Raw genomic sequence first — 57,671 nt, 5'->3', positions numbered from 1 at the left:
CTTATCCGGGCAAACGTCAGCCCTGAGCTCACCTTGCTTTTGCAATTGCTGGAACATCACTTCAATCGCCGGGCGTGCCACCTCGTTGAAGATCTTTTCCATGGTCTGACGCTGCAGATCTGCCGGCTCCATCATCATGGCCCGGGCGATCAATTTCGGCATGTCCGGGTTCGGTGCCATGATACGATAATAGGTACGCATCAAATCACCGATAGAGGCAAAGTCCCCTTTGTTCAAGGCAACTTTCAACTGGGCATGGATCGGGGTAATCGTCTCTCTCAGCATGGCTTCATACAGGCCAGCCTTGTTGGCGAAATAGTAGCGGATCAAAGCGACATTGACGTCAGCACGGTTAGCGATCATTCGTGTCGACACCTTGCCGTAAGGCAAGCTGACAAACAGCTTCCTCGCTTCAACAATCAACCGCTGCCGGGCATCTGAATCACCGACAGGGCGTCCTGCCTTACCCACCATGACGCCTCCCTAAACCTTCTGCTATAACGCACATTCTGCATTCACTTCGCTCAATTAATCACTTGATTAATTTTAAGCTTTGCCCGTCAGACTAACAGGGCATTAATTCCCCACAATTTAATCAATTGATTAATTTTAATATATGAGAGATTTACCCTCTTTGATGTGATACCAACAAAGAAATAACATTCTGCTTTGCCTTTACTGGTTATAAACTCCGCCCTTTCCATGCGACTCCGCCATAGCTACTATGAATACAACTGGTCAGATTTGTCATCACAACCACGGAATATCAACTGAATAACCAAGAAAAGAAAATAAACATGCAATTTAGGGTTGACTGCCAGCCTGTCTATTTGGTATTCATTTGTTAACCAAGTTTGTGGATATATTTCAATTATGAAAATGCGTTTCTCATCTCTTCTCCTAAGCCTCCTCCTTATCGTGACAAGATCGCGCGGGTAGCTTATGGGTGAGAAACACCACTAAGAATTCAAAAAACCCGCGCAGACTGCGCGGGTTTTTTCTTATACAGGCCAGCGCAAGCGGATGCAGACAACGCCAATAACGGCAGCCAATGAAAGGAAGTAGCAATGAAAGATCAGGTCATCATTTTCGATACCACGTTACGGGACGGTGAACAGGCCCTATCCGCCAGCCTGACGGTAAAAGAAAAACTGCAGATCGCTTATGCCCTTGAACGCCTTGGCGTTGACGTTATCGAGGCGGGCTTTCCTGTATCCTCTCCGGGCGATTTCGAGTCGGTCCAGACCATTGCCAAACACATCAAGAACAGTCGCGTCTGTGCTCTGTCCCGCGCTGTTGCCAAAGACATTGATGTGGCTGCCGAATCGTTGAAAGTGGCAGAAGCATTCCGTATCCATACCTTCATCTCGACCTCGACAGTCCACGTGCAGGACAAACTGCGCCGCAGCTACGATGACGTGATTGAGATGGGTGTTGCTGCCGTCAAGCGTGCCCGCAACTACACCGACGATGTCGAGTTCTCATGTGAAGATGCCGGCCGTACCCCAATCGACAACCTGTGCCGTATGGTTGAGGCGGCAATCAATGCCGGTGCCACTACCATCAATATCCCAGATACCGTAGGCTATACCTTGCCGAGCGAGTTTGGCGGCATCGTCGGCCAGCTGTTCGAACGCGTGCCTAATATCGACAAGGCGATTATCTCGGTGCACTGCCACGACGACCTAGGCATGTCCGTTGCCAACTCGATGGCGGCGGTCCAGGCTGGTGCCCGCCAGGTAGAAGGGACAATCAACGGTATCGGTGAGCGTGCTGGTAACTGTTCGCTGGAAGAGATCGCCATGATCATCAAGACCCGCGCCGAATTACTGGGTGTTCACACCAATATCAAGCACGACGAAATCCACCGCACCAGCAAGATGGTCAGCCAGTTGTGCAACATGCCGGTACAGGCCAACAAGGCTATCGTCGGTGCCAATGCCTTCAGCCACTCTTCAGGCATCCACCAAGATGGCATGCTGAAGAATAAGAACACTTACGAGATCATGACCCCTGAGTCGATTGGTCTTAAAAACCAAGCCCTTAACCTAACTTCACGCTCGGGCCGTGCGGCAGTGAAGAGCCACATGGATACCTTGGGCTACACCGAAAACGAATACAACCTAGACGAGCTTTACGCCGACTTCCTGAAACTGGCCGACCGCAAGGGCCAGGTATTTGACTACGACTTGGAAGCCTTGATGCACTTTGCCAACCTGCGCGAGGAAGATGACTTCTTCAAACTGAACTACCTAAGCGTACAGTCAGGCAGCGTGATGGCGACCACCAGTATCAAGCTACAGTGTGGTGACGAAGAGAAATGCGAAGCCGCTGTCGGTAACGGTCCGGTTGATGCGCTTTACCAATGTATCTACCGCCTAACCGGTTACGACATCGTATTGGATAAATTCGACCTGACCGCCAAAGGCGAAGGGGAAGATGGCCTAGGCCAAGCCGACATCATCGCCAACTACAAAGGCCGCAAGTACCACGGTACCGGCTTGGCGACCGACATTGTCGAAGCATCAGGACAAGCACTACTTCACGTGATCAACAGCATTCATCGCGCCGATCAGATTGCAGAAATTAAACAGAAATCCCAAATGGAGACAGTATAACCATGGCAGGTACATATAAGATTGCCGTTCTACCGGGTGACGGTATTGGCCCAGAAGTAATGCAGCAGGCCCACAAAGTGTTGGATGCTGTACAAGAGAAATTCGGCTTCACCCTAACGTGCAACGAATACGATGTTGGTGGTATTGCCATCGACAACCATGGTTGTCCACTGCCGGAAGCAACACTAAAAGGCTGTGAAGACTCCGATGCGATCCTGTTTGGTTCAGTCGGCGGCCCGAAGTGGGAACACCTTGCACCGAACGATCAGCCTGAGCGTGGTGCATTGCTACCATTGCGCAAGCACTTCCAGTTGTTTTGTAACTTGCGCCCGGCACAGATCCACAGCGGCCTGGAAGCATTCTCGCCACTGCGTGCCGATATCTCCGAGCGCGGTTTCGATATCGTTGTGGTCCGCGAACTAACCGGCGGTATCTACTTCGGCCAGCCGAAAGGCCGTGAAGGCGAAGGCCCGGAAGAGAAAGCTTACGACACCGAAATTTACCACCGCTACGAAATCGAGCGTATTGCCCGTATCGCTTTCGAGTCGGCGATGCTGCGTAACAAGAACGTATACTCCATTGATAAAGCCAACGTACTTCAGAGCTCTATCCTATGGCGTGAAGTAGTTGAGGAAGTGGCAAAGGACTACCCGGAAGTCACCTTGAACCACATGTACATCGACAACGCGACCATGCAGTTGATCAAAGACCCGTCGCAGTTCGACGTGATGCTGTGCTCGAACATCTTCGGTGACATCATCTCGGACGAGTGCGCGATGATCACAGGTTCTATGGGTATGCTGCCTTCAGCCAGCCTGAACCAAGACAAGTTCGGCATGTACGAGCCAGCAGGCGGCTCGGCACCAGATATCGCAGGCAAGAATATTGCCAACCCAGTCGCACAAATCCTATCTGCCGCCCTGATGCTACGTTACAGCCTGGGTGAAGAGCAGGCGGCACGCGCTATCGAGCAAGCGGTATCGCAAGCACTGGAAGCCGGTGAACTTACCGCAGACCTAGCGGGCAACAGCCCGGCACTAAGCACCAGCGAAATGGGCGACAAGATTGCCCAGTACGTTCGCCAAGCCTAATCGCAGCAAGGAGCAAACGAGCAATGTCTACGACTAAAGCGCCTCAGACGCTATACGAAAAAATCTACGATGCCCACGTTGCGGTTGCCGCCGAAGGCGAAAACCCAATCCTATACATCGACCGTCATTTGGTACACGAAGTGACGTCACCGCAGGCCTTTGACGGCCTGCGTGAAAAAGGCCGCAAGGTGCGCCAGGTTGGCAAAACGTTCGCGACCATGGATCACAACGTCTCGACCCAGACCAAGGACATCAAAGCCTCTGGCGAAATGGCCCGTATCCAGATGGAAACCCTGGCCAAAAACTGTGAAGAGTTCGGCGTTACCCTCTACGACCTGAACCACAAATACCAAGGCATCGTCCATGTCATGGGCCCAGAGCTGGGCATTACCCTACCGGGCATGACAATTGTCTGTGGTGACTCGCACACGGCAACCCACGGAGCATTCGGCTCTCTGGCCTTCGGTATCGGTACTTCGGAAGTCGAGCATGTATTAGCGACCCAGACCCTTAAGCAAGCCCGTGCCAAAACAATGAAAATTGAAGTGAAAGGCAAGGTCGCTGAGGGCATTACCGCCAAGGACATCGTGCTGGCTATCATCGGCAAGACCACAGCTGCCGGCGGTACCGGCCACGTGGTGGAATTCTGCGGTGAAGCGATCACTGACCTGACCATGGAAGGCCGCATGACGGTGTGTAACATGGCTATCGAGCTTGGTGCCAAAGCCGGCCTTATCGCCCCAGACCAAACCACCTTCGACTACATCAAGGATCGTAAATTTTCGCCAGCAGGCGGCGATCTAGAAGCCGCTATCGAATACTGGAAGACACTGAAAACTGACGATGATGCCAAATTCGATACCGTAGTTACCCTAGAAGCCAAAGACATCAAGCCACAGGTAACCTGGGGCACCAACCCTGGCCAGGTAATTGCCGTGGATCAACCTATTCCTGCGCCAACTGACTTTGCCGACCCTGTCGAGCAGGCGTCAGCTGAAAAAGCACTGGCTTACATGGGCTTGGAAGCGGGTAAGAAGCTGTCTGACTTTGCTATCGACAAAGTGTTCATTGGCTCTTGTACCAACTCGCGCATCGAAGACATGCGTGCAGCCGCTGCCATTGCCAAAGGCCGTAAGGTAGCTGCCAACGTCCAGGCGCTTGTGGTTCCGGGCTCGGAGCAGGTCAAAACCCAGGCTGAAAAAGAAGGGCTGGACAAGATCTTCATCGAAGCCGGTTTTGAATGGCGTCTACCGGGTTGTTCAATGTGCCTAGCCATGAACAATGACCGCCTAGGCCCAGGTGAGCGCTGCGCATCAACCAGTAACCGTAACTTCGAAGGTCGTCAGGGCCGTGACGGTCGTACTCACTTGGTGAGCCCAGCGATGGCGGCAGCGGCTGCGTGTGCAGGGCACTTTGTTGATATTCGCGAACTAGACAACGTTGCAGTGACGGCTTAAGAGAAGGAACGAGACAATGACAGGATTTAAACAACACACTGGTTTGGTCGTTCCTTTGGATGCCGCCAACGTCGATACCGATGCCATTATCCCGAAGCAGTTTTTGCAAAAAGTGACCCGCACAGGTTTTGGCAAGCACCTATTCCATGACTGGCGCTTCCTAGATGATGCTGGCGAGCAGCCAAACCCAGAGTTTGTGATGAATGCGCCGCGCTACCAAGGTGCAAGCATTTTGCTGGCGCGCGAAAACTTCGGCTGCGGCTCATCCCGTGAGCACGCGCCATGGGCTCTGGCTGATTACGGTATCCAGGTAATGATTGCTCCGAGCTTTGCCGATATCTTCTACGGCAACTCGATCAACAACCAGATGGTGCCGGTTCGCCTGACCGAGCAGGAAGTCGATGAGATCTTCCAGTACGTCGAGGCAAACGAAGGCGCGGAGGTCACCGTTGACTTGGAGGCCATGCTAGTAACGGCCAACGGCAAGCAATATAGCTTCGAGATTGACGAATTCCGTCGCCACTGCCTACTGAATGGCCTGGACAACATCGGCCTGACCTTGCAGCACGAAGACAAGATTGCCGAATACGAAAGCAAGATCCCTGCGTTCTTGGCGTAACGCCGTTACTGTCTTCACTAAAAACCGATAACATTAACGCCCCGGCTCACTATGACTGGGGCGTTTTTTTGTCTTTTTTGCAATAAACCTAGCTACCAGCAGGTCGTCTAAGCTAAACCCTGTCGTCTCTTGGGACCAAGATTAAGGATGTTCTATGCGCTTTTTTGTCAGCCTGCTGTTTCTCTTGCTATCAGCCAGCACCGTTGCCGCCCCCAAAGCCGATCTCTGGCCTTACTGGCAGCAATATGCCACATCTAACTCACAAAAGGTTGATCACAGTCGCTGGCAGCGCCTGCTTGATAAGTACCTGGTCGTCCAGCCCCAACAAACCTTGTTTCGCTATGGCCGGGTTTCGGACGGCGACAAGTATGAACTGGACCGTTACCTGCGCGACCTGACCAAGCTAAACCCGCACCAATTAAACCGCAACGAACAGTTTGCTTACTGGGTTAACCTCTACAATGCCCAAACAGTCAAATTGATCCTCGATAACTACCCGGTCTCTTCCATCACAAAATTGGGTGGCTTCTTCAGCTTTGGCCCTTGGGATGAGAAAGTGCTCACCATTAACGGCAAGACGCTTTCCCTCAACGATATCGAGCACCGGATTTTACGTCCGATCTGGCGCGATCCGCGCATTCACTATGTCGTCAACTGTGCCAGCCTGGGTTGCCCCGATCTCCAGCCCGACGCTTTCACTGCAAGCAACACCGAACGCTTGCTGGAAAAATCGGCCACCCGCTTTATCAACAGCCGCAAGGGCGTCAACCCTCAAGGCAATAAAACCCAGCTCTCTTCGATTTATGAATGGTATGGTAGCGACTTCGGCTCCACAGCCCAGCTCCAAAAGCACATCAACCAGTACCGTCAAGGAGCATCAATTACCCTTGGTAACGTCAGCTATGACTACAACTGGTCGCTCAACGATGCCAAGTAGCCTGATCAACCGTATAGCTTCATCGATGGAGCTATTAGCACAGGAGACGTTTGCACAGGAGCCGTTCGCATAGCAGCCTTTAGCAAAGGACCAGTTAGCATAATATTGCCTTCCTGCTGGCAACCTGTATCCCGCCACATTACAATAACAAACGTTCTCATTGGGGAGCGCTTGTACCTGACCAAATAGGCCTTGTTATAAGCTGCTGAGATTGCTGCGGCAAAACCCACAGAACCTGATCCAGTTAGTACTGGCGTAGGAATTGAGTTCGCCACGGTAAGCCTTCTTATCTTGCAAAGCCGGCATGACGCCTGCTTTCTGCTCAACCCTGTGCCGCTCGTACGATTATTTTTCCTCTTGCCGGACGCAAGAGCATCAGGAGCGCATAGTGAAAAAATTACTCCCACTTGTTACGTTGGCCGCCATGCCGGCATTGGCTGCGGACAACACCCTTACGGTATACACCTACAGCTCTTTTGCTTCCGACTGGGGGCCGGGGCCTGCTATCGAAAAAGCGTTCGAGGCGCAGTGCGAGTGTAATTTGGAGTTCGTGGCATTGGACGACGGTGTATCCATCCTCAACCGTATCCGGCTTGAAGGTAAACGCACCAAGGCCGACATATTACTAGGTCTCGATAACAACCTGATTGCCGAAGCCAAGAAAACCGGCTTACTGGCCGAGCACCAAGTGGACACCAGCAAGCTAACCCTACCAAACGGCTGGAGCGATACCACCTTCGTCCCTTACGACTACGGCTACTTTGCCTTTGTCTATGACAGCACCAAACTGGAAACCCCACCGAAAAGCTTGGATGAGCTGGTCAACCGTGATGACCTATCCATCATCTATCAAGATCCGCGTACCTCTACGCCGGGCCAAGGCCTGATGCTATGGATGAAATCGGTATACGGCGACAAGGCCCCGCAAGCCTGGCAGCAACTGGCCGGCAAGACTGTAACTGTCACCAAAGGTTGGTCCGAGGCTTATAGCATGTTCCTCAAAGGCGAGTCCGATATGGTCCTGTCATACACCACCTCGCCAGCCTACCACCTGATCGCCGAGCAGGACGACAAGTACAAAGCCGCCGATTTCAGTGAAGGCCATTACATGCAGGTAGAAGTGGCCGCGAAACTGAAAAGCAGCCCGAACCAAGCCCTGGCGGACCAATTCCTGGCCTTTATGCTAACGCCTGAATTCCAGTCAGTGATCCCGACGGGTAACTGGATGTATCCGGTAACGGATGTCGCCCAGCCAGCCGAGTTCAAGCTGCTCACCCTGCCGGGCAAAGCCCTGGAGTTTTCTGCCGAAGATGTTGCCAAGCAGCGTCGCAGCTGGGTTCGCGAGTGGCAGCAAGCCTTGACCAAGTAGTAGGCACTTACTTTTGAATACACGCAACACCCAACTGATGCCCGGCCTGATCACCGCCGGGCTCATTCTTTGCCTGGTGGTAAGCGCCCTCGCCGCCCTGGTCAATGAAGCTAGCGATCTCGATATTGCCTCGCTATGGCATGATCCTTATCTACGTCACATTACAGGTTTTTCCTTCAGCCAGGCTCTGCTCTCAACCCTACTGAGTACCCTACCTGCCATTCCCGTCGCCTACGCGCTATCACGCCGGCAGTTCCCGGGCAAAGCCTTGCTGATGCGGATCTTTGCCATGACCTTAGTTTTGCCGGTACTGGTCGCGGTATTCGGCCTGCTGGCGATCTACGGCAACAACGGCGTATTAACCAGCTTACTGGCTAAGCTGGGATGGCAGGGCAGTTTCTCCCTCTATGGCCTGCAAGGGATCTTGCTCGCTCATGTATTCCTCAACCTGCCATTGGCAACTCGCCTGTTTGTCCAAAGCCTGGAAGGGGTCCCGTTTGAGCAGCACCAGCTAGCTACCCACCTGGGTATGTCGAGCTGGCACACCTTCCGCTTTGTTGCCTGGCCGAGACTGCGCCAGCAGCTCCCCCATGTCGTCGGGCTGGTCTTTATGCTGTGCTTTACCAGTTTTGCCGTCATCATGGCACTGGGCGGCGGCCCGAAGGCAACCACCATTGAGCTGGCCATCTACCAAGCCTTGCGCTACGACTTTGACCTTGCCGGCGGTGCTATTCTCGCCTTGTGGCAGATGCTGCTGTGCTGCAGCCTTGTATTGTTGAGCCAACGCTTTGCCAAGCCGCTGGCTACCTCGAGCCAATCTGTCGCTAACCCGCGCCAAAGCCAATTTGACTCACTTGCCAGCCGCTGCTGGGACTGGGGATGGATCGGCCTTGCCTTGCTGCTGGTGCTCCCGCCGTTGGCTGCAGTTATCATTGCCGGGATCAATAGCCAAACCCTCGACTCGCTGGGAGCTCCCGGGCTGTGGCAGGCAGTACTCAACTCACTGCAAATCGCCAGCTTAGCGTGCCTGTTGGCGGTCATTGGTGGTGTTGCCATTCTTTTGACCAGCCGGCACTGGCGCCTCCAGCACCGCCGCTGGCAGGCGGACGGCCTAGATCTGATCGGTACTATCATCTTGGTCACGCCGGGACTGGTCTTGAGTACCGGGATCTTCTTGCTACTGCGCCATTTTACCGATGCCTTTGCCGCCGCTTTCTGGGTGGTGGTTGCGGTCAACGCCCTGATGGCCCTGCCGTATGTACTCAAGACCCTGAGCCAACCGATGCTCCATGTGGCCCAGCAATATGAGCCCTTGTGCCAAAGCCTTGGCATGACCGGGCTATCACGGCTCAAACTGGTGGAATGGCGGGCTTTGAAAAAGCCTTTTGCCCAATCTCTGGCTATCGGCTTTGTCCTGTCACTCGGTGACTTGGGTGCCATCGCGTTGTTTGGCAGCCAGGACTTCCAAACTCTGCCGCTCTACCTGTTCCAGCTGCTCGGCAGCTACCAGATGGACGCAGCTGCCGTAGCGGCGCTGATCCTGCTCACCCTCAGCCTAGGCTTATTCTCCTTGGTTGAAAAACTGATCATCCGGAATCCATGATGCTAAATTTGCAGCAATTACAACATTGCTTCCACCACCCGAAGCAACCCGGCCAATCCACCCAGCTTAGCTTCGATCTCAGCGTCGATACCGGGGATATCGTCGCCCTCGTCGGCCCGAGCGGGGCTGGGAAAAGCACCCTGCTTGCCATGGTCGCCGGTTTTCTTACCCCGGATAGCGGCACGCTCACCGTCAATGGCCAACCGATCAGCCAACTGCACCCGGCCAAGCGCCCACTCTCTATCTTGTTCCAGGAGCACAACCTGTTCCCGCACCTGAGCGTGTATGAAAATATCGGCCTTGGCCTGAGCCCAGCACTGAGACTGGATCGCGCCCAAAAAGAGCAGGTGGTAGTGGCAGCCGCGAAAGTGGGGTTACAAAGCTACCTTGACCGATTGCCGGAGCAACTCTCCGGTGGCCAGCGCCAGCGGGTCGCTTTGGCGCGTTGCCTGATCCGCCAGCGGCCTCTACTACTGCTAGACGAGCCCTTCTCGGCGCTTGATCCCGCACTGAGGAAAGAGATGCTGGAGCTAGTCAGGAAGCTCGCTAGGGAGCAAGGCACCACGGTACTGATGGTCACCCACAGCCCGGAAGATGCGTTGAAGATTGCCGACAAATGTGCCTTCATCTACCAGGGCAAAGTGAAAGTCTTCGGGCCGTGCCAGGAGGTCTTGGCTTCACCAAGCGATCCTGCTCTCCAGCACTACCTCGGTCACTAGTTACCAAGTATCTGGCACCTAGTAAACGAAGTATAAAAACAGCCCAAAAAGGAAAAAGCGAGCCAGTCGGCTCGCTTTTGCGAAAAGGGAAACGTATGGAGCCTATATGACTATAGGTTCTCCTCGGCAAACTCAGCCAAACGGCTGCGGACAACGCCATTGAGGTAAATATTGGCACTGCCTTCGAAATTCTTGAAACGCTCGACGATATAGGTCAAGCCCGAGGTAACAGGAGAAAGGTAACTGGAGTCAATCTGAGCCAGGTTACCGGAACAAACTAGCTTGGTGCCCTCCCCACAACGGGTGATGATGGTTTTGATCTGGGAGGCGGTAAGGTTCTGGCACTCATCCAACAATACAAATGCATTCTGGATTGAACGCCCGCGCATAAAGTTAATCGATTTAAATTGAATATTGGCCTTATCGTAGATGTACTTCATCGAGCCATCGGTACAAACATCATTCTTGTGTAATGCCTCCATGGTGTCGGTCACCGCCGCGAGCCAAGGCATCATTTTTTCTTCCTCAGTACCCGGTAGGTAACCAATGGACTCTGCGATTTCCGGGGTATTACGAGTCACGATGATCTTGTCATACATGCCTTTTTCTATCACCTGCTCCAACGCTGCCGCCATGGCCAGAATGGTTTTACCGCACCCGGCTGGGCCCGTTAGGATTACCAGGTCAATCTTCGGATCCATCAGGGCATCGAGCGCCATTCCCTGGTAGATGTTTTTCGGGTGGATCCCCCATGCTTGTTTACTCAACAGTCGCTCATGGCCGATGTCTTTCAGGGTCAGGGTTTCACCATCAATAGACTGCACCCGACCGGTAAAGTCACTATCCTCATCAATGAGGTACTGGTTGATAAATGGAGCCTCGAATAACTCCGAAGGCAAGGTATGTACAGTCGAGCGGCCTTTCTTCTCTGAGTAACACTCACCGACACGCTCCCAGAAGTTACCGCTAAACTGGTAAAACCCCTTGGTCAGCATTTTGACATCGTCAATCAACTGGTCGGTACGGTAGTCATCGACATAACATACCCCCGCCCCTTTGGCGCGCAGCCGCATGTTGATGTCTTTAGTGATCAGTACCACTTCTCGCGGCGCATAGTGGGCCTGGAGAAACAGCACGCCATTGAGGATACGGTTGTCCCCTGCCTTGTCGGCAAAGGCATGGACCGTTTCGGTCACCTCGTAATCAGCAAAAATTGAAACCTTTCCTAGTTCACCTCCTTGTGGACTGAGCGGAATCCCCTCGGCAATTTGCTCTGGGGTGGCATCGCGGAAAATATCTTCCAGGGCACGAATGGCAACACGGGCATCACGCGATACATCACGCTTACTGTCCTTAATGCGATCGAGCTCTTCAAGCACAGTCATTGGGATGACGACATCATGCTCTTTGAAAGAATAAACAGCGAGGGGTTCATGAAGCAGAATATTGGTGTCGAGAACGAAAACTTTCCTACCAACTTCATCCATAGGTACCTCCTTGGTAACAAATCGGTGGTTGTTCCACCAGAGTATTTCCTGTGCCCGATTTAACGGGATAGTTACTATTAAAGACCGGAGATAATTAAATAAATGTGACAGTTACAGTTTGGTACTTTCTTGTCATATTGACCGTGACCTTGCTCACGGCATGCAGTAACATTACTCCCCTTTTTTACCGGTGCGAATTCTGGCTACACTTATATACCAATACGCGCTGCCAACGGCAGGTGATGGATACCATCTAGTACGGTATTACTTTGAGTGTAGTTCAAAAATGCAGGCGCATCGGCTTCGCATTTTCCTTGATTTCAAATAATTAGAAGGTTTTAACCACTATGCCATTTGCTTTGGGTCAACGTTGGATCAGTGATACTGAAAGTGATCTGGGTCTAGGTACGGTCGTGGCAGTCGATGCCAGAACCGTCACTCTAATGTTCTCTGCCAGTGAAGAGAACCGCCTTTATGCTCGCAACGACGCTCCTGTGACCCGTGTAATGTTCAATGTCGGTGATGTGGTTGAAAGCCATGACGGCTGGTCGCTCAAGGTCGAGCAGGTCGATGAAACCGGCGGTGTATTTACCTATATCGGTACCCGTACCGATACCGGTGAAGAGGATGTCGCACTGCGCGAGATTTTCCTCAGCAACCAAATCCGCTTCAACAAGCCGCAAGACAAAATGTTTGCCGGCCAGATTGACCGCATGGATCGCTTTGCATTGCGCTACCGTGCCCTGAAAAACCAGTACGAGCAGCACAAGAGCCCGCTACGCGGCCTGTGCGGTATGCGTGCAGGTTTGATCCCGCACCAGCTGTACATCGCCCATGAAGTCGGCCGCCGTTACGCGCCGCGCGTTCTGCTCGCCGATGAGGTTGGCTTAGGTAAAACTATCGAAGCCGGTATGATCATCCACCAGCAGGTGCTGTCTGGCCGTGCCGAGCGTATCCTGATCCTAGTGCCTGAGACACTACAGCACCAGTGGCTGGTCGAGATGATGCGCCGCTTTAACCTGCACTTCTCGATTTTCGACGAAGAGCGTTGTGTCGAAGCATTTGCAGATTCTGCCAACCCGTTCGACACCGCCCAGTACGTACTGTGTTCACTGGACTTCCTGCGCAAGAGCCGCCGTCGTTTTGAGCAGGCGCTGGATGCTGATTGGGACCTGTTGGTTGTCGATGAAGCCCACCACCTTGAGTGGAGCGAAGACAAGCCGAGCCGCCAGTACCAAGTCGTGGAAGAGCTTGCGGAAAAAGCACCAGGCGTATTGCTGCTAACCGCAACCCCAGAGCAGTTGGGCCATGAAAGCCACTTTGCCCGCCTACGCCTGCTTGACCCGGATCGCTTCTACGATTACGAAGCCTTTGTCGAAGAAGAGCGCCAGTACGCACCGGTTGCCGATGCGGTCTCACGCCTACTCTCTGGCGAAAAGCTGGATGACGATGCCAAGAACACTTTGGTTGAGCTGCTGCCAGAGCAGGATATCGAGCCGATGTTGCGTATTATCGAAGCCGGTGACATCGACCAGGAGCAACAGCAAACCGTTCGCCACGAGCTAATCGACAACCTAATGGACCGCCACGGTACCGGCCGCGTGCTGTTCCGTAACACCCGTGCAGCGATCAAAGGCTTCCCGCAACGCCACCTCAACATGTACCCATTGGCACTGCCAACCCAGTACCAAACCGCGATGCGTGTTGCCGGTATGATGGGCGGCAAGATGAGCGTGGAGCAAAAAGCCTTCAAACTGCTGTACCCGGAAGATATCTACCAGGAATTCGAAGGCGACTCTGCGACTTGGTGGCAGTTTGACCCACGCGTCAACTGGCTGCTGGATATGCTAAAAGCCAACCGCCAGGAAAAAGTACTGGTGATCTGCTCACGCGCCCAAACCGCGCTTATCCTTGAGCAAGCCCTGCGTGAACGTGAGGGAATCCGTGCCACCGTGTTCCACGAAGGCATGTCTATCATCGAACGCGACAAGGCCGCCGCCTACTTCGCCCAGGAAGAAGACGGCGCCCAAGTTCTGCTGTGTTCAGAAATTGGTTCTGAAGGCCGAAACTTCCAGTTTGCCAACCAGTTGGTAATGTTTGACCTGCCTAATAACCCCGACCTGCTGGAGCAGCGTATCGGTCGCCTTGACCGTATCGGCCAGAAACGTGATATCGAAATTCATGTCCCGCACCTGCAGGGCACCTCGCAAGCCCTGCTGGCTCGCTGGTATAACGAAGGTCTGAACGCCTTTGAAGAGACCTGCCCGACTGGCCGTGCTGTGTACGATGCCTTCAGCAGCAACCTATTGGAACTGCTAGCCAGCGACAAACCTGACGGCGAACAGCTTGATGAGCTGATCGAGAGCAGCGCTGCCATGCACAATGAACTCAAGGGCAAACTGGAACAAGGCCGTGACCGCCTGCTGGAGATCCATTCCAACGGCGGCGCCGATGCACAGAAGCTGGTTGAAGAGATCAGCAGCAAAGACGGCGACACCAACCTGGTGACCTTCGCCCTTGGCCTGTTCGATACTATCGGCCTTAACCAGGACGACAAAGGCGAGAATGCCATTGTGGTCACCCCGTCAGAGCACATGATGGTAGCGAGCTACCCTGGTCTGCCTTATGACGGCTGTACCATCACTTTCGACCGTGACACTGCGCTATCGCGTGAAGACCTGCACTTCATCAGCTGGGAACACCCGATGATCCAGGGCGGCATCGACTTGCTGCTGTCCGAAGGTGTCGGCACCACGGCGGTATCACTGCTCAAGAACAAGGCGCTGCCTGCCGGTACCCTACTGCTGGAGCTGGTCTATGTAGTGGATGCGCAGGCACCGAAGCAATCCGGTATCGGCCGCTTCCTGCCGAAGACGCCTATCCGCATCCTGCTGGATGCCAAAGGCAACAACCTGTCGGCCAAGGTCGAGTTCGAAGGCTTCAACCGCCAGCTGAGCCCGGTCAACCGCCACCTAGGCAGCAAACTGGTTAACTCGGTACAAAAAGACATTCACACCTTGATCGAAAGTGCTGAGCAAGTGGTCTCCGGTGAACTGGTTACTATCCGCGAATCAGCACAGGCCGAGATGGAAGCGACGCTGCGTGCTGAGCTAGACCGACTTCAGGCGCTCAAAGCGGTTAACCCGAATATCCGTGATGACGAGCTAGAGCTTATCGACAACCAAATCGAAGAGCTGACCGGCTATATTGCCAAGGCGCAAATTCAGCTAGATTCACTGCGTTTGATTGTGGTTAGCCACGGCTAACTCAAGACCCAATCTCACTGCCTACCAAGCCGCCTTTCCGGGCGGCTTTTTTACAGCTGCAGATTTGCTAACAAGGATATTGCCTTCTTAGCAATTGTTGATATTATCGCCGCCTTCCCGTTTCACGGACCTTTTTCACAGATCAAAGCTATGAGCACACTGCCAGAGATAGACTACAACCCGCCCAAGGAGCCTTGGCTGGATATCCTTTACCAAGACGACGATATTATTGTGGTAAACAAGCCATCCGGCATGCTCTCAAACCCCGGTCGCGATCCGGCCTTCTATGACAGCATCTGGTCGCGGGTTCGGGCCGACTATCCCGACTCTCACCTGATCCATCGCCTTGATATGGCCACCTCCGGGCTGATCATGCTCGCCCTCAACAAGCAGTCCGAGCGGAATCTGAAAATCCAGTTTCAGGAGCGCCGAACCGAGAAGGTCTATTACGCCAGAGTATTTGGGGATATTGCTTTGGATAACGGTACCGTCGATCTGCCTCTGATCTGCGATTGGCCGAACCGGCCGAAACAGAAAGTCTGCTACGAAGATGGCAAACCTTCGGTCACCCACTATCAGGTACTAGAGAGAGGCGAAAACACCTGCCTGGTGCGCCTGCGCCCCATCACAGGCCGCTCCCACCAACTGCGGGTTCATCTACTCGCCCTAGGCCATCCAATCCTTGGTGATGGCTTCTACGCCCATCCAGAGGCCAAGGCGATGGCACTGCGTCTGCAACTCCATGCCGCAGAGCTGAGCTTCTTTCACCCGCGCAGCGGTGAGCCGATGCACCTGTTTGCGCCGTGTGAGTTCTACTCCGGCGCACCACAAAAGACCCTACCGGATCACTATTCCAAACCATAGGGCTTGAGTTGGCTGTCGAGGATAGTGTGTACTGGCTTCATTATCCTCGACCTTAAATTACGAGCCATGGAACAGATTGTTTTTCTCGACTGCGACACGATACCGGCACACATCACGATTCCTTCCCCTAGTTTTGAACACCAGTGGACACAGTACCCATCCACTCGCCCCGATCAGGTTATCGAGCGGTTGGAAAACGCGACTATTGCTATCACCAACAAGGTGGTACTAGATGCAGACATCTTGGCAAAATTACCCAAACTCAAGATGGTCGCCATTGCCGCCACCGGTACCAACAACGTCGACCTCGATTATTGCCGTGCACATGGCATCACCGTGAGTAATATCCGCGGCTATGCGGTGGACTCGGTGCCTGAGCATGCCATTGCGATGATGTTCGCCCTGCGCCGCAACCTGCTAGGCTACCACCGCGATATCCAGCAAGGCGTATGGCAGGAGAAAAAACAGTTCTGCTTTTTCACCCATCCCATCAATGATATCCGCGGGGCGACACTGGGGCTTATAGGCAGTGGAGGCTTGGGACAAGCCATGGCAACACTCGGCCGTGCACTGGGAATGAAAGTGATCTTTGCCGAAAGAAAAGGCGCCGAGACAAGCCGCGAGGGCTACCTGCCATTCCATGAAGTACTGGCACAGGCTGATGTGCTCAGCCTGCATTGCCCGCTGACTGACGAAACGCGCAACTTAATTGGTAGTGGCGAGCTGAAACAAATGAAAGACAGTGCCATCGTCATCAACACAGGCCGAGGGGGATTGGTCGACGAACAGGCTCTGGTCGACGCCCTGCGCAACGGCGACATCGCCGGGGCCGGGTGCGACGTGTTTACCGAAGAGCCGGCCGGCGATGGCAACCCGCTGATTGCCAACAGCGACTTGCCCAACCTGCTGCTCACCCCACATGTTGCCTGGGGCTCGGACAGCGCGATTCAAACCCTCGCCAACCAACTTATCGACAATTTAAATACGTTTGTGGCAGGCAAGGCACAAAACCAAGTCTGAGGATTCTCCCCTGCCCTAGAAAAAAAGGCGAGATCAACGATCTCGCCTTTTACTTTTGGTTCTAGGGCCCGATTTTCTCAAGACAAAGTCCCTACTTAAATCCCTTCTCCTTGCGGATCAGATCATAGGCAGCCTGGAGCTCCTGGGTCTTCTGCTTGGCCAGCTCCATCATCTCCGGCGGCAAGCCCTTGGCAGCCAGTTTATCGGGGTGGTGCTCGTTCATCTGCTTACGGTAGGCCCGTTTGAGCTCCTGCGCAGAAGCCGTTTCCGGCACACCAATCAACTCGAAGGCATCAGCCAGCTGATCTTTGGTTGGTGCTTGACGGAATCCCCCACCCTGCTGCTGGTATTGCTGGTGGAAGCCACCTTGCTGGAAACGGAACGCTGCTTCTTGCATATGTAGACGCTGCTCAAGCTGCTGTGCAGAAAAGCCCAGAATACGAGCTATTACATGCAGCAACTTGCGCTCGCTCGGGTGCAACGAACCGTCAGCAAATGCCGCCTGAATTTGCAGCTCAAGGAAAAACTGCAACAAGTCCGCCCGACCGCCGCTGCCCTGACGCACCTTCATCAGGGTCTCTTCCAGCGGGAAATGCTCTTCCTTGCCTTCGCGGAAAGCTTCCTGGGCCTGGCGACGAGACTCACCTTGCAGACCCATCCGATCCATATATACGCTGGCTACGCGGATCTCTTCTTCTGTCACCCGCCCCTTGGCTTTTGCTACATGGCCCATAACGGCAAATGCCGCATAGAAAAAGGCCGCTTGGCTCTCTGCCGAGCTCTGCCCACCAGAAAAACCGCCAAATCCGCCACCGTAATAAATTTTTGCGCGTGCTTTATCGAACTTATGGCCCAAAAAGAGACCTAACAACAAACCAAACGGCCCGCCAAGGAGGAAGCCAAAAAATGCTCCAAGTATTTTGCCCCAAACCTGCATTCGCTACTCTCTGGTAATTTGCTAAATTTAGAAATATTTCTCATGCATTACACCCGATAGCAAAAGCCAAAAAATGAGCCAAAAGATGCCGTCGGATAGAATTTGCATTATCATAGCTGGCATTTACTGGGAAAGCTTGTCAAAACCCGGTTAACAATAACAAATGCGCTAAAAACTTTATTACAGGAACGTTTAGTTAGATGTCATCTACTTCCCGCAGCTTACTGGCGACCATGATCAGCCTGGCACTTTTCGGCCCGACGGTGGCTTACGCAAACCAAGCCGCCCCAGAGAAAGCCAATGGCGACTCTGCGGTCAGTGATGAAACTGACGAACTGGCGATGGTGCGTGGTACCTGCATTGCCCCGGATCAAATGCCGGCCGACCCTAATAACGAACCGATCAAAGTCACCGCCGACCAAGCTGAAGCTCTTAATAACCAGAGTGTTACCTACACCGGTGATGTGGTTGTGCGTCAAGGTAACCGAACCGTCGCAGCGGACGTGGCGACCCTTGAGCAGCCAACCAATATTGTGACAGCCGAAGGGAACGTCTACTTCCATGATGGTACCATCGAGGTTTACTCGGACCGAATCCAGAGCAACCTGGATACCGAAGACTCGCAACTGGATAACGCCGTCTACAACATGACCTGTGAAGCAGGCCGCGGTGAAGCCGAAAGGGTGACCAAAAACGGTATCTCTTACTACCGTTTGAAAAACGGCACCTATACTACCTGTCCACCAGGTGACAAAAGCTGGCAATTTTCAGCTACAAGTATTGAGCGAGAAAACGACTCGCCGTTTGCCGACCTTTACAACGCCCGTTTCGAAGTGGCTAATGTTCCCGTTTTCTATATGCCTTACCTGCGAGTCCCCGTAGGTGATGAGCGTCTAACAGGTTTCCTATATCCATCAGTCAGCTACGGCTCCCGTGATGGTTTCGAGCTGGAAACACCGTTCTACTGGAACATCGCGCCCAACTACGACATGACCATCACGCCGAAGTACATGAGCAACCGGGGTTTGCAACTCAACTCCGAGTTCCGGTATTTAACCGATTTTGGTGTAGGTAGTCTATCCGGCGAATACCTAGGCAGCGATCAGAAAGACTCTGACAAAGACCCTCGCTGGGGCTTCAACTGGTCCCACAACGGTATGTATAACCAACACTGGTTGTTCGAAATAGATTACAGCAAGGTTAGTGATCCAACATATTTCTCGGATATCGATTCCAGCATTGGTGAACGAGAAGATAACAACCTGCTGCAAACAGCTGAAGTGTCATACCGTGACCTGAATTGGGATTCAACGTTACGTGTCAGGGATTTCCAGCCATTAACGCTGGGCGTTTCATCGAGCTACCGCCTAATGCCACAGGTAGAGGCAAACTACTACTACGATGACATGCCCTATGGCTTAGATTTCTCTTTGAATAGCCATGTCAGCCGATTTGAAAATGATAATCCGGATAAACCAACTGCAGACCGTGTTCACTTCGAGCCAACTCTGACGCTGCCATATGCCACCCCTTGGTGGTCGGTAACCAGCGAAGCCAAGCTGATGTATACCTATTACAATCAGGATTTTGATCCTAATGCCCAGGAAATCATCGACAAAGGCCTAGAACTAGAAGAAAGCGTTTCGCGAACCGTACCGAGTATCCGTATCCACTCAGGTTTATACCTTGAGCGCGATACCCTGCTCTGGGGTAACAGCTACACCCAAAGTCTGGAACCACAAGTCCAGTACCTATATGTCAAAGATGTTGATCAACAAGGTATCTATGATGCTTATGACACAACATTGATGCAAACAGATTACTACGGCCTGTTCCGCGACAAGCGCTATTCCAGTGTTGACCGAATTGCTGCAGCAAATCAATTCACCGTGGGTGCTACATCGCGCTACTTCGATAGTCAGTTCAAAGAACGCTTTAATATTGCGGTGGGACAGATTTTCTATCTAAATGATTCTGGTAGAAACCTGGATACCGATACAGAAACCAGTCCGAACTACTCAGCCACGGCCTTGGAATCTGACTTCAATTACGATGACTGGCTATTCTTCCATGGCGGTTTGCAGTATGACGCCAGCAAGAAAGATCTTCAGTTTGCCAATGGTGCCATTGAATATCGTGAAGGTGGTACATTTAGCCAAGTGAACTACCGTTACATTTCAAAAGAGTACCTGCTTGACAACATCCTCGATGAAGATCAGCTCAACCGCTATACCGAAGACGGTATTTCCCAACTTGGCTTTTCGACCGGTTTCCCTATCTATGATGGGGTAACACTGCGCGGTGATTACTACCACGACCTGACAGAGAACCAAATGCTGGAAGGGCAAATTAGCCTCAACTTCCGTACAGCCTGCTGGATGATCAGCCTGGGATATAATGAATATCTGCAGACACGCTCAAATGTGTCTTCAAGCCCAGCTGAATACGAACAAAATTTCAGTATTTCGTTCAGCCTAATTGGACTTGGATTGGCACCAATTGGTACCACGAGCGACAATAATTCTATTGGCTATGGCCGCCCTTTCTACCTCAATAATTAACAGATGGAAGGGCTTTGCCCTTCCAGTCAAGATTTAACGCGCTCCGGCGCCCGATGGAAACAAACTATGAAAAATTGGAAGTCTAGCCTGCTCGGTATTGCACTACTGGGCCTTTCTGCCGGCACCGTTGCCGCACCCCAAGAGCTTGATCGTATTGTCACGATCGTCAACGACAGTGTGATCCTACAAAGCGATGTCGATGCCATGCTGAAAACAGTCCGCATGAATGCTGCGGGCCAGAACCAACCACTGCCGCCGGACGATGTACTGATCAACCAAATAATGGATCAGTTGGTAATGGAAACCCTTCAGCTCCAACAGGCCGAACAATTCGGGATCCGCATCGACGATAACCGCCTTGATCAAGCAATCAACCAGATGGCTGCCGAGCAGCAGATGACCGTTGGCCAGCTGCAGCAAATGCTGGCAGCTAATGGCATCAGCTATTCAATTTTCCGCGAACAAATGCGTCGTGACATGACAGCCAGCGAAGCCCGTACCATTCAGGTTCGCCGCCGGATCAACATCCTGCCGCAGGAAGTGGAAACCCTCGCCGGCCAGCTGAGCCAGCAAGAGCAGCAAGGCGTACGCTACAACATCAGTCATATCCAACTGCGCGTTGAAGAAGGAGCGAGCTCTGTCGAGCGTGACGAAGTCGCCAAAGAAGCTCAGCAACTGGTCAATGAGCTAAAAGACGGTGCTGACTTTGCCAACCTGGCCTACAGCTACTCAAAAGGTCCTAAAGCCCTGCAGGGCGGTGAATGGGGCTGGATGCGCAAAGAAGAAATGCCAACCATTTTTGCTGACCAAATCCAATCACAGGGTACCGGTGCTATCGTCGGTCCTTTCCGCAGCGGTGTTGGCTACCACATCCTGAAGATCAACCAGGTAGATGGGCTGGAAACCGTATCAGTCACTGAAGTGAATGCCCGCCATATTTTGGTGAAAACCTCAGTGATCCTTAGCGATGAAGGCGCCAAAGAGCAACTAGAACAAGCCCGCCGCTCCATCTTGGCGGGTGAGCGTAGCTTTGCTGATGCGGCCCAGGCGTTGAGTGCTGACCCTGGCTCAGCTGCGAACGGTGGTGAACTTGGTTGGCAGACACCTGACCTTTATGTTCCTGAGTTCAAAGAAAAAGTAGAAACACTGCCGGAAGGCATGATCAGCGAACCGTTCAAGACGGTACATGGCTGGCACATTGTCGAGGTTCTGGACCGCCGCGATGTCGACCGTACAGATGCAGCGGTGAAGAACCGTGCCTACCGCATCCTATTCAGCCGTAAATTCAACGAAGAAGCCCAGGCCTGGTTGCAGGAACTGCGCGCTGGTGCCTTCATCGAACAGCCGGAACGTGCCGATGACCAAGGTTAAACGAATAGCCATCACCCCGGGCGAGCCGGCAGGCATTGGGCCTGATTTGGTACTTGCCCTTGCGCAGCAAGATTGGCCACACCAACTTGTTATTTGTGCAAACGCCCAGCTTATGGTAGAACGTGCAGCCCAGCTCGGTTTACCATTGGTTGTCAAAACCTATGACCCGAGCCAAGCAGCCGAGCCACACCAGGCTGGCACCTTGGTGGTTGCCGATATTCCACTGGCAGCAACAGTGGAAGCAGGCACACTCAATGAGCAGAATGGCCACTATGTGCTCAGTACCTTGGAGCGAGCAGCCAAGGGCTGTATGAGTGGTGAATTTGCAGCTGTCGTTACCGGCCCAGTCCATAAAGGGGTGATCAACCGGGCGGGAGTATCGTTCAGCGGCCATACCGAGTTTTTTGCCCAGCAATCGAATACTGCTCAGGTAGTAATGATGCTGGCGACCGAGGGGTTGCGCGTGGCTTTGGCCACGACCCATATCCCTTTGGCTTGTGTATCCAAGGCCGTTACCGAAGAGCGGCTGCAGCAGGTGATTCGTATCCTGCATGCTGACTTGGTCAGCAAGTTCGGCATTGCCGAACCCAAAATATACGTCTGTGGCTTAAATCCACACGCTGGCGAAGATGGCTGCCTGGGCACCGAAGAGATCGATGTGATCAGCCCGGCGCTGGAGCAACTCCGCAAGCAGGAAGGCATGGATCTGATTGGCCCGCTGCCAGCAGATACCATCTTCCAAGAAAAATACCTGGCCGATGCCGACACGGTTCTGGCCATGTATCACGATCAAGGGCTACCAGTGCTGAAATTCAAAGGCTTTGGTAAATCAGTCAACATTACGTTAGGCCTGCCCTTCATCAGAACTTCAGTAGATCATGGTACCGCACTGGAACTTGCCGGTACTGGACAGGCGGACACGGGTAGCCTTTGGACAGCGCTATCACACGCCCTCGAATTGGTAGAAAAACAAGCATGAGCAGCGATCAAGTCCACCTAGGTCACCGCGCCCGTAAGCGCTTTGGCCAGAACTTTTTGAACGACCCATACATCATTGACGGTATTGTTTCGTCAATTAACCCTCGTCCAGGTCAAAACCTGGTTGAAATCGGCCCTGGCCTTGGTGCAATCACCGAGCCTGTAGGCAAAATGGTTGATAAGTTCACGGTTATCGAACTTGACCGTGATCTGGCCGAGCGTCTTCGTAATCATCCGGATCTAGCTGACAAGCTAACTATCCACGAAGGTGATGCGATGCGTTTCGACTTCACGCAGCTTCTTAAGGAAAACAACAAGCTGCGTATTTTCGGCAACCTGCCGTACAACATCTCTACACCGCTGATCTTCCATTTGCTTTCATTCCATGAGCATGTCGAAGATATGCACTTCATGCTGCAAAAAGAAGTCGTAAACCGCCTGGCAGCAGGCCCTGGCAGCAAGGCGTACGGTCGCTTGACCGTAATGACCCAGTACTACTGCCGCGTTATGCCAGTACTGGAAGTGCCGCCTGAGTCATTCAAGCCAGCACCAAAGGTTGACTCTGCCGTTGTTCGCCTGACGCCATATGAAACCCTGCCGCACCCATGTACTAACCTTAAGTGGTTGGATCGTGTTTGTCGCGAAGGCTTCAACCAGCGCCGCAAGACCATCCGCAACTGTTACAAGGCACTGCTGACAGGTGAACAACTGGAAGCACTGGGGATCAACCCAAGCATGCGTCCGGAGAACCTGACGCTGGAACAGTTTGTCGCAATGGCAAACTGGCTGGATGCAAACCACACCAAATAATTTGCGTTCGCCAGGGAAATTGCCTGAGCTACCGGCACAGCTATAAGGTGCCGTTAGCTAGCCAAGAAAGGAAGCATAACAATGACAACGAGCGTAACTCCAACTATCAAATGCCGGGTCGTCACCCACTACATCGAAGAGCAATCCGAGCCTGACAACCAGCGCTATGTTTTTTCCTACACCATCACCATCGCCAACTTGGGAGCCGGTGAAGCACAACTGCTCAGCAGACGCTGGCTGATCACCGATGCCAACGGCAAGAAGCTGGTGATTGAAGGTGAAGGGGTTGTCGGCGAGCAACCGACTATTCCGGCCAATGAAGAATACACCTACACCAGTGGCACTATCATTGAGACCCCGTTGGGAGTCATGCAGGGGCATTACGTCATGGTTAATGAAACCGGTGACGAGTTTGTCGCCGAAATCTCGCCATTCCGCTTGTCAGTGCCAAATATACTCCACTAAAGGATCACTATGTCGACCTATCTTGTTGGCGATATCCAGGGCTGCCTCGATGACTTGCGCCAGCTGCTCGATACTACCAGCTTTGATCCACAGCACGATCAGCTTTGGCTCACCGGCGATCTTGTCGCCCGCGGTCCTCTCTCGCTAGACACTCTGCGCTTTGTCAAAAGTCTGGGCAAGCAGGCCACTACGGTACTGGGCAATCACGATCTGCACCTGCTCGCGGTAGCCGAAGGTATTGCCAAAAACAAACCCAAGGACAAGCTCCAGCCTATTCTTGACGCACCAGACCGCGATGAACTGCTGCACTGGCTTCGCCACCAGCCACTACTGGCCGAGCATCCAGAGTTGCCCTTTGTGATGACCCATGCCGGGATCCCTGCCCAATGGAGCTTGAAACAAGCACGAAAGCAGGCCAGAGAGGTTGAGCGTGTGCTACAAGGTAATGATTACCTTTGGCTATTAAAGAACATGTACGGCAACGGGCCCGATTCATGGTCGGCAGATCTGCAAGGTATCGAGCGCTACCGCTATACCATTAATGCTTTTACCCGGATGCGCTTCTGCTACCCGGATGGTCGGCTCGATATGGCCTGCAAACTATCCCCACAAGATACCGCTGACGACCAATTGGTGCCTTGGTTCACGCTAAAACGCCCTGAGATGGACAAGAAGATGATTTTTGGCCACTGGGCAGCACTGATGGGTTATGAAGACAGCCAAGTGATAGGACTCGATACAGGCTGCGTCTGGGGCAACAGCATGACCTTGCTTCGCTGGGAGGATGGTGCACGCTTCGAGCAAGCTTGCCCGGTACACGCCTAAAATACGGCTGACTCTCCTTGTATCAAAAGAGGCTTGCTCGATGGCAAGCCTCTTTCGGTTGGTCTGAACCCCAATTAGCGCTCAAGGATCACAAAGCGCATATCGTGGGCATTTTTCTCATCGGCCGCATAGGACTCACTGTGCACTTCCTGCCAACCGTTCCCCCAGTCTGGGAACTGGGTATCGCCCTCAACATCCAAGTCAATGAAGGTCAGGTAAAGGCGGTCGGCATCTTCCAGGCATGCGGTGTAGATACTCCCTCCACCAATCACCATCAACTCCTCGACATTACCCGCCGCTTGCTTTGCCGCTTCGATATCGGCAACAACGGTGACACCTTCAGCCTGGTAGGCTGTATTACGGCTGATCACGATATTGTGTCTGCCCGGCAATGGACGACCAATCGACTCGAAGGTTTTGCGTCCCATCACCACCGGCTTGCCCATCGTCACTTTCTTGAACCAAGCAAAATCGGCTGGCAGATGCCATGGCATGGCGTTGTCTTTACCGATTACCCTCAACTTGGCCATAGCGGCAACCATACTGATCTTCATACTTTCTCCTTTTTCCTGTTGGCAGAGTTATACCACAGGACGGCGGCGATAAAACAGCAAGCCGGGCATAGCGAGGCCAATTGCGAGAGAAGCCACGATAAAGACCGCCTTGAGCATATTTTCCACCAGCAGACCCCAAAGTTCAGGGGTAAAACCTCTATGGTTAATTTCCACTAGGGCAATCATCGCCTTGAAGGCAAACACGCCGGGGACCATCGGGATCATCGCCGCAACGGTAAAGACCTTGGGGTGGGCAAGGAAACGGTGTGACCAATGCACGCCGATCATACCGACAAGGGTTGCCGCACACAGGGTTGCCCACTCAATCGATAGTCCCCAGTGCATTAGGGCAAAGCGACAGCCGTGACCAAGCGCCCCACCGATGGCACAGTACTTCAACGCTTTAGGTGGCACGTTGAACACCAGGGCAAAGCCGACAGCCGGGATCAGTGCGAAAAACATGTCATTGAGAAGGGCCAGTAAAAAGTCGACAGAAATCATGACAGCCACCCCCACACACCGAGTACATTCATGGCCGCAACAATCCCCATACTGGTAGAGAGGGTCAGCAAGCTGGCCATGGTCCAACGGGCTATCCCCATGTTGGAGTAGCCCTTAACCATATCCGAAATAGCATTGATCAGCGGGAACCCCGGCACCAACATCAATACCGAGGACGCCATCGCCAAGAACGGCGCTTCACCAATTTGATACACCTGCCCAAACCCGGAAATCAAAGTGGTGACAAAAGCGGTCACCCCGAAATTAAGCAGTGGATTGAAATGGCAATGGGCGATTTCCTGGCGGACAAACATCCCCACCGCCGAGGCAAAAAAAGTCAGCGCAAATACCGGCCAATCACCACCAGCCAACCGACTGAACGAGGCACATGACAGCCCAATCATCACAATCACCAAATAGCGGTTATAGCGCATCGGTTTGATCTGCTCGAGCCGCTGGTGCACCCCGTCAACATCCAGCACGCCCCGCTCGGCCATGATACACACCCGCTGGATCTCGGTGACCACCTGCATGTTGATGCCGCGATCCTGGCACCGCCTGGTGGTGGTGATACAGCGGCCGTCACTCAAGGTCGTCAAAACCATCGAACTGGCCGAAAGAGACACTTCGACACTGTCGGCTCCCAAGGCCAGCCCTAGCCGCCTGGCGACATCCATCACCAAGGTGCTCTCCGCCCCGTGTTGCAATAACCTTTGCCCAGCCAATACTGCCAGCCGGGAAATTTCCCGCTGTACTGGCTCGGCCAGCTCCCCATTTGGCTCTTCCACCTCTGCCCCCTGCTTCAAATTTGTGATCTGGATGATGAATTATCATACAAATTTACAAAGTTCAGCTTGATTAGGCACAAAAAAACCGCCCTTGAAGGCGGTTTTTTCTACGTACTGAGTACAGGCTGTTATGGCTTGTAGATGATTTCGACGTCGTAATCGTCTTCGTTCCAATCATCCCAGTCATCATCGTCGTCATCACTCTTCTCAGCATTTTTAATTTGCTGTTCGTGATAATCGTCCCACTTGAACTCAACTTTCTTCTCTTCAGACTCTTCTTCATCGTCTTCAAAGTCAACAGCAGGCATCGATTCGATCTGGCGCATAAGATCGTAGGTCAGCTCTTTGGTACCCATACGGTTTAGTGCCGAGATACAGTAGTAACCTTCATCCCATGCCAAAGCATCCAAGATCTCTTCGATCTTCTCTTGTGCTTCTTCTTCCGGCATCAAGTCTACTTTGTTAAAGACAAGCCAACGTGGTTTGTTGGTTAGCTTTTCACTGTACTGGTTCAGCTCATTGATGATGGTAAATGCATTCTCAATTGGATCTGAACCGTCAGCCGGTAGCAGGTCAATCATATGCAATAGTACACGACAGCGTTCAAGGTGCTTCAAAAAACGAATACCCAAACCAGCACCGTCAGCGGCACCTTCAATCAAGCCCGGGATATCGGCAACCACGAAGCTACGATCGCTATCGACACGCACCACACCAAGGCTTGGCACAAGTGTCGTAAACGGATAGTCAGCCACTTTCGGTTTTGCGGCTGATACAGAACGAATAAAGGTCGATTTACCCGCATTAGGCAAACCTAGCATACCCACGTCGGCCAGAAGCAATAGCTCCAGTCGAAGGTGGCGTACTTCACCTTTGGTACCCATTGTTTTCTGACGCGGCGCGCGGTTCACAGAAGACTTGAAACGGGTGTTCCCCAAGCCATGGAAGCCACCTTTCGCGACCATGATCTTCATGCCATGCTGCGTCAAGTCAGCAATAACTTCGCCAGTCTCTTCATCAACCGCACGGGTACCAACAGGAACACTTAGGACCTTGTCGGCACCACGTTTACCGGTACAGTTACCGCCACGACCATTTTCGCCACGTTCAGCGGCGTAGAATTTTACAAAGCGGTAGTCGATTAGTGTATTGAGGTTTTCATCAGCCAGTAGGTAAACGTCACCACCGTCACCACCGTCACCACCGTCAGGGCCGCCCTTCGGTACATACTTTTCAGTACGGAAACTGACGGTACCATTACCACCATCACCAGCATCGGCTCGAATCACCGCTTCATCTACAAACTTCATCTCTTTCTCCGCACTGTGGCGTTAAAATTCTTCAACCCGGCTCGTTCAGTCCAAGTTGCTATTAACCTATTGTACAACCAAACGTCGTGCTTATCCGGCCTTTTGTCGCGCACAACCGTGGGCAACGCTGGTGTCCAATTATTACTTTCGCTTCAGCAAGCGATGACCGATAGCGCTAAACATCGCACCACCGACGACGACCATTGCTCCGGCATAGCCCCATTGGTTCAGGGCTGCTGGCGCAACATAGTCAGGCCAGACCAAACTGGCCAAATCCACAAACAGGATCGTGAACAGGGGTGCCAAGGTGATCACTGCACTGACCTGCGATGCCTGCCAGCGCGCCATCGCTTCGGCGAAGGCACCGTATCCCACCAATGTATTGAGGCAGCAGAAGATCAGCATCCCTAACTGCCGTTGATCCATCAGCTGGATCTGGCTGGGTGTTGCGACCGGCATCAAGATCAAGGCACAGATCACGTAGATCATCAGCAAGATCTGCGGTGACGAAAACTGCCTTAGCATGCGCTTTTGTGCCAGGGCGTAGACTACCCAAACCATAGCGGCGGCAACTGCCAACAACACTCCGGTAGTGTATGCGCTCATACTGGTAAACAGCTCGGCCAGGCGCTCATTAAAGAACAGCAGCAAGCCGGATAGCAATGCAACCACCCCGATAACCTGGTGCTTGCCCAGAGTCTCTTTAAACAGCCATACGCTGGATAGCAGTAACATCATCGGTGCCAACTGCATGATCACCTGCACAACCGCAGGATTAAGGTACGACAGTGAGCTGTTGAACAGTACAAAGTTACCTGCAAGCCCGAGGCTTGCCAGTAACAACAGGATAGCTCCCTTGCGCCCTAGCCCGCTGAGGCTGGGCAGATTACGTCGGTAGGCTAACCACAGGCCCAATCCAGTGGCCGCTGTCATAAATCGATACCAAACGATGGTAAAAGGATCCATTACCTCGACAGCTTGCTTCATTGCAATGGGCAGCGCTCCCCAAAATACGGCGGTCAGCAACGCCAGGGACATCCCTAGCAAGGGATTTTGCTGTGGCATAAAGCCCCCCATAAACAAAAAGCCCCGCCAGTAGGCAGGGCTTTATCATTCGTGTCGAGACTGAATTATTCAGCTTCGATAGAAACGAATTTACGGTTCTTAGGACCTTTAACTTCGAACTTCACTTTACCGTCAGATAGAGCGAATAGAGTGTGGTCTTTACCTAGGCCTACGTTGTTACCTGCGTGGAATTTAGTACCACGCTGACGTACGATGATGTTACCTGCTAGTACAGATTCGCCACCGAAACGCTTAACACCAAGACGTTTACTTTCTGAATCACGGCCGTTACGAGTAGAACCGCCAGCTTTTTTGTGTGCCATCTTTAAATTCTCCTGTTATTAAGCGCTGATGCCAGTAATTTTGACTTCAGTGAACCACTGACGGTGGCCCGCTTGCTTACGAGAGTGCTTACGACGACGGAACTTAACGATTTTTACTTTATCGCCACGACCGTGAGTAACTACTTCAGCAGTTACTTTACCGCCAGCTACGAAAGGTGCGCCTACAGTTACTTCTTCGCCGTTAGCTACTAGAAGTACTGAGTCAAATTCAATGCTAGCGCCAGTTTCAGCGTCTAGTTTTTCTAAGCGTAGGGTTTGGCCTTCGCTTACACGGTGTTGTTTACCACCACTTTGGAAAACAGCGTACATGTCTTACTCCGCTTGTCCGCATAGGCCATTTGCCACGTATATTTTGGGCAATGGGTATGCGCTTAATCTTGTCATCAATAGGGCGCGAATGTTACGCGAAATTAGGGCTACTGGCAAGCGATTGTGCAAAGAAAATTGGCGAAAAGCTGCTCAGTAATAAAAGTCATCGATTTAAACGCAATCGAGGTTATGAAGATTGCTGTCTTTTAGTGTAATATTCGATAATTAATTTATCTCGGTTGATTAACAAATCTTAACTATGCAACCCTTTTGAGCCTTGCTGTGAGCCACTTCCCATCTTATGGGGCGAGCTTTTCGTGCTTGGGTCAAATCAGTTAAGCTTACAACCGACACGCATAACAATCCGCCGGGTGCGGCACATTATTTTGCTGGATGTACAATGGATTTCAAAGCTATCCAAGCGCTCACTGCCGATGATATGGCACAAGTCGACGCGAAGATACTGGCTCAACTGAACTCAGATGTAGCCCTCATTAATCAACTAGGTTTTTACATTGTCAGCGGCGGCGGCAAACGCATACGCCCGATGCTTGCTGTACTGGCAGCCCGTGCCCTTGGCTATCAAGGCGAACAACACACCACCGCAGCGGCCTTTGTGGAGTTTATCCATACTGCCACCCTACTTCATGACGATGTTGTCGATGAGTCGGATATGCGCCGTGGCAAAGCGACCGCCAATGCAATGTTCGGTAATGCCGCCAGTGTATTAGTTGGGGATTACATTTACACCCGCTCATTCCAGATGATGACAAGCCTACGATCCTTGAGGATCCTCGATGTCATGAGCGAAGCGACCAATGTGATCGCAGAAGGTGAAGTGCAGCAGCTGATGAACTGCAACGATCCCGATACCACCGAAGCAAGCTATATGCAGGTGATCTACTCCAAGACCGCTCGCCTATTTGAAGCTGCAACCCAAATCTCCGCTATTCTTGTCGAAGCTCCAGAAGATACCGAACGCGCCCTGCAAGATTACGGTCGCTACTTGGGTACCGCCTTCCAGCTGATTGACGATGTACTGGACTACAACGCTGATGGCGAGGAGATGGGCAAAAACGTCGGTGATGATCTGGCCGAAGGTAAACCTACCCTGCCTCTACTGCACGCGATGCAACACGGTAATGCCGAGCAGGCAGCAATGATCCGCGAAGCTATCGAGAAAGGCAATGGCCTGGACAAGCTAGAGCCTATCCTTGAATGCATGAAGCAAGTTGGCTCGCTGGAATACACCCAGCAGCGCGCAGAAGAAGAAGCCGAGAAGGCAATCACTAGCCTGGCCCAGATTGCCGATAGCGAATACAAAGATGCACTTGTTGCGCTGGCCCACCTGGCTGTGCACCGCAACAAGTAAAGGTCGCTCCTTTAGCGCTCTTATAAGCGCTTCTACTAGCGCCCAACAAAAAGCCTGCCTTTCGGTGGGCTTTTTTGATCTCCCCATCGCCTCCAGCCGTACCCAATCAGTAATTTCACAATATCCTATAGTTATATCAATAACGGCTGGATCATCGAGATCATGACAGGAGGCCATTATGCAAGCAAAAGAACTGAAGCCTGGAATGTGGGTTGAATACCAACAGGGCGTCGCTGAAGTTATCGATGTGGATCAAGAGCACAACACGGCGATCATCGAGAACATGAGTGATCACCGCCGGATCAACATCAACTGCAATGATCTTGTTGACCAACCCCAGCTCCATACCGGATGCGATAACTACTATTAAACATCACACGAGCGGATTTTCCCCAGATATAAAAGAAGCGGCCTGTTGGCCGCTTCTTTTTATACAGAGGTTTACATGCTTAGAAGTTACTTAGCCGCAAACTCTTCGCCTTTAGCGATATCACCGTGAAGCGTCTCCAGCATGCCTTCCAGTGCTTCTTGCTCGAATGCACTTAGCGCACCGTAATCCATCACCTCTTCGACACCTTCTTTACCTAGTAGAATAGGCTGAGCGAAGAAGCGGGCATGCTTACCATCACCTTCGACATAAGCACACTCAACCTGGCCAGTTTCGCCCTGTAGTGCACGAACCAGTGACAAGCCGAAACGACAAGCCGCCTGACCCATAGACAAGGTCGCTGAGCCGCCACCCGCTTTAGCTTCTACCACTTCAGTACCCGCATTCTGGATACGTGGAGTCAATGCTTTGATTTCTTCTTCAGTGAACTCAACACCTTCAACCTGAGATAGAAGCGGTAGGATAGTAACGCCTGAGTGTCCACCGATCACTGGTACACGCACCTCGCCCGGATCAACATCCTTCAGCTCGGCAACAAATGTCTCAGAGCGAATAACATCCAATGTGGTTACACCGAATAGCTTGCGCTTGTCGTAAACACCTGCTTTTTTCAATACATCAGCAGCAATGGCTACTGTCGTATTCACTGGGTTAGTAATGATACCCACACAAGCTTTCGGACAAACAACCGCGATTTTTTCAGCCAGCGATTTAACAATGCCTGCGTTCACGTTGAACAGGTCGGCACGATCCATCCCTGGTTTACGGGCAACACCCGCTGAAATAAGAACAACATCAGCACCTTCCAGTGCCGGAGTTGGATCTTCACCCGCGTATCCCTTAATAGAGACAGGAGTTGGGATATGGCTCAGATCAGCCGCAACGCCTGGTGTTACTGGGGCAATATCATACAGCGCCAGATCCGAACCTGCTGGCAGACGATTCTTGAGCAACAGGGCAAGAGCCTGGCCGATACCACCGGCCGCACCAATTACAGCAACTTTCATGTTCGTTCTCCTTTACGATAGAAGTATATAATTTTCAGACCTAATCATATGAAATCACAGTCGATTTAAAACACTGATTTCATATCAAAGACAGAACTGACGTTATAGTAACCAATCAAGAAATACAATCAGATGCCACCAGCTTTGCGATATCGCGCATAAGCAAGAATAAAATGTGCTACATCCCTATAACATTTCCCAACCATAACTTGACGAGGCTCGCGCGTAAAACCTGCATACACCTCAATATCTATTCAATTTTTCCCTCTATAATGGTGATACATGCACCAGTTTACTTGAACACTGTTTGCTAGGAGCCGAAAGGTTGTGCCAGAATACAGCACCTCGTCCCTGCACATGAAATTTACTTATGCGAAATTCAGATAAACAAGAACGCCTAGTCAAAGCGTTCAAGGCAATTCTAAAAGAAGAGAAATTCAGCTCTCAAGGTGAAATCGTCGACGCATTGAAGGCTCAGGGGTTCGACAATATCAACCAATCCAAAGTTTCTCGCATGCTAACCAAATTCGGTGCGGTACGTACCCGCAATGCGAAAATGGAAATGGTCTACTGCCTGCCAGTAGAGCTTGGCGTACCGACAACCAGCAGCCCACTCAAAGAGTTAGTGATGGAGATCGGCTATAACAGCGCTTTGGTTGTTATCCATACCGGTCCAGGTGCAGCGCAGGTTATTGCCCGCTTACTAGACTCCCTAGGTAAAGCAGAAGGGATCTTAGGCGTGGTTGCAGGTGACGATACTATCTTCATCACACCAACCAATTCGATTTCAACAGCAGAGCTATTCGACTCTGTCTGCGAACTATTTGACTACAGCAAGTAATTGCTTATAGCCAACCCGATACCAGGCAGTAAACTATGCGTTTTCCTGCCTGGTTTTGTGAGAGTTAGATCACAATAAGACAAACTTTCACCAAACCCTCACGCCTTCTGCAAGCCATTGATTGCTTTAAATAATTATTCTACCCCCCATTAGTGTCAGTAACTATTTCCACCCTGTAACCGCCTCATTTTCATTAACATAGTTTTAAAGTTATTGATTTGTTTTGATATCATTGCTCAGATTCAGCAATGAATTACCCTCAGGTAGGTATGCCTTACCACAGATGGAAAAGGCTTTTCTCTGGAAATAACAACAACTAGGAAGGGACAAACATGGCATTTAAGCAATTCGTCAAAGTCAGTGCACTTGCTGCCGCAGTTATGACAACTGGCATGGCCAATGCCCAGAACTTTATCACCATCGGTACCGGCTCTGTGACCGGTGTTTATTATCCGACAGGTGGTGCTATTTGTAAGCTCGTCAACAAAGACCGCAAAGAACACAATGTTCGCTGCTCGGTAGAGTCTACCGGCGGTTCTATCTACAACGTCAACACCATGCGTGCCGGTGAATTGGACTTCGGTATCGTACAGTCTGACTGGCAGTACCATGGCTATAACGGTACAAGCAAATTCGAAGAGCAAGGTCCATACAAGAAGTTGCGTGCCGTGTTCTCGCTACACACTGAACCGTTCAACATCATTGCCCGCACCGATGCAGGCATCAACGGTGTTGAAGATCTAAAAGGTAAGCGTGTGAACATCGGTAACCCTGGCTCGGGTGACCGCGCGACAATGGGCGTGGTGATGGACGCTATGGGTTGGACCAACAAAGACTTCAAACTGGCCTCTGAGCTAAAAGGCTCCGAGCGTTCGCAAGCCCTTTGTGATAATAAGATTGATGCCTTCGTTTACGTGGTTGGCCATCCAAACGGATCGATCAAAGAAGCAACCACATCTTGTGATGCCAAACTGATCCCTGCTACTGGTCCTAAAATTGACCAAATCGTCGCCGACAACCCTTACTACGCCAAGAGCACGGTGCCGGGCGGCATGTACAAAGGGACGGACAGTGACGTAAACAGCTTCGGTGTGGCAGCAACGCTGGTTTCTTCTACCGACGTATCTGATGACGTTGTTTATGCTGTGGTGAAATCAGTATTCGAGAACTTCGATACGTTCAAACGCCTACACCCAGCCTTTGCCAACCTCAAGCCTGAGGACATGGTCAAGGACGGTCTGTCTATCCCACTTCACCCAGGTGCAGTGAAATACTACAAAGAAGCAGGTTACCTGAAGTAATCCTGCCGATAGGCAACACTATCCAGCAAGCATCATTTCATGGTGCTTGCTGTTTCTCTATTTTTCATTCCGATAAATTCTAATCACACCCTAGCCCATCGAAGAAGGATTATGCATGACGAAGACAACACAATCGTCGACAGATGTGCAAGATATGGTGGCTCAGGCGGATACCGGGGCAAGAAGCCCGATTGGACTGGCTGGACGTATCCTGTGGTTTGTTCCACTTTGTTGGTCCCTGTTCCAACTTTGGTACGCATCGCCGTTACCGTTTATTTTTAACTTTGGCGTCCTGAACGACACCGAAGCCCGATCTATTCACTTGGCGTTTGCGATTTTTCTCGCATTTACCGCCTACCCTGCCCTGAAGCATTCGCCGCGAGACAGGATACCTTTAATAGACTGGATCCTTGCGCTGGCGGGCAGTTTTGCCGCAGCATATATTTATCTGTTCTATACCCAGCTGGCCGGTCGCTCAGGTGCCCCCACCCAGATGGATATCGTGGTCGCCGTCATCGGTATGGTGTTGCTACTTGAGGCAACAAGACGGGCACTTGGTCCACCGTTGATGGTTGTCGCTGCCGTCTTCCTGCTCTATACCTTCGGCGGTCCCCATATGCCGGATGTCATCGCCCATAAAGGCGCCAGCCTCAACAAGGCGATGTCGCACCTGTGGCTAACGACTGAAGGGGTATTCGGTATCGCGGTTGGCGTCTCGACCTCGTTCGTATTCCTGTTCGTATTGTTTGGTGCCATGCTAGAACGTGCCGGAGCCGGTGCGTACTTCATTAAGGTAGCCTTTTCGCTGCTTGGTCATATGCGTGGTGGCCCGGCCAAAGCGGCAGTTGTCGCCTCGGGTCTGTCTGGCCTGGTATCAGGCTCATCGATTGCCAACGTGGTTACCACCGGTACCTTTACCATCCCGCTGATGAAAAAGGTTGGCTTCCCGGGCACTAAAGCAGGTGCCGTCGAAGTGGCCGCATCAACCAATGGCCAGCTGACCCCGCCTATCATGGGGGCTGCAGCCTTCCTGATGGTGGAATACGTCGGGATTTCTTACGTCGAAGTAATCAAGGCCGCATTGCTGCCAGCGCTGATCTCCTATATTGCACTGATTTACATCGTGCACCTGGAAGCCTGTAAGGCTGGAATGTCCGGCCTAGAACGTCGCTATAAGCCGACCCTTGCCCAGAGCTTGCTATCTTTCTGTGGCACCATCCTCGGCTTGGTTGTGCTCAGTGCCATAGTCTACTACGGCGTTGGCTGGACTAAGGATGTCTTTGGCGCGGCAGCGACCCCGATGATCGCTGCGGTGATCCTGATCGCCTATGTCGCATTGATCAAAGTGGCAGCCGACTACCAAGATCACGCGCTTGAAGATCCAAACGCCGATATTACCGAAGTCCCTGATCCGGGGCCGACGATGAAATCAGGTCTTTACTTCCTACTGCCGATTGTTGTGCTGGTTTGGTGTCTGACGGTAGAGCGCTTCTCACCAGGGCTTTCAGCTTTCTGGGCGACTGTTTTCATGATCTTTATCTTGTTGACCCAGCGCCCGTTGCTGGCGCTGTTCAACAAAGAGAAGACATTGGCAGAAGCCGGTAAGGAAGGGGTTATCGACCTGCTCGAGAGTCTGGTTTCCGGTGCTCGTAATATGATCGGTATCGGTGTGGCCACCGCCGCCGCCGGTATCGTAGTTGGCGTGGTTACCCTCACCGGGATCGGGTTGGTAATGACCGAGTTCGTTGAATTCATCTCCGGAGGTAATATCATGCTGATGCTGCTGTTCACAGCTTTGATCAGCTTGATCCTCGGTATGGGCCTACCTACCACGGCAAACTACATCGTGGTCTCGACCTTGATGGCACCGGTTATTGTTACCCTCGGTGCCCAGCATGGCCTGATCATTCCGTTAATCGCGGTACACCTGTTCGTGTTCTACTTCGGGATCCTTGCCGATGATACCCCGCCGGTCGGCCTGGCCGCCTTTGCTGCCGCAGCGATTGCCAAAAGCGATCCGATCCGCACCGGTATCCAGGGCTTCACCTATGATATCCGGACCGCCATCCTGCCGTTCATGTTCATCTTCAATACCCAGTTGCTGATGATGAATATCGACTCCTGGTGGCACCTGATGCTCACAGTCGGCTCGGCGATCATCGCCATGCTCACTTTCTCGGCGGCAACTCAAGGATGGTGGTTTACCAAAACCAAATGGTGGGAGGTCGCTGCCCTGTTGCTGATCACTTTCACCCTGTTCCGTCCGGGATTCTGGTGGGATATGGTCTACCCGCCTAAGCACGAGATGCCGGGCACTCTGATTGCCGATGCGGCCGATAAATTGGCCATTGGCCAGCCGCTTGAACTGCAGGTGAGCGGGGAAAACCTGGAAGGGAAGTTCGTCTCCAAACACGTATTGCTGCCTTTTGATGAAGCAGCAGTCTCCCCCGATGAGCGGATCGACTCTACCGGTCTGATGCTACGTCAGGATGGCGACAAGATGATCGTCGACATGGTTGAGTTCGGCAGTCCGGCTGAGCAGGCAGGTATCGACTTCGATTGGGAGATCACCACGGTTAGCCTACCGGCGGTTCGGCCAATGAAAGAGTGGGTATTCATACCGACCTTGCTCATCTTAGGCGGGCTGGGCTGGAATCAACGCCGGCGTGCCAAATCTCTTGGCCACATCAAGTAAACCATTATCAAGCAAACCACGGTTCTGGCCCTTTCATCACGAAAGGGCCATGTTTGTTTGGTATACACTATAGGGAGCCTCTCCCTTCGTGAACAAAGAGATAAAATATGTATAAGCAAATCTTGGTTCCGGTCGACCTCAATGATAAAGGTTTCGCAGACAAAGCTGTCGAACTGGCTGTCTGGCATGCCCAGCACTCCAATGCCACCATCCACCTGCTCAATGTCCTGCCAGGCATCCACATGGCGATGGTATCAAGTTACTTTCCCAAAGATGCGGCGCGCAAAATGATGCAGGACACCCAGCAACAGCTCAAAGCCTTTGCCGAAGCCTATATTCCACCGGAAATTGTCCACCACCAGCACGTCTCAGAAGGGAAGACATGGACGACGATATTGGATCATGCAGAACGGGTCGGTGCTGACTTGATTATCATGCCGAGCCATAAGCGTTCTGGCCTCGATAAAGTCATGCTAGGCTCGGTCGCAGCCAAAGTCGTTGAGAACTCCCCGATCAATGTATTGGTTCTCAAGCCCCAGGCTCACCTGTCTGAATCCGATTAATTCCTAAATGACGTACTAAAAAGCCCGCTGCTGCGGGCTTTTTATTAATTAATCAGTTACTTTCTTTGGTCGTAACCCCAGCGCGGGACCAGACCTTGTTCGACGCCAAGGTGGTCTAAAATGCGCGCCACCATGAAATCGACCAAATCCTCGATACTCTCAGGCTGGTGATAAAAACCCGGAGCCGCAGGCATAATCGTTGCACCCATTTGCGACAGCTTGAGCATGTTCTCCAAATGAAGTGTGGAGAACGGGGTCTCGCGCACCACCATCAACAGCTGGCCACGCTCTTTAAGTACCACATCGGCAGCTCGCTCCAGCAGGTTATCCGACAGACCATGGGCAACCGAGGCCAAAGTACCCGCCGAGCAAGGGCAAACCACCATTTGTTTCGGCGCCGCCGAGCCCGAAGCCACCGGCGAGAACCAATCTTCTTTTCCGCACACTTCAAGCTTCTCAGCTGAGCAACCGAGCTGCTTGACCAAGGCTTCTTTTGCGGCATCCGGCCCAGCTGGTAATTTGAGGCCGTGCTCAGTCGCCAACACCACCCTGGCCGCCGATGAGATCAACAAGTAAACATGGTAGTCCGCCGCTAGCAGGCACTCCAGCAGACGCAAACCATAAGGCGCACCTGACGCACCAGTCCATGCCAGGGTAATGCGTTTATCAGGACTACTCACCAGCATTCTCCAGAGCAGCTAGCAACTTGCCGTGAATACCACCAAAGCCACCGTTGCTCATCACCAAGATGTTATCGCCAGGGCGGGCACTTGAGATAACTTTGGCGACCAAAGCGTCCAAGTCACTGTCAGTCTGGCTTGGTTGCTTACAATGCTCAGCAATTTCGTCCACCGACCACGGAATATTATCCGGCTGGAAGATGAAGACTTCATCGGCTGCGGCCAATGCTGGTGCCAAGTCCAGCTTGTGCACGCCAAGCTTCATGGTGTTCGAGCGAGGCTCGAGGACAGCGAGGATGCGTTGCTCCCCGACTTTGGCACGCAAGCCACCCAGTGTCAGCTCAACCGCTGTAGGGTGGTGGGCGAAATCATCATAGACCTTGACCCCGGCTTGCTCGCCCTTAAGCTCCAAGCGGCGCTTGGTATTAACAAACTTGCCGAGCGACTCGCAGGCCAAATCGGCAGTCACACCAACATGGCGGGCAGCGGCAATGGCCATCAGGGCATTGCTGACATTGTGATCACCAATCAGATCCCAGTCGACAGTCCCAGCCTTGTTGCCATCAAGCAGCACATCAAAACGGCTGCCGGCAGCATCCAGTTTTTTCGCCTGCCAATGGCCATCCTCACCGATATATTCCAGCTCGCTCCAGCAGCCCATGTCCAAGGTGTCATCAATCGCCTTGACGCCTTTCGGGGCGAGGATCCGGCCGTTGCCCGGTACCGTTCTGACCAAATGATGGAACTGACGCTGTATCGCTTTCAGATCATCAAAAATATCTGCGTGATCGAACTCCAGGTTGTTCATCACCAAGGTGCGTGGTCGATAATGAACAAACTTAGAACGTTTATCGAAAAAAGCACTATCGTATTCGTCCGCCTCGACGACAAAGAACATACTTTCACCTAAACGCGCGGAAACACCGAAGTTTCCGAGCACGCCACCGACCAAAAAGCCCGGCTGGTAGCCGCAATCTTCAAGGATCCAAGCCAGCATACTGGCTGTAGTGGTCTTACCATGGGTGCCCGCAACAGCCAGTACCCAGCGGTCATGCAGCAAAATCTCCTGTAGCCACTGCGGACCCGAGGTATAGCGCAAGTTGTTGTTAAGCACATACTCCACACAAGGATTTCCACGGCTCATCGCATTGCCGACGACCACCAGATCTGGTGCCGGGTTTAACTGTGACGGGTCATAACCTTGAATTATTTCAATACCTTGAGATTCAAGAAGGGTGCTCATTGGCGGATAGACGTTGGCATCGCAGCCGGTGACTTTATGGCCTAGCTGGCGGGCAAGGATTGCCGCACCGCCCATGAAAGTGCCACAAATTCCTAAAATATGGATGTGCATAACTGTCGGCTCACTCGGTAATTTTCACTAATTTCACGCTAATGCGTTACTTCGTTACCATAAAAAAGATCTTTATATACAATATTTTATACAAAATAGAGCACACACTATAAAAAGGCGAAATGCCAATATGGGTATAAAAATTGTCCGTTAGAGACATTGTACCTGACTTAACTGCCCCAATGACAACAAGATGCAAGGATTGTATATGTCCGATATTAGAACCCTTGGCGAGTTCATTGTCGAGAAACAGAACGACTTCCCCCACGCCAGCGGTGAGCTTTCATCTCTGCTGAGCTCGATTAAACTTGCGGCGAAAATCGTCAACCGTGAAATCAACAAAGCCGGTCTGGCTGATATCACAGGTTCGTTCGGCGACGAGAATGTTCAGGGTGAAGAGCAGCAGAAACTCGATGTCTATGCCAATGATAAATTCAAAGCTGCACTAGAAGCACGCGACCAGGTATGTGGTGTAGCCAGTGAAGAAGAAGACGAAGCCGTTACTTTCAACCGCGAGTTGAACCGTAACGCCAAGTACGTCGTGTTGATGGATCCACTAGATGGTTCTTCGAACATCGACGTAAACGTTTCCGTCGGTACTATCTTCTCAATTTACCGCCGTGTTTCACCAGTTGGCACCCCACCGACTCAGGAAGACTTCCTACAACCAGGCAACCAGCAGGTAGCAGCGGGCTATATCATCTATGGTTCATCAACCATGCTGGTTTACACCACGGGCAACGGTGTCCATGGCTTTACTTATGACCCATCTTTGGGTCTGTTCTGCCTGTCTCACGAGAACCTGCAAACGCCTGAAGACGGCCGTATTTACTCGATCAACGAAGGTAACTACTTCCGATTCCCGATGGGTGTGAAAAAGTACATCAAGTACTGCCAGGAAAATGTGCCAGAAGATGATCGCCCTTACACATCTCGCTATATCGGTTCACTGGTATCAGATTTCCACCGCAACCTTTTGAAAGGTGGTATATATCTTTACCCAAGCACCGCAACTCACCCAACAGGTAAACTGCGTCTGCTTTACGAGTGCAACCCAATGGCCTTCCTGATCGAGCAGGCTGGCGGTAAGGCGTCTGACGGTGCAAACCGCATCATGGATATCAAGCCAACCGAACTCCACCAGCGAGTACCATTCTTTGTCGGTTCCACCAACATGGTAGAGAAGGTTGAGGCTTTCCTCGCGGAATTCCCTGACCAAGACTAACCAACATAAACAGGCTGAGTGACTCAGCCTGTTTTCTTTTCCCTTCTGTTACACCCAACAATGTTAACCATTCCCTACAACTTATTGCTATTAGACAATAAAAGAAGGATGTTGGTATTATAATTTCAACATCACCAACAATTGATTAACCTAGCAAAAGGAAGAGACGATGAGCCTGAATCAGGTCCCAGCTGGAAAGGACATACCCGAAGATATCTATGTTGTCATTGAAATCCCTGCCAACGCCGACCCTATCAAATACGAGGTCGACAAAGACAGCGGTGCCGTTTTCGTAGACCGATTCATGTCTACCCCGATGTTCTACCCTTGTAATTACGGTTATGTAAACCACACCCTATCATTGGATGGTGACCCGGTAGACGTGCTGGTTCCGACGCCTTATCCGCTGGTGCCTGGCTCTGTGATCCGTTGCCGCCCTGTCGGTGTGCTGAAAATGTCAGATGAATCTGGTGAAGATGCCAAGGTTGTTGCCGTTCCTCACAGCAAACTGAGCAAAGAATATGATCACGTTCAGGATGTCGATGACCTTCCTGAGCTGCTAAAAGCCCAAATCACCCACTTCTTCGAACGCTACAAAGAGCTAGAGCCGGGCAAATGGGTGAAAGTGGAAGGCTGGGCAGACGCAGCTGCAGCCAAGGAAGAAATCCTTGAGTCGTTCAAGCGCGCCCAAGAAAAATAATTGCTAATGAAATAATATCCCGGGCAAAATGCCCGGGACTGTAATGAGGTAACCCTATGCGAAGGCCGTTGATAGCCATTACTTTATTGTTAGGCTCAATTGCCAACCTGGCGTTTGCAGAAGTCGTCACGCCAGAAGAATTCTGGCAATCCTATAATGGTACCCATTCAGGGAGGCCACTGATCATTGATGTCCGAACTCATGATGAGTTCATCGACGGCCATCTTCCCGGTGCTATCAATATCCCATACGATCAAATTGAGTTACTGACCACTTTTGCGCCGGACAAGAGCCAATCCCTGTTTATCTACTGCCGTTCAGGCCGACGCTCCGGCATCGCAGAAACAGCCTTAAATAAACTGGGCTACTCCAATATCTATAATGGCGAAAGCTATCAGGCATTGGCTGAGGCAATGCCTGAGTAAAACACTAAAAAAATTAAGCCGATATTTTTCTTTTCCGAAAACACCAATCTCCATGTCCAATCACTGGCAGGCCTGCCACTGACTGGTTATATAGATATATCCATGCCTTACCGTAAGACGTCTCGATCTCAACCCGGTCGTATTCCACCGGGTATTCCTCGAGCCAGTCAAGGTCGCGTAAGATTGCCTCGTTAATTTGGTAAACTTCACCAAACAATGGGGCCCCGTTTCGGGACGCAACTGCCGCAGGATAAGCTTCCAAATCATAGAGTAAATAGCCTGATGACAAGCACTCATCACCCAGTTTCACCGCCTCTCTGAGGAGGTAGGCATTGGCCTCCCCCTCACGAAGGGTCCCATAAACAAAGACTTTCACGCTACATCCTGCCCATTAGTTAAACTCAAACTGATACAGCAAGTCTGCTGCACTATCCAAACCAGATACGACTTCCACATACAAATCTTTCATCAGGCGGTAGCGCACGGTAAATTCTGGGATGGAGTTGAAAATCCCTACCCCGTATTTCACCTGAAGGCCAGGGGCAATATAACCACTGATGGTTACCTGGGTATCATCACCAGAGCCCGCGGTATCAAGGGACAAATCCTGAACACCGAAGGCTTCACCTACATTTCCTACCAACTGGCCACTTTGTGCCAAGCCCATGGTCAGTAAGGTGGTTGCCATCGCATCACTGTTATCCCCCGACTCACTATCCAGATCCCTACCTCGTAGTATATAAGACAGGGCATTTTGCTGCGGCATTGCAGGATCCGAGAAGATGTCCACACGTGGCTCATCGGCTGGACCTGTTACCCTAAGCCCAGCAATCACATCGTCTTCGATATTATTAGGATCGCGAATCGCCTCTATCGACAAATAAGGTTGATCGGCCGGACCATTGAACAGGATTTGTCCTTTTCGGATCACCAACTCCTGAGCAAAAGAGCGATAGGTACCATTACGCAGATTCACTTCGCCGTACACCAATGGACCTTTCTCGTCCTGGCGAACATTGAGATCCCCCACCAGCCCGGCTTTAAGGCCAAATGCAGACAACTTAACGTCATTACCAATTCGCACCAGCACATTGGTCTTCACATTAAACGGGATGGGTTTATCGGTCTCCATTGGCTGTAGATCATCGTCCAGCAATATCTCATCATCCGATACCGACACGGCAGATTCAGGCAGCTGGTCAACGGTGATCCGTCCCCACGGAATAGCAACACTACCGGTGATTTCAGCTTGCTTCGGCGATGCCTTGATCGTTAAATCCGGTGTTACCTTCACCGCTAACAAAGGCGGTACCGTCACTTCGAGTTCACGACCATTAACCCCAAGCTGCCCACGCCAATCCGCTAAATCCTGCCAGTTACCATCACCGGTAATATTAAGCTTACCGTCCGGTGTCACCACCTCACCGCTAAGCCGCGCCTGATAACCACTGAAAGTCGCGGTAATATCCGCTTTTTCAACATCGACGGGGACAGTGCGGCCCGAAGCCTTCACGTTACTGACTTTGAGCAAGCCGTTCACCGCAGGATGCATCACAGGCCCCGTCACCGAAATATCCGCATCAACCTGGCCATCGAAGGTATGGTAGTCCATCATTAACGGTTTAAGGAAGCCGAGCATAAAGCGATCCAGTTTCAAATGGGCGTCTAGCTGCTGCTCACCACTCAAAGGAGCAACCTTGGCTCGCCCGCTCAAATCACCATTATCACGAATAGCAAATAACCAATCAGCATTGAGCGTGTCTTGCTTCACCTCCGCGTTGATAGTCACCTTATCCCAACCGACAGTGACAGGCTCCAGTTCTGGATCTTCCTGCTGGGTCACACTGCCTGAAGGTAAAGTGACGCTAGCTTTAACATAGGGTGCTGACTTCGGTGCCCATGCCACTTCGGCCTGTGCGCCTGCGCTACCTTTTAGCACAACGGTATCCGGCAGATATGGCTCCAGCATCGCGAAATCCACATTGCTGAGCGATACATTGGCGCGGCCGCTGGCCCCAGCTTCCATATTCTGGGTCAGACATAGAGCCGCTCTGTCTTTATCTTGCTTCCAACAATGTGCAGCAACACTCGCCAGCTGCTTATCAAAGCGGTAACCAATGGCTGTAGAGCGATCAAGATTCCATACACCTAGTTCGGTATCAATCTCCCCTTGCTGGAGAGCACCTCGCCACCCTTTATTTCGGTCGAGCTCGCCCTGAAGGCGCAATGCCGTGCTGACCGGCTCTGCATTCACATCCAGCACTAACTGATGCTGCTTTTCACTTCCTTGGAACAATAGTGAGAGATCGTTGAGGGTAAACGTATCATAACGCCCTCCCGAAGCGGTTAGGCTAACATCGGCATCCAGCAGCGGCATCGGGGTGATCTCCCCTTTCAAAGTTAGCTTATCTAGCGAAGCCAACTCTTCCCACCCCAAGGCTTCGCCAACCAAATCGACATCCAAGTCTGGCTCGGCCATTTTGCCTTTCAGTTGTACGTTGCCCAGAACGCTACCTCGCAGCCCAGGTAGGGATTGGGACAGATCTGGCGCATTAATTTCCGCTGCCATATCCCAAGTCTTGGTCAAACGGCCTTTGGCTGAAAAACCATTAGGACCATGCTTCAGCGCCAGCCCTTGCGTATCGAGCTGTATGTCGCCTTTTCCGGAGGTATCTTTGGCCGATAGCTGACCGTTAAGATCAAGCTGCTGATCCATCACCTCACCATCAACCACCAGCTCCGGCAACTCAACAAACCAACCGCCTTGTTGGGTCAGCCCGCCGGACGTCTTTAGCTTACCGCTCAAGTCACCCGGTACATCCTGCCATTCCAAACCTGGCTGAATATGGCTGAAGGCAAGTTCTCCCTGCCAGTTCACCAAGTCTTTCCAACTCGCCTTCGCGTTGCCCGAGATATTGCCCCCCAGGGTATCAACACTGAGGCGGCTTAGCTCAACATCCTCAAGAGTGCCCTTACCAACAAGTTCAGCACCAACGGCTGGCATTGGCTTGCCATCAATCTGACTAGCCAGTGTAAAACTGTATCCTTCAAGGCTACCTTTTGCCGTCAACTGCGCCTCTTTCACCTCAAAATCAGGCTCGCTGTCGATTGGCCATTGCAAATGCTGGCTATCAAGAGAAAGATCAAACGGTAAAGTCGGCTCTAATGGCGATAGTTGCCCTTTCAACCAGGCATCAAGCGTCCCTTTAACCCGGGCATCCAGTATCAAATTGGCAACACTGCCCTCTGCATTAAGAGCTAACTCGTGATTAGCGACGGGAGCCATATGAATAGCTGCATCAGCATTAAGTGCCAGCGGATAGTCGCCCGTTAAAGTCACCTTGGCATTGGCTTTAAGATCTGCCTGTGGTGCAGACACCTCTAACTTCTCCACCACAACATCACTGCCCTTTGCCAAAGCAATCAACTCAAGCTTCTGTACGGTCTGGGGCGTTTCTCCATGAAGGGTGAAGTCCTCAATGGTAAAGCGTTGGATCTCGGCGGAAAGAGGAATGAGTACTTCAGGCAGGACGATCGGCTCAGGAGCCCCCAGCTGGGGCTCTACTGCCTCAGTTGGATCTGTCTCTGCAGAGGCTAGTGTAAGATCTATCTTCTGCCAATCAGTCGGCTTGAGGACCAGCTTATCCCCCACCATCTCTGCGGCACTTGAGAAGTGTTGCCAACCGACTTGGTTACCCAATACATCAAGCTCAATATCATCAAGCACTAAACGAGAAAGCGTGATAGGAATAGGCAGACTTATCGAAGTGATCGGCTCCGAAGGTACTTCTTCTTCTAAATCTTCTTGTGCCGGTGGCAATTGCGGCATCGAGAAGCGCACACCACTTACCGCAAGATTAGAAATACACACAGCCGGAGTCAGTAGGCAGCTATCTTCAATGTCCAAGGCCAACTGCGCCACTGCAAGGTCGATGCTGTCATCATTATAAACAACCTGTTCAAGGGAAAAGCCATTTAACAAGCTGCCTTGGGATCCAGCAATACTGAGAGACGGCAGCACTTTTTGCGCGCCCCATACGGCAACTTTGATCCCAGCGGGGGTGTACAGCAGGGCTGCAACGGCAATCACCAATACCATCAACAATGCCAGCAAGGCGATGGCTGAGCGTTTTACCCAAATCATATTTCTGGCCCCAATACAAAGTGGAGCTGGAACTTATCTTTTTCTTTTTCCAGCCCCCAAGCAAAATCAACACGAATAGGCCCAACAGGCGAAGCCCAACGTACGCCGACACCAGTACCAGCTACCCACTCGGGGCTGTCATTCCAGGCTGAACCATAGTCGTAGAATACCGCTCCCCACCAATCACCATATACCCGGTATTGATATTCAAGCGTGGAAGTAACCATATACTTACCACCTTCCCTGAGGCCTATTTCATTACGAGGTGAGATTGACTCATAGCTGTATCCACGCAGGCTGTTATCCCCCCCGACAAAGAAGCGCATCGAGGGTGGAATATCTTCCAATCTATCAGCGATGACTGCACCGCCATCTAGACGTAATAGCCCCCGGTGATTCTCGCCTGCACTGCGTATCCAGGCCGAACGCCCGCGAAAACGTGTCAAGCGAGTATCAGATCCCAAAACAGGATCAGAATATTCAATAGAGATAAGCTGTTTGTCTCCCCAAGTCGGCATTGCACCGCCGCGAAGTCGCGTTTTGTCGTAGCTGATCCCCGGGATCACCATCGTCAAATTACCACTTTCAATTTTGCCCTGGGTATAGTCCTCATAGAGCAAGCGTAGTGAGGCGATTCGTTTCCATCCAGACTCCAAGCGCCAATGACGCTCGACGGCCAAGTTCGTTTCGGTACTGACCGTGTCATGGTTATCGACATAACGGATCCCGCCGACTATTTGGTAATAGTCATTCAACACATCATCCAGCGGGATTTTATAGGTCGCTTCGATCTTCGGCTGGATTTCTGACAATTCGGTTTTAATGCTCAAACTGTGGCCCTTGCTGTTTAGCCACGGCTTGCGCCAGTTGAATTTCAGGCGCGGACCAACATCGGTCGAAAAACCGATACCAGTTTCAATTTGGTTTTTAACTTGTGGTTTAACAACGACACTGACAGGGATTTCATCATCCTTGATATTGGCAATCTCGCCACCAACAAAGATGGACGAAAACCAGCCGACATTGGACAAACGTTGGTTAAACTCACCCAGTGTCGAGGCAAGGTATGGATCACCTTCCTCATAAGGCATTAACGACTTCAGCCGATCAAGTTCAATCTGGCTGCCTTCAAAAACAGTTTCACCAAAATTATAACGTTGGCCAGATGCGTACTCGATAGTAATAAAGGCTTCGTTACGACTTGGGGCAACCTCCATACGGCTCACTTTCAACTCGCCATCAAAGTATCCCTTTCGAATCGCTAAGCTCGACAACGAAGACTTTAAGGACTCATATTTACCATGATTGAGCGTTTGCCCCAGCCCCAGCCCACTCGTGCGCACCAAGGCTAGAAAGTCCGGATCATTCTTGGCCATGCCGGTCATAATGATATTACTGCGGGCAATGGTTGTTTTGGGACCAGCTTCCACCTGAACAATCAGCTCACTGCCATCTTCAGCTTCGGAAAAAGTAATCGTGGGGTTGTAACGCCCTAATGCTTTGAGCGCGTCGCGGATCTCTCCCTCGAGCTGTTCGCGAAAGCGCAAGGAAGTACTGTAATCTTGTTCTGGTATTGCAGAAACATACGCATCTACATTGTCCTCTAGGCTTCCTTTTAACCCTTTTATTGTCAAAGAGGTGGCGGCTGAAGCCGGTATCGCAACGGTGAGCGCAAATGTTGCTAGGCCATACCGCAAAAAAGGTATCTTCATTCTTAATTACTTCATTGGTTAGCGCATTATTTTTTTATCTTTGTGCATGGTTAATTTTGACAAAGCACAGCCCTAACTGCCAATCTTTTGCTGCGAAAACCTGCTTAAGTTGAATGTCTTCGCTGTTTCCTCTACTTTGAACAAAGTCAGTGACTGCAAAATAAGGAAATAATCATGTCGTCAGCCAAACAAACCTTACCAACTGAAAGCCAAGCCCTGATAGGTAGGGCAACGCCCATTACTCCATCACTACCTCATGCAGTGAACGGAACATTATTGAATGACGATATCCCAGAGATGATGGAAGTACTCACTATCGGGATGGGGTGCTTCTGGGGAGCAGAGAGACTATTTTGGCAACAAGATGGCGTATACAGCACTGCAGTAGGTTATTGCGGCGGGCTGACTCCGAATCCAACCTATGAAGAGGTATGTACCGGTCGAACAGGGCACAGTGAAGTCGTCAGGGTAATATTCGACCCGAAGCTGGTAAGCTTAGAGACTTTACTCACTCTATTCTGGGAAAAACACGATCCCACCCAGGGAATGCGCCAAGGCAACGATATGGGAACCCAATACCGTTCAGCCATCTACACCTACTCTGATGAACAACACCAGGCAGCCCTCGAGAGCAAAACCCGTTACCAGCAGGCCTTGAAAAGTGCCACAATCACGACCGAGATCTTACCTGCCGGGACATTCTATTTCGCAGAAGATTACCATCAGCAGTATCTTGCCAAAAACCCCAATGGCTACTGTGGACTAGGGGGAACAGGCATCTGCATGCCTCCGCAGCACCAAGACTAGACGGCTTCGGCACTAAGGAGCTGGATCTCCCGGTTAACTTCGCTTAACACATTCAGCGCCTTGGTATCTTGTCTTTTTGGTGGCAGCAAGCGTCCCCGGTCAAATTCATAAGCCCCAACACCGATAATGAAAAGCCGGCCCCGGAAGTAACTTTTGACATAGCGTGCGACTTGGTTTGGTCGATATTGTTTGAATACTCTTAACATGGTTCCCTCACAAAATTACTATCAATATAGACCTTGAAAACAGCCAGATGTTTCCTTTTTCCAAGACGGCCTAATTCATTAGAAGGTTAAGCAAGTTACTTGCCAGTTAAGCAGTGTTTAGCTAGCTTATTCTCACCTCGCTAGGCAACTCACCGTTTTACGCACTTTGCTTTATATTTTCGTGATAAAGTTCAAGGCTTTACAAACTGGTTAAACCAGCTTGCCATCACTAATCTAAGATAATGGCGCGTCTAATAAATAATGGAAATAAAGATGAACAAGAAGCCAATTTTCGCCATGCTGGCCATGCTGCTACCGGGTACAGTATTTGCCCACAACCTCTCTGTCGGTGAAGCACTTCCGAATGTAGTGGTTGCAGATAAAGGTGAAATTACTCTACAAGATGACAAAATTGTCTATCAAAATTGGAATAGCAACCAGCTTGCTGGGAAGGTACGGGTGATACAAGCCATAGCCGGTCGTAGTTCAGCTAAAGCAATGAATGCCGATCTAATGAGTGCTATCACTGCAGCAGACTTCCCGGATGAACAGTACCAAACCACAACCATCATCAATCAGGATGATGCTATCTGGGGTACAGGGAGCTTCGTCAAATCATCAGCCGAGGACAGCAAGCGGGAGTTTTCCTGGTCTTCTATGGTGCTCGATGCCAATGGCAGTGTCCATGAGTCATGGCAGCTAGCCGCTGAAAACTCCGCCATCATTGTTCTTGATAAAAACAGCCAAGTACTTTTTGTAAAAGAAGGAAAGCTAACAGAACAAGAAGTTAATCAAGCGCTTGAACTGGTGAAAAGCAACCTTTAAGTCGGCTTAACAGATCAAAAATAAGCGTAAAATAATAATGAAGGCCATACTCTAGTAGCAGTAGTAATGTTATATTGTTACACCACATGGATATGGCTTTTAATTTATCAAAGTGAATCTTGCACAGCGTTGGACACCAAGACTAAGCCTTTTACTTATCAGCCTGATCATTATCATTGGGCCGGTCAATGTGTTGCACCAACTTGAGGCAACCACTGACCATCACCACGCAATTGACTGTTCTGTCTGCCATATTGTTCATGACACCTTCCATAACGAAAACACGGACGTAGCTGCCCCGTTCAAGCACTTATTTGCCGTATCCGCTCTTACAACAAAAGCAGGCTTTCAGCAATATCTCCCCCCAATAGCACGTTCACCTCCAATATATTGAGTTATTTTTCTTATACTTTTCAATTGTTAACTATTTATTTGGGGTAACCATGCGTTTTAATCATTCTCTTTCACCAATTGCCACTTTGTTTGTCACTCTGGGCCTTGTAGCCTCAGGCTCTGCCGCAGCTGACGATCACTTCCGCCAACATGATGCCCACGTTCATGGTGTCGTGGAAGTGAACATCGCCCAAGATGGCCAAGACTTATTAATGGAGATTCACGCGCCAGGCGCCGACGTGGTTGGCTTTGAGCATGCTCCTCATACTGCGGAACAAAAAGCTGCAGTTGAAAGCGCAATCGCAAAGTTAAAAGCACCAAGTGAGACCTGGATGTTGACAGCCAGTGCGCAATGCCAATTGGTAGATAGTCAAGTCACTGAAACACTATCATCCCAAGAAGGTGATGCTCACGATCACGACAAACATGACCATGATGACCACGATCATGACAAACACGACCATGATGACCACGGTCACGATCATGACAAACACGACCACGATGACCACGGTCACGATCATGACAAACATGACCACGATGACCACGGTCACGATCATGACCATGACCATGACCATGACCATGGTGCACACGGCGAGTTCTCGGCGCAATATACTTACAAGTGTGACAATATTGATCAATTAACTGACGTTAAAACTCAGTGGTTCACGCATTTCCCAAGCACAGAGCGCATCACCGTTAACGCCATCACAGAGAAAGGACAAAAAGGTGGGTCGCTGACCTCAAGCAGTATCACTTTCCGTTTCTAATCCAAAGTAACCAAAATGGGGAAGCAATTCCCCATTTCAGGACAGATCATGAACATCATCGAGATCCGCGAACTTACATTCCAATGGCCTCGCCAAACTCAGCCATTATTGGAAATCCCTTCACTGGTGGTTAAAAAAGGTGAAAAAGTTTTCATCAAAGGCCCTAGCGGCAGTGGTAAATCAAGTCTACTAAGCCTGCTGGCTGGCATAAACGAGCCGACATCGGGTACCGTTGAGCTTCTTGGACAACCTTTCAGTAGCCTTAAGCCAACAGCAAGAGACCGTTTTCGGGCCGACCATATCGGCTACATCTTTCAAATGTTCAACCTACTCCCTTACCTGTCAGTCATTGATAATGTCCTGCTCCCTTGCAGGTTTTCAGAGTTAAGAAAGAAACAAATTAACGGGGGAATGTACGAGCAGGCCAAAGAGTTACTTTCCCAACTTCATCTCCCGAGTGAGTGCTTAGCCCGACCGATCAGCGAACTCAGTATCGGGCAACAACAACGGGTAGCTGCTGCAAGAGCCTTGATTGGCAAGCCAAAATTATTAATTGCTGATGAACCGACCTCAGCTTTGGATCATGATAATCGCGAAGCATTCATCAAATTACTGATGGCGGAATGCGACAAGTCTGACACCACATTACTGTTTGTCAGCCATGATGAAACACTCGAACCTCTATTTGATCGCAGTATCAATCTAAATGCCATTAACGAAGCAGTAAGGGGACAATAATGGGAGCGATCATCCGCCTAGCCTGGCAAAGCTTGGCTAACCGAAAAGCCACGGCAATACTGACCCTATTAACCGTAGCTATCTCTGTGACCCTCCTACTTGGTGTTGAAAAAGTCAGGACCCAGGCTAAGTCCAGCTTCGCTAATACTATTTCGGAAACCGACCTCATTGTTGGCTCTCGCTCCGGCCAGGTTAACCTATTGCTCTATTCAGTATTCAGGATCGGTAATGCAACCAACAATATTGACTGGCAAAGCTTCCAAGAAATCAGCCAGCACCGTTCCGTGAAATGGGCCATTCCAATTTCTCTTGGTGACTCGCACCGCGGCTTTCGGGTCATCGGTACTAATGGAGATTACTTCAAGCATTATCGATATGGCCAGAAGCAGCCGCTACAACTAGCCCAAGGCGAAGTCTTCGATAGCCTGTTCGAAACGGTGATCGGTGCAGATGTGGCAAGAAAGCTCGATTATAAGATCGGCGATGAGATCATTATTGCCCATGGTATTAGTGATCAATCTTTTAACCGTCATGATAACCTGCCATTCAAGATAGTAGGGATCCTTGAGCCGACGGGGACTCCGGTAGATCGTAGCGTACATGTCTCGCTCCCTGCTATAGAAGCCATTCACGTCGGTTGGGAAAGCGGTGCCCGCCTTGGGCCAACACCGGATGCCGACGTCCTTGCAGCCCAGCAGTTTGAACCCAAGCAAATTACTGCCGTTTTGCTTGGCCTTAATTCTAAAATTCAAACCTTTGCCCTGCAACGCTATATCAACACCTATACCAAAGAGCCACTAAGTGCCATCATGCCAGGCATCGCCCTTCATGAATTGTGGGGCATGATGTCTGTCGCCGAACAAGCATTGTTAGTCGTTTCAGGGTTTGTTGTCATCGCAGGGCTGCTAGGTATGCTAACCAGCTTGTTAACCAGCCTCAATGAGAGGCGCCGTGAGATGGCAATTCTTCGGGCTATGGGAGCAAGGCCTGGCCATATCTTCTTTCTGCTTACCAGTGAAGCGACCTTATTAACTGCACTGGGTGTGGTGGTCGGCACCTCTTTGTTGTACTTGATATTGCTGATCACTCAACCGATTATTCAATCACAGTTTGGTTTGCTTATTCCGATCACAGCGCCAACCAACTATGAGCTGTTGTTGTTATTACTTGTTCAGTTAGCTGGTATGCTAGTCGGTATCATTCCTGCCATCCGCGCCTATCGACATTCGCTCTCGGATGGCATGACAATCAAGGTATAAATAGATGAAAAAATGGCTACTCGCTCTTTGCTGCTGGTTTCCGCTACTCAGCTTCGCCAATGAGCCTTTAAAACTAGACTGGATTGATCTTGTCCCTGAAAAAGAGCGCGCTCAGTTCAATGCCAACCAAATGCCAGTACTTAACCATGATGGCGATGCTGCACAGCAATCTATGATTGGTAATGTCAGAGAAGAACTAAACGGAAGTAAGGTTAAAATCCCAGGTTTTGTTATTCCACTAGAAGGCGATGACAAAGCCGTGACCGAGTTTCTCTTAGTCCCGTACTTCGGTGCATGTATCCATGTCCCACCACCACCACCAAACCAGATTGTTTACGTGAAGTTCCCTGATGGAGCACCCATTCAGCAATTATGGGATGTAGTATATGTTGTCGGCACTTTGAAAACTCAGCCCGTTAGTCATGAATTGGCTGAAGTCGGCTACCTATTAGAAGGCACTGCCCTCGAAGACTACGACGATATGTAATCCGAGTGTGGTCAGCCTCATATAGGGGCTGACCACCAAACTTAAAAGGATAACCAATGGAAGGTCAGGTCGAAAGTAAAGTACCCGCTCCTCTAGAGCCTCAGCCAACAGATAAAGAAAAACTGAAAAACAACGCCCCCAAAAGCATCATTGCCTCGATTGCTGAAGAGCTGGGAGTCGGCTACCTTATCATCAAAGAAGGCCCACAAACTCTTGCCGAAAGATATGATGCTCGAAATAAAAAAGAGCTATATATCCAACAAGAAAACCTCGAAAAGATTTTCAAGCTAGCTTCTGAAAACACACCTTCCGATAAAGCCAAACAAATAGATCCAGACTGGCTCAACTATTTCACAACCATCGCCCAAACCATACGTAATAACTCCATGCAACAGCTATGGAGCCGCATTCTCAGACAAGAATTTCTGGCCCCCGGCTCGGTATCATTAAAGACACTTGATACGCTACGCAGCATGACCCACAAAGAAGCGCAGGTCTTTCATAAGGCTTGTACACTCTCTTGCCATTTTGGTAATGACAAAAGTAAGAAGTTACTCACTGCATTAAAAACAAAACATAAATTTCTACCCAGCTTATTTGCCCCAACACTCAATAAAATATCGCTTGGAAACTTCTCTCTACCCTACTCAGACCTGCTGATCTTATTAGAACTAGGGCTGATATTAAAAAGTGAATTAGAATCAGGAGAGCTAGCTTCAGGCTCACCGCTAACATTTAGCTACCAAAACCATACCTACCAACTTACTCCACATCAAAAAGGGCTAAGTTTCACTTATTACCGTCTTTCGCCAACAGGACAAGAGATCGCAGAGCTTTTAGGTAGTAAGACTCATGAACCTTTCAGAGAAACCATTCTCGAGTTATTAGCGCCGTACTTTGTCATTGAAAACCAGTAATCAGTTATCTCTTACATTAGACAATGACAATAAGCCCTGCCTTTTTCAGCAGGGCTTTTTAATATGTAACATAACTCTAGGTTATGTCCCCGTAACGTTCGTTTTCTCGTAGGGAGAACACAGTACATTCAATGCGTCAGATACAATAAAGCCTCGTCGTAAGACGAGGCTTCTTAATAAGTGGCGGTTCTGGCGACTGCGTACAAGCGGGACTCAAGCAGCAGGCTCGTGAGAGTCCCTTTTCCATACTGCAGATAGCAAAAAACCCCAGTCTTTCGACTGGGGTTTCTTTAATAAGTGGCGGAGCGGACGGGACTCGAACCCGCGACCCCCGGCGTGACAGGCCGGTATTCTAACCAACTGAACTACCGCTCCACTCAAATCACCGCACGTTCACTGCGATAATCTAAATTGGAAGCCTGGCGATGTCCTACTCTCACATGGGGAGGCCCCACACTACCATCGGCGCTATTACGTTTCACTACTGAGTTCGGCATGGGATCAGGTGGGTCCATAATGCTATGGTCGCCAAGCAAAATTCTTACAATCTTGAAAGCTGATGTTCTCAACACTCATCCAAGTGTTTGCGGAGTCCGTAAAAACCCCTTGGGTGTTGTATGGTTAAGCCTCACGGGCAATTAGTACAGGTTAGCTCAACGCCTCACAACGCTTACACACCCTGCCTATCTACGTCGTAGTCTCCAACAACCCTTCAGGAACCTTATAGGTTCAGGGATGACTCATCTCGAGGCTCGCTTCCCGCTTAGATGCTTTCAGCGGTTATCGATTCCGAACTTAGCTACCGGGCAATGCGTCTGGCGACACAACCCGAACACCAGAGGTTCGTCCACTCCGGTCCTCTCGTACTAGGAGCAGCCCCTCTCAATCATCCAACGCCCACGGCAGATAGGGACCGAACTGTCTCACGACGTTCTAAACCCAGCTCGCGTACCACTTTAAATGGCGAACAGCCATACCCTTGGGACCGACTTCAGCCCCAGGATGTGATGAGCCGACATCGAGGTGCCAAACACCGCCGTCGATATGAACTCTTGGGCGGTATCAGCCTGTTATCCCCGGAGTACCTTTTATCCGTTGAGCGATGGCCCTTCCATACAGAACCACCGGATCACTATGACCTGCTTTCGCACCTGCTCGACTTGTCAGTCTCGCAGTCAAGCGGGCTTATGCCATTGCACTAACCTCACGATGTCCGACCGTGATTAGCCCACCTTCGTGCTCCTCCGTTACGCTTTGGGAGGAGACCGCCCCAGTCAAACTACCCACCAGGCACTGTCCGCACCCCGGATAACGGGGCGACGTTAGAACATCAACACTACAAGGGTGGTATTTCAAGGACGGCTCCACCGAATCTAGCGACTCGGTTTCAAAGCCTCCCACCTATCCTACACATGTAGGGTCAATGTTCAGTGCCAAGCTGTAGTAAAGGTTCACGGGGTCTTTCCGTCTAGCCGCGGGTACGCAGCATCTTCACTGCGATTTCAATTTCACTGAGTCTCGGGTGGAGACAGCGTGGCCATCATTACGCCATTCGTGCAGGTCGGAACTTACCCGACAAGGAATTTCGCTACCTTAGGACCGTTATAGTTACGGCCGCCGTTTACCGGGGCTTCGATCAAGAGCTTCGACCGAAGTCTAACCCCATCAATTAACCTTCCGGCACCGGGCAGGCGTCACACCGTATACGTCATCTTTCGATTTTGCACAGTGCTGTGTTTTTAATAAACAGTTGCAGCCACCTGGTATCTGCGACTGCCAGCAGCTCCAAGAGCAAGTCTCTTCACCGCCGGCAGCGTACCTTCTCCCGAAGTTACGGTACCATTTTGCCTAGTTCCTTCACCCGAGTTCTCTCAAGCGCCTTGGTATTCTCTACCCGACCACCTGTGTCGGTTTGGGGTACGATTCCTTACTATCTGAAGCTTAGAGGCTTTTCCCGGAAGCATGGCATCAATGACTTCACCGCCGTAGCGGCTCGACATCGGGTCTCAGCCTAGTGTAATCCCGGATTTGCCTAAGATTACAGCCTACACCCTTGAACCTGGACAACCGTCGCCAGGCCCACCTAGCCTTCTCCGTCCCCCCATCGCAATAGTAAGAAGTACGGGAATATTAACCCGTTTCCCATCGACTACGCCTTTCGGCCTCGCCTTAGGGGTCGACTCACCCTGCCCCGATTAACGTTGGACAGGAACCCTTGGTCTTCCGGCGAGGGAGTTTTTCACTCCCTTTATCGTTACTCATGTCAGCATTCGCACTTCTGATACGTCCAGCACACCTTACGATGCACCTTCAACCGCTTACAGAACGCTCCCCTACCCAATACCTAAAAGGCATTGCCGCAGCTTCGGTGTATAGCTTAGCCCCGTTAAATCTTCCGCGCAGGCCGACTCGACCAGTGAGCTATTACGCTTTCTTTAAATGATGGCTGCTTCTAAGCCAACATCCTGGCTGTCTGAGCCTTCCCACATCGTTTCCCACTTAGCTATAACTTTGGGACCTTAGCTGGCGGTCTGGGTTGTTTCCCTCTCCACGACGGACGTTAGCACCCGCCGTGTGTCTCCCGGATAGTACTTACTGGTATTCGGAGTTTGCAAAGGGTTGGTAAGTCGGGATGACCCCCTAGCCTTAACAGTGCTCTACCCCCAGTAGTATTCGTCCGAGGCGCTACCTAAATAGCTTTCGGGGAGAACCAGCTATCTCCAGGTTTGATTGGCCTTTCACCCCTAGCCACAAGTCATCCGCTAATTTTTCAACATTAGTCGGTTCGGTCCTCCAGTAAGTGTTACCTCACCTTCAACCTGCCCATGGCTAGATCACCTGGTTTCGGGTCTAATCCTAGCAACTGAACGCCCAGTTAAGACTCGGTTTCCCTACGGCTCCCCTAATCGGTTAACCTTGCTACTAAAATTAAGTCGCTGACCCATTATACAAAAGGTACGCAGTCACCCCGAAGGGCTCCTACTGCTTGTACGTACA

50 protein-coding genes, 1 tRNA gene, 2 rRNA genes and 1 riboswitch (2 of these 54 only partly in view) are annotated in these 57,671 nt (G+C 51.2%); of the genes, 33 read left to right on the top strand and 20 right to left on the bottom strand.

Annotation, left to right across the window (positions count from 1 at the left end):
• A protein-coding gene (locus ACXAD4_RS16530; RefSeq protein WP_475242862.1) for a TetR/AcrR family transcriptional regulator crosses the window boundary here: on the bottom strand, nt 1-474 show its 5' portion. 174 nt of this gene lie to the left of the window's left edge; only the first 474 of its 648 coding nucleotides appear in the window; its start codon is at nt 472-474; the stop codon falls past the left edge of the window.
• Between the two features lie 593 nt (nt 475-1,067).
• Here ACXAD4_RS16530 and leuA point away from each other — a divergent pair.
• From leuA to thiQ, 8 genes are all read left to right on the top strand, one after another.
• A complete protein-coding gene (gene leuA, locus ACXAD4_RS16525) occupies nt 1,068-2,618 on the top strand; it encodes a 2-isopropylmalate synthase (RefSeq protein WP_107299607.1) in 1,551 nt (516 codons plus the stop codon).
• Nucleotides 2,619-2,620: 2 nt separating this feature from the next.
• On the top strand, nt 2,621-3,709 hold the full coding sequence (gene leuB / locus ACXAD4_RS16520; protein ID WP_317523887.1) for a 3-isopropylmalate dehydrogenase: 1,089 nt from the start codon (nt 2,621-2,623) through the stop codon (nt 3,707-3,709).
• Between the two features lie 23 nt (nt 3,710-3,732).
• Nucleotides 3,733-5,166: a 3-isopropylmalate dehydratase large subunit gene (gene leuC / locus ACXAD4_RS16515; protein WP_475242861.1), complete on the top strand. Its 1,434-nt coding sequence runs from the start codon at nt 3,733-3,735 to the stop codon at nt 5,164-5,166.
• A 16-nt stretch (nt 5,167-5,182) separates the two neighbouring features.
• Nucleotides 5,183-5,785, top strand: a complete 603-nt coding sequence (gene leuD, locus ACXAD4_RS16510) for a 3-isopropylmalate dehydratase small subunit (RefSeq protein ID WP_107299610.1) — start codon at nt 5,183-5,185, stop codon at nt 5,783-5,785.
• A gap of 154 nt (nt 5,786-5,939) precedes the next feature.
• The gene (locus ACXAD4_RS16505; RefSeq protein ID WP_475242860.1) at nt 5,940-6,722 is read left to right on the top strand and encodes a DUF547 domain-containing protein; all 783 of its coding nucleotides are present in this window, start codon (nt 5,940-5,942) and stop codon (nt 6,720-6,722) included.
• 151 nt (nt 6,723-6,873) lie between these two features.
• A riboswitch (TPP riboswitch) is annotated at nt 6,874-7,001 on the top strand.
• A gap of 109 nt (nt 7,002-7,110) precedes the next feature.
• On the top strand, nt 7,111-8,091 hold the full coding sequence (gene thiB, locus ACXAD4_RS16500) for a thiamine ABC transporter substrate binding subunit (RefSeq protein ID WP_475242859.1): 981 nt from the start codon (nt 7,111-7,113) through the stop codon (nt 8,089-8,091).
• Nucleotides 8,092-8,128: 37 nt separating this feature from the next.
• A complete protein-coding gene (gene thiP, locus ACXAD4_RS16495) occupies nt 8,129-9,694 on the top strand; it encodes a thiamine/thiamine pyrophosphate ABC transporter permease ThiP (RefSeq protein ID WP_475242933.1) in 1,566 nt (521 codons plus the stop codon).
• Nucleotides 9,694-10,413, top strand: coding sequence for a thiamine ABC transporter ATP-binding protein (thiQ, locus tag ACXAD4_RS16490; protein WP_475242931.1), 720 nt, complete (start codon nt 9,694-9,696; stop codon nt 10,411-10,413). The genes thiP and thiQ overlap by 1 nt, the downstream gene beginning before the upstream one ends.
• Before the next feature lie 110 nt (nt 10,414-10,523).
• Here thiQ and ACXAD4_RS16485 read toward each other — a convergent pair whose 3' ends face one another.
• Nucleotides 10,524-11,900 (bottom strand): PhoH family protein, encoded by a 1,377-nt coding sequence (locus tag ACXAD4_RS16485; RefSeq protein ID WP_317523893.1) that lies wholly within the window; start codon nt 11,898-11,900, stop codon nt 10,524-10,526.
• 347 nt (nt 11,901-12,247) lie between these two features.
• On the opposite strand from ACXAD4_RS16485, the gene rapA reads away from it, so the two are divergent.
• The 3 genes from rapA (at nt 12,248) to ACXAD4_RS16470 (ending at nt 17,050) form a co-directional block, all read left to right on the top strand.
• Nucleotides 12,248-15,166, top strand: a complete 2,919-nt coding sequence (rapA, locus tag ACXAD4_RS16480; RefSeq protein WP_475242857.1) for an RNA polymerase-associated protein RapA — start codon at nt 12,248-12,250, stop codon at nt 15,164-15,166.
• Between the two features lie 150 nt (nt 15,167-15,316).
• Nucleotides 15,317-16,030, top strand: coding sequence for a bifunctional tRNA pseudouridine(32) synthase/23S rRNA pseudouridine(746) synthase RluA (rluA, locus tag ACXAD4_RS16475; protein WP_475242856.1), 714 nt, complete (start codon nt 15,317-15,319; stop codon nt 16,028-16,030).
• A gap of 66 nt (nt 16,031-16,096) precedes the next feature.
• Nucleotides 16,097-17,050, top strand: a complete 954-nt coding sequence (locus ACXAD4_RS16470; protein WP_475242930.1) for a D-2-hydroxyacid dehydrogenase — start codon at nt 16,097-16,099, stop codon at nt 17,048-17,050.
• A 91-nt stretch (nt 17,051-17,141) separates the two neighbouring features.
• On the opposite strand, the gene djlA is transcribed toward ACXAD4_RS16470, so the two are convergent.
• Nucleotides 17,142-17,987 carry a co-chaperone DjlA gene (gene djlA / locus ACXAD4_RS16465; RefSeq protein ID WP_475242855.1) on the bottom strand — a complete coding sequence of 282 codons (846 nt, stop codon included), beginning with the start codon at nt 17,985-17,987 and terminating at the stop codon, nt 17,142-17,144.
• A 200-nt stretch (nt 17,988-18,187) separates the two neighbouring features.
• Between djlA and lptD the strand changes: the two genes are divergently transcribed.
• From lptD to apaH, 6 genes are all read left to right on the top strand, one after another.
• Nucleotides 18,188-20,548: an LPS assembly protein LptD gene (lptD, locus tag ACXAD4_RS16460; protein WP_475242854.1), complete on the top strand. Its 2,361-nt coding sequence runs from the start codon at nt 18,188-18,190 to the stop codon at nt 20,546-20,548.
• 66 nt (nt 20,549-20,614) lie between these two features.
• Nucleotides 20,615-21,919: a peptidylprolyl isomerase SurA gene (gene surA / locus ACXAD4_RS16455; protein WP_475242853.1), complete on the top strand. Its 1,305-nt coding sequence runs from the start codon at nt 20,615-20,617 to the stop codon at nt 21,917-21,919.
• Nucleotides 21,906-22,898, top strand: coding sequence for a 4-hydroxythreonine-4-phosphate dehydrogenase PdxA (gene pdxA / locus ACXAD4_RS16450; protein WP_475242852.1), 993 nt, complete (start codon nt 21,906-21,908; stop codon nt 22,896-22,898). The genes surA and pdxA overlap by 14 nt, the downstream gene beginning before the upstream one ends.
• Nucleotides 22,895-23,707, top strand: coding sequence for a 16S rRNA (adenine(1518)-N(6)/adenine(1519)-N(6))-dimethyltransferase RsmA (gene rsmA / locus ACXAD4_RS16445; protein WP_475242851.1), 813 nt, complete (start codon nt 22,895-22,897; stop codon nt 23,705-23,707). The genes pdxA and rsmA overlap by 4 nt, the downstream gene beginning before the upstream one ends.
• A gap of 81 nt (nt 23,708-23,788) precedes the next feature.
• Nucleotides 23,789-24,172, top strand: a complete 384-nt coding sequence (gene apaG / locus ACXAD4_RS16440) for a Co2+/Mg2+ efflux protein ApaG (RefSeq protein WP_475242850.1) — start codon at nt 23,789-23,791, stop codon at nt 24,170-24,172.
• Nucleotides 24,173-24,181: 9 nt separating this feature from the next.
• The gene (apaH, locus tag ACXAD4_RS16435; protein ID WP_475242849.1) at nt 24,182-24,997 is read left to right on the top strand and encodes a bis(5'-nucleosyl)-tetraphosphatase (symmetrical) ApaH; all 816 of its coding nucleotides are present in this window, start codon (nt 24,182-24,184) and stop codon (nt 24,995-24,997) included.
• A gap of 74 nt (nt 24,998-25,071) precedes the next feature.
• Here apaH and folA read toward each other — a convergent pair whose 3' ends face one another.
• From folA to rplU, 7 genes are all read right to left on the bottom strand, one after another.
• Nucleotides 25,072-25,551 carry a type 3 dihydrofolate reductase gene (gene folA, locus ACXAD4_RS16430; RefSeq protein WP_475242848.1) on the bottom strand — a complete coding sequence of 160 codons (480 nt, stop codon included), beginning with the start codon at nt 25,549-25,551 and terminating at the stop codon, nt 25,072-25,074.
• Nucleotides 25,552-25,578: 27 nt separating this feature from the next.
• Nucleotides 25,579-26,052 carry a threonine/serine exporter family protein gene (locus tag ACXAD4_RS16425; RefSeq protein ID WP_475242846.1) on the bottom strand — a complete coding sequence of 158 codons (474 nt, stop codon included), beginning with the start codon at nt 26,050-26,052 and terminating at the stop codon, nt 25,579-25,581.
• The gene (locus ACXAD4_RS16420; protein ID WP_475242845.1) at nt 26,049-26,840 is read right to left on the bottom strand and encodes a threonine/serine exporter family protein; all 792 of its coding nucleotides are present in this window, start codon (nt 26,838-26,840) and stop codon (nt 26,049-26,051) included. Before ACXAD4_RS16420 ends, ACXAD4_RS16425 begins: the two co-directional genes overlap by 4 nt.
• Nucleotides 26,841-26,968: 128 nt before the next feature.
• A complete protein-coding gene (gene cgtA, locus ACXAD4_RS16415; RefSeq protein WP_475242844.1) occupies nt 26,969-28,150 on the bottom strand; it encodes an Obg family GTPase CgtA in 1,182 nt (393 codons plus the stop codon).
• Between the two features lie 141 nt (nt 28,151-28,291).
• Nucleotides 28,292-29,215, bottom strand: a complete 924-nt coding sequence (locus ACXAD4_RS16410; RefSeq protein WP_475242842.1) for a DMT family transporter — start codon at nt 29,213-29,215, stop codon at nt 28,292-28,294.
• Nucleotides 29,216-29,280: 65 nt separating this feature from the next.
• Nucleotides 29,281-29,538 (bottom strand): 50S ribosomal protein L27, encoded by a 258-nt coding sequence (gene rpmA / locus ACXAD4_RS16405; protein WP_007467532.1) that lies wholly within the window; start codon nt 29,536-29,538, stop codon nt 29,281-29,283.
• A gap of 18 nt (nt 29,539-29,556) precedes the next feature.
• On the bottom strand, nt 29,557-29,868 hold the full coding sequence (gene rplU / locus ACXAD4_RS16400) for a 50S ribosomal protein L21 (protein ID WP_039456406.1): 312 nt from the start codon (nt 29,866-29,868) through the stop codon (nt 29,557-29,559).
• Between the two features lie 400 nt (nt 29,869-30,268).
• On the opposite strand from rplU, the gene ispB reads away from it, so the two are divergent.
• Together ispB and ACXAD4_RS16390 are read left to right on the top strand one after the other, a co-directional pair.
• Entirely contained in the window at nt 30,269-31,240 is a 972-nt protein-coding gene (ispB, locus tag ACXAD4_RS16395; protein WP_475242841.1) for an octaprenyl diphosphate synthase, read from the top strand.
• Between the two features lie 178 nt (nt 31,241-31,418).
• Nucleotides 31,419-31,610 (top strand): hypothetical protein, encoded by a 192-nt coding sequence (locus ACXAD4_RS16390; RefSeq protein WP_317525228.1) that lies wholly within the window; start codon nt 31,419-31,421, stop codon nt 31,608-31,610.
• 86 nt (nt 31,611-31,696) lie between these two features.
• Here ACXAD4_RS16390 and mdh read toward each other — a convergent pair whose 3' ends face one another.
• The gene (gene mdh, locus ACXAD4_RS16385; protein WP_475242840.1) at nt 31,697-32,635 is read right to left on the bottom strand and encodes a malate dehydrogenase; all 939 of its coding nucleotides are present in this window, start codon (nt 32,633-32,635) and stop codon (nt 31,697-31,699) included.
• Nucleotides 32,636-33,005: 370 nt separating this feature from the next.
• Here mdh and argR point away from each other — a divergent pair, with 370 nt between their 5' ends.
• From argR to ACXAD4_RS16365, 4 genes are all read left to right on the top strand, one after another.
• Nucleotides 33,006-33,476 (top strand): transcriptional regulator ArgR, encoded by a 471-nt coding sequence (gene argR / locus ACXAD4_RS16380; protein ID WP_475242839.1) that lies wholly within the window; start codon nt 33,006-33,008, stop codon nt 33,474-33,476.
• Between the two features lie 332 nt (nt 33,477-33,808).
• Nucleotides 33,809-34,777 (top strand): TAXI family TRAP transporter solute-binding subunit, encoded by a 969-nt coding sequence (locus ACXAD4_RS16375; RefSeq protein ID WP_475242837.1) that lies wholly within the window; start codon nt 33,809-33,811, stop codon nt 34,775-34,777.
• A 115-nt stretch (nt 34,778-34,892) separates the two neighbouring features.
• Entirely contained in the window at nt 34,893-37,472 is a 2,580-nt protein-coding gene (locus ACXAD4_RS16370) for a TRAP transporter permease (RefSeq protein WP_475242836.1), read from the top strand.
• Between the two features lie 107 nt (nt 37,473-37,579).
• Nucleotides 37,580-38,035: a universal stress protein gene (locus tag ACXAD4_RS16365; protein WP_475242835.1), complete on the top strand. Its 456-nt coding sequence runs from the start codon at nt 37,580-37,582 to the stop codon at nt 38,033-38,035.
• A 56-nt stretch (nt 38,036-38,091) separates the two neighbouring features.
• On the opposite strand, the gene ACXAD4_RS16360 is transcribed toward ACXAD4_RS16365, so the two are convergent.
• Nucleotides 38,092-38,721, bottom strand: coding sequence for a flavin prenyltransferase UbiX (locus ACXAD4_RS16360; RefSeq protein ID WP_475242834.1), 630 nt, complete (start codon nt 38,719-38,721; stop codon nt 38,092-38,094).
• Nucleotides 38,708-40,069: a UDP-N-acetylmuramate:L-alanyl-gamma-D-glutamyl-meso-diaminopimelate ligase gene (gene mpl, locus ACXAD4_RS16355; protein WP_475242833.1), complete on the bottom strand. Its 1,362-nt coding sequence runs from the start codon at nt 40,067-40,069 to the stop codon at nt 38,708-38,710. The genes ACXAD4_RS16360 and mpl overlap by 14 nt, the downstream gene beginning before the upstream one ends.
• Nucleotides 40,070-40,277: 208 nt before the next feature.
• Here mpl and fbp point away from each other — a divergent pair, with 208 nt between their 5' ends.
• From fbp to ACXAD4_RS16340, 3 genes are all read left to right on the top strand, one after another.
• Nucleotides 40,278-41,294, top strand: coding sequence for a class 1 fructose-bisphosphatase (gene fbp, locus ACXAD4_RS16350; protein ID WP_475242832.1), 1,017 nt, complete (start codon nt 40,278-40,280; stop codon nt 41,292-41,294).
• A gap of 169 nt (nt 41,295-41,463) precedes the next feature.
• A complete protein-coding gene (ppa, locus tag ACXAD4_RS16345) occupies nt 41,464-41,994 on the top strand; it encodes an inorganic diphosphatase (RefSeq protein ID WP_475242830.1) in 531 nt (176 codons plus the stop codon).
• Nucleotides 41,995-42,050: 56 nt separating this feature from the next.
• Entirely contained in the window at nt 42,051-42,419 is a 369-nt protein-coding gene (locus tag ACXAD4_RS16340) for a rhodanese-like domain-containing protein (protein WP_475242829.1), read from the top strand.
• A 13-nt stretch (nt 42,420-42,432) separates the two neighbouring features.
• Here ACXAD4_RS16340 and ACXAD4_RS16335 read toward each other — a convergent pair whose 3' ends face one another.
• The 3 genes from ACXAD4_RS16335 to tamA are packed head-to-tail and all read right to left on the bottom strand — an operon-like array spanning nt 42,433 to nt 48,275.
• A complete protein-coding gene (locus ACXAD4_RS16335) occupies nt 42,433-42,795 on the bottom strand; it encodes a gamma-glutamylcyclotransferase family protein (protein WP_475242827.1) in 363 nt (120 codons plus the stop codon).
• A 15-nt stretch (nt 42,796-42,810) separates the two neighbouring features.
• Nucleotides 42,811-46,563 carry an autotransporter assembly complex protein TamB gene (gene tamB, locus ACXAD4_RS16330; RefSeq protein ID WP_475242825.1) on the bottom strand — a complete coding sequence of 1,251 codons (3,753 nt, stop codon included), beginning with the start codon at nt 46,561-46,563 and terminating at the stop codon, nt 42,811-42,813.
• Entirely contained in the window at nt 46,560-48,275 is a 1,716-nt protein-coding gene (tamA, locus tag ACXAD4_RS16325) for an autotransporter assembly complex protein TamA (protein WP_475242823.1), read from the bottom strand. The genes tamB and tamA overlap by 4 nt, the downstream gene beginning before the upstream one ends.
• Nucleotides 48,276-48,449: 174 nt before the next feature.
• Between tamA and msrA the strand changes: the two genes are divergently transcribed.
• Entirely contained in the window at nt 48,450-49,082 is a 633-nt protein-coding gene (msrA, locus tag ACXAD4_RS16320) for a peptide-methionine (S)-S-oxide reductase MsrA (RefSeq protein WP_475242821.1), read from the top strand.
• On the opposite strand, the gene ACXAD4_RS16315 is transcribed toward msrA, so the two are convergent.
• The gene (locus ACXAD4_RS16315; RefSeq protein WP_107299646.1) at nt 49,079-49,288 is read right to left on the bottom strand and encodes a DUF1107 domain-containing protein; all 210 of its coding nucleotides are present in this window, start codon (nt 49,286-49,288) and stop codon (nt 49,079-49,081) included. The genes msrA and ACXAD4_RS16315 overlap by 4 nt on opposite strands.
• A gap of 273 nt (nt 49,289-49,561) precedes the next feature.
• Here ACXAD4_RS16315 and ACXAD4_RS16310 point away from each other — a divergent pair, with 273 nt between their 5' ends.
• From ACXAD4_RS16310 to ACXAD4_RS16285, 6 genes are all read left to right on the top strand, one after another.
• On the top strand, nt 49,562-50,113 hold the full coding sequence (locus ACXAD4_RS16310) for a YtfJ family protein (protein WP_475242820.1): 552 nt from the start codon (nt 49,562-49,564) through the stop codon (nt 50,111-50,113).
• A 443-nt stretch (nt 50,114-50,556) separates the two neighbouring features.
• Nucleotides 50,557-51,273, top strand: a complete 717-nt coding sequence (gene zrgA / locus ACXAD4_RS16305; protein ID WP_475242819.1) for a zinc uptake protein ZrgA — start codon at nt 50,557-50,559, stop codon at nt 51,271-51,273.
• 15 nt (nt 51,274-51,288) lie between these two features.
• Nucleotides 51,289-52,011, top strand: coding sequence for an ABC transporter ATP-binding protein (locus ACXAD4_RS16300; protein ID WP_409996878.1), 723 nt, complete (start codon nt 51,289-51,291; stop codon nt 52,009-52,011).
• On the top strand, nt 52,011-53,270 hold the full coding sequence (locus tag ACXAD4_RS16295) for an ABC transporter permease (RefSeq protein ID WP_107299650.1): 1,260 nt from the start codon (nt 52,011-52,013) through the stop codon (nt 53,268-53,270). Before ACXAD4_RS16300 ends, ACXAD4_RS16295 begins: the two co-directional genes overlap by 1 nt.
• A 4-nt stretch (nt 53,271-53,274) precedes the next feature.
• Nucleotides 53,275-53,757 carry a DUF3299 domain-containing protein gene (locus tag ACXAD4_RS16290; protein WP_475242817.1) on the top strand — a complete coding sequence of 161 codons (483 nt, stop codon included), beginning with the start codon at nt 53,275-53,277 and terminating at the stop codon, nt 53,755-53,757.
• A gap of 56 nt (nt 53,758-53,813) precedes the next feature.
• Nucleotides 53,814-54,674, top strand: a complete 861-nt coding sequence (locus ACXAD4_RS16285; RefSeq protein ID WP_475242815.1) for a TIGR03899 family protein — start codon at nt 53,814-53,816, stop codon at nt 54,672-54,674.
• 298 nt (nt 54,675-54,972) lie between these two features.
• Here the strand turns inward: ACXAD4_RS16285 and ACXAD4_RS16280 are convergent.
• The 3 genes from ACXAD4_RS16280 to ACXAD4_RS16270 all read right to left on the bottom strand — a co-directional run.
• Nucleotides 54,973-55,049, bottom strand: a tRNA-Asp gene (locus tag ACXAD4_RS16280).
• A 42-nt stretch (nt 55,050-55,091) separates the two neighbouring features.
• Nucleotides 55,092-55,207: ribosomal RNA gene (rrf, locus tag ACXAD4_RS16275) — 5S ribosomal RNA — on the bottom strand.
• A gap of 84 nt (nt 55,208-55,291) precedes the next feature.
• Nucleotides 55,292-57,671: ribosomal RNA gene (locus ACXAD4_RS16270) — 23S ribosomal RNA — on the bottom strand (it continues 507 nt past the right edge of the window).

The organism is Photobacterium sp. AWH4_225, from assembly GCF_056158405.1.
This window is presented reverse-complemented; position numbering and strand designations above follow the sequence as displayed.

Coding starts and splice junctions, on each gene's coding strand:
- ACXAD4_RS16390 (WP_317525228.1), top strand. CDS start 31,419: ATGCAAGCAAAAGAACTGAAGCCTGGAATGTGGGTTGAATACCAACAG.
- argR (WP_475242839.1), top strand. CDS start 33,006: ATGCGAAATTCAGATAAACAAGAACGCCTAGTCAAAGCGTTCAAGGCA.
- msrA (WP_475242821.1), top strand. CDS start 48,450: ATGTCGTCAGCCAAACAAACCTTACCAACTGAAAGCCAAGCCCTGATA.
- leuA (WP_107299607.1), top strand. CDS start 1,068: ATGAAAGATCAGGTCATCATTTTCGATACCACGTTACGGGACGGTGAA.
- thiQ (WP_475242931.1), top strand. CDS start 9,694: ATGCTAAATTTGCAGCAATTACAACATTGCTTCCACCACCCGAAGCAA.
- tamB (WP_475242825.1), bottom strand. CDS start 46,563: ATGATTTGGGTAAAACGCTCAGCCATCGCCTTGCTGGCATTGTTGATG.
- rplU (WP_039456406.1), bottom strand. CDS start 29,868: ATGTACGCTGTTTTCCAAAGTGGTGGTAAACAACACCGTGTAAGCGAA.
- leuC (WP_475242861.1), top strand. CDS start 3,733: ATGTCTACGACTAAAGCGCCTCAGACGCTATACGAAAAAATCTACGAT.
- ppa (WP_475242830.1), top strand. CDS start 41,464: ATGAGCCTGAATCAGGTCCCAGCTGGAAAGGACATACCCGAAGATATC.
- ACXAD4_RS16290 (WP_475242817.1), top strand. CDS start 53,275: ATGAAAAAATGGCTACTCGCTCTTTGCTGCTGGTTTCCGCTACTCAGC.
- rpmA (WP_007467532.1), bottom strand. CDS start 29,538: ATGGCACACAAAAAAGCTGGCGGTTCTACTCGTAACGGCCGTGATTCA.
- rluA (WP_475242856.1), top strand. CDS start 15,317: ATGAGCACACTGCCAGAGATAGACTACAACCCGCCCAAGGAGCCTTGG.
- ACXAD4_RS16375 (WP_475242837.1), top strand. CDS start 33,809: ATGGCATTTAAGCAATTCGTCAAAGTCAGTGCACTTGCTGCCGCAGTT.
- mpl (WP_475242833.1), bottom strand. CDS start 40,069: ATGCACATCCATATTTTAGGAATTTGTGGCACTTTCATGGGCGGTGCG.
- ispB (WP_475242841.1), top strand. CDS start 30,269: ATGGATTTCAAAGCTATCCAAGCGCTCACTGCCGATGATATGGCACAA.
- ACXAD4_RS16300 (WP_409996878.1), top strand. CDS start 51,289: ATGGGGAAGCAATTCCCCATTTCAGGACAGATCATGAACATCATCGAG.
- ACXAD4_RS16410 (WP_475242842.1), bottom strand. CDS start 29,215: ATGCCACAGCAAAATCCCTTGCTAGGGATGTCCCTGGCGTTGCTGACC.
- tamA (WP_475242823.1), bottom strand. CDS start 48,275: ATGAAGATACCTTTTTTGCGGTATGGCCTAGCAACATTTGCGCTCACC.
- ACXAD4_RS16310 (WP_475242820.1), top strand. CDS start 49,562: ATGAACAAGAAGCCAATTTTCGCCATGCTGGCCATGCTGCTACCGGGT.
- ACXAD4_RS16315 (WP_107299646.1), bottom strand. CDS start 49,288: ATGTTAAGAGTATTCAAACAATATCGACCAAACCAAGTCGCACGCTAT.
- ACXAD4_RS16360 (WP_475242834.1), bottom strand. CDS start 38,721: ATGCTGGTGAGTAGTCCTGATAAACGCATTACCCTGGCATGGACTGGT.
- thiP (WP_475242933.1), top strand. CDS start 8,129: ATGCCCGGCCTGATCACCGCCGGGCTCATTCTTTGCCTGGTGGTAAGC.
- cgtA (WP_475242844.1), bottom strand. CDS start 28,150: ATGAAGTTTGTAGATGAAGCGGTGATTCGAGCCGATGCTGGTGATGGT.
- ACXAD4_RS16340 (WP_475242829.1), top strand. CDS start 42,051: ATGCGAAGGCCGTTGATAGCCATTACTTTATTGTTAGGCTCAATTGCC.
- ACXAD4_RS16370 (WP_475242836.1), top strand. CDS start 34,893: ATGACGAAGACAACACAATCGTCGACAGATGTGCAAGATATGGTGGCT.
- ACXAD4_RS16485 (WP_317523893.1), bottom strand. CDS start 11,900: ATGGATGAAGTTGGTAGGAAAGTTTTCGTTCTCGACACCAATATTCTG.
- ACXAD4_RS16295 (WP_107299650.1), top strand. CDS start 52,011: ATGGGAGCGATCATCCGCCTAGCCTGGCAAAGCTTGGCTAACCGAAAA.
- mdh (WP_475242840.1), bottom strand. CDS start 32,635: ATGAAAGTTGCTGTAATTGGTGCGGCCGGTGGTATCGGCCAGGCTCTT.
- rapA (WP_475242857.1), top strand. CDS start 12,248: ATGCCATTTGCTTTGGGTCAACGTTGGATCAGTGATACTGAAAGTGAT.
- djlA (WP_475242855.1), bottom strand. CDS start 17,987: ATGCAGGTTTGGGGCAAAATACTTGGAGCATTTTTTGGCTTCCTCCTT.
- fbp (WP_475242832.1), top strand. CDS start 40,278: ATGTCCGATATTAGAACCCTTGGCGAGTTCATTGTCGAGAAACAGAAC.
- ACXAD4_RS16505 (WP_475242860.1), top strand. CDS start 5,940: ATGCGCTTTTTTGTCAGCCTGCTGTTTCTCTTGCTATCAGCCAGCACC.
- leuD (WP_107299610.1), top strand. CDS start 5,183: ATGACAGGATTTAAACAACACACTGGTTTGGTCGTTCCTTTGGATGCC.
- pdxA (WP_475242852.1), top strand. CDS start 21,906: ATGACCAAGGTTAAACGAATAGCCATCACCCCGGGCGAGCCGGCAGGC.
- rsmA (WP_475242851.1), top strand. CDS start 22,895: ATGAGCAGCGATCAAGTCCACCTAGGTCACCGCGCCCGTAAGCGCTTT.
- ACXAD4_RS16365 (WP_475242835.1), top strand. CDS start 37,580: ATGTATAAGCAAATCTTGGTTCCGGTCGACCTCAATGATAAAGGTTTC.
- surA (WP_475242853.1), top strand. CDS start 20,615: ATGAAAAATTGGAAGTCTAGCCTGCTCGGTATTGCACTACTGGGCCTT.
- apaG (WP_475242850.1), top strand. CDS start 23,789: ATGACAACGAGCGTAACTCCAACTATCAAATGCCGGGTCGTCACCCAC.
- ACXAD4_RS16425 (WP_475242846.1), bottom strand. CDS start 26,052: ATGATTTCTGTCGACTTTTTACTGGCCCTTCTCAATGACATGTTTTTC.
- zrgA (WP_475242819.1), top strand. CDS start 50,557: ATGCGTTTTAATCATTCTCTTTCACCAATTGCCACTTTGTTTGTCACT.
- leuB (WP_317523887.1), top strand. CDS start 2,621: ATGGCAGGTACATATAAGATTGCCGTTCTACCGGGTGACGGTATTGGC.
- folA (WP_475242848.1), bottom strand. CDS start 25,551: ATGAAGATCAGTATGGTTGCCGCTATGGCCAAGTTGAGGGTAATCGGT.
- ACXAD4_RS16470 (WP_475242930.1), top strand. CDS start 16,097: ATGGAACAGATTGTTTTTCTCGACTGCGACACGATACCGGCACACATC.
- apaH (WP_475242849.1), top strand. CDS start 24,182: ATGTCGACCTATCTTGTTGGCGATATCCAGGGCTGCCTCGATGACTTG.
- ACXAD4_RS16285 (WP_475242815.1), top strand. CDS start 53,814: ATGGAAGGTCAGGTCGAAAGTAAAGTACCCGCTCCTCTAGAGCCTCAG.
- lptD (WP_475242854.1), top strand. CDS start 18,188: ATGTCATCTACTTCCCGCAGCTTACTGGCGACCATGATCAGCCTGGCA.